Annotated in this window: 58 protein-coding genes and 1 pseudogene (2 of these 59 running past the window's edge); 39 read left to right on the top strand and 20 right to left on the bottom strand. The window is 62.3% G+C overall.

What is annotated here, in order from left to right; genetic code table 11:
- Positions 1-145, bottom strand: partial view of an SRPBCC family protein gene (locus ACWTU7_RS16265; RefSeq protein WP_287350477.1) — the 5' end (the start) only. 341 nt of this gene lie to the left of the window's left edge; the window shows 145 of its 486 coding nt (coding positions 1-145); the start codon lies at positions 143-145; its stop codon lies off the left edge, out of view.
- The gene (locus ACWTU7_RS16260) at positions 142-507 is read right to left on the bottom strand and encodes an ArsR/SmtB family transcription factor (RefSeq protein WP_455839062.1); all 366 of its coding nucleotides are present in this window, start codon (positions 505-507) and stop codon (positions 142-144) included. The genes ACWTU7_RS16265 and ACWTU7_RS16260 overlap by 4 nt, the downstream gene beginning before the upstream one ends.
- Positions 508-683: 176 nt before the next feature.
- On the opposite strand from ACWTU7_RS16260, the gene ACWTU7_RS16255 reads away from it, so the two are divergent.
- Positions 684-1,040 (top strand): ArsC family reductase, encoded by a 357-nt coding sequence (locus ACWTU7_RS16255; RefSeq protein WP_455839063.1) that lies wholly within the window; start codon positions 684-686, stop codon positions 1,038-1,040.
- A 54-nt stretch (positions 1,041-1,094) separates the two neighbouring features.
- Here ACWTU7_RS16255 and ACWTU7_RS16250 read toward each other — a convergent pair whose 3' ends face one another.
- Both ACWTU7_RS16250 and ACWTU7_RS16245 read right to left on the bottom strand, forming a co-directional pair.
- On the bottom strand, positions 1,095-2,591 hold the full coding sequence (locus tag ACWTU7_RS16250) for a xylulokinase (RefSeq protein ID WP_455839064.1): 1,497 nt from the start codon (positions 2,589-2,591) through the stop codon (positions 1,095-1,097).
- Positions 2,592-2,645: 54 nt separating this feature from the next.
- Complete coding sequence (locus ACWTU7_RS16245) at positions 2,646-3,629, bottom strand: sugar-binding transcriptional regulator (protein WP_065010108.1); 984 nt, start codon at positions 3,627-3,629, stop codon at positions 2,646-2,648.
- A 140-nt stretch (positions 3,630-3,769) separates the two neighbouring features.
- On the opposite strand from ACWTU7_RS16245, the gene ACWTU7_RS16240 reads away from it, so the two are divergent.
- On the top strand, positions 3,770-5,098 hold the full coding sequence (locus ACWTU7_RS16240; RefSeq protein WP_455839065.1) for a sn-glycerol-1-phosphate dehydrogenase: 1,329 nt from the start codon (positions 3,770-3,772) through the stop codon (positions 5,096-5,098).
- Between the two features lie 4 nt (positions 5,099-5,102).
- Positions 5,103-5,912: an HAD family hydrolase gene (locus ACWTU7_RS16235; RefSeq protein WP_455839164.1), complete on the top strand. Its 810-nt coding sequence runs from the start codon at positions 5,103-5,105 to the stop codon at positions 5,910-5,912.
- A 182-nt stretch (positions 5,913-6,094) separates the two neighbouring features.
- Here the strand turns inward: ACWTU7_RS16235 and ACWTU7_RS16230 are convergent, their stop codons facing one another.
- The gene (locus ACWTU7_RS16230; RefSeq protein WP_455839066.1) at positions 6,095-7,015 is read right to left on the bottom strand and encodes a sugar-binding transcriptional regulator; all 921 of its coding nucleotides are present in this window, start codon (positions 7,013-7,015) and stop codon (positions 6,095-6,097) included.
- Between the two features lie 155 nt (positions 7,016-7,170).
- On the opposite strand from ACWTU7_RS16230, the gene ACWTU7_RS16225 reads away from it, so the two are divergent.
- The 5 genes from ACWTU7_RS16225 to ACWTU7_RS16205 all read left to right on the top strand — a co-directional run bounded on the left by ACWTU7_RS16225 (position 7,171) and on the right by ACWTU7_RS16205 (position 12,386).
- Positions 7,171-8,058, top strand: a complete 888-nt coding sequence (locus ACWTU7_RS16225; protein WP_029355468.1) for a carbohydrate ABC transporter permease — start codon at positions 7,171-7,173, stop codon at positions 8,056-8,058.
- A gap of 1 nt (position 8,059) precedes the next feature.
- The gene (locus ACWTU7_RS16220) at positions 8,060-8,932 is read left to right on the top strand and encodes a carbohydrate ABC transporter permease (protein WP_029355470.1); all 873 of its coding nucleotides are present in this window, start codon (positions 8,060-8,062) and stop codon (positions 8,930-8,932) included.
- 59 nt (positions 8,933-8,991) lie between these two features.
- Positions 8,992-10,497 carry an ABC transporter substrate-binding protein gene (locus ACWTU7_RS16215; RefSeq protein ID WP_029355472.1) on the top strand — a complete coding sequence of 502 codons (1,506 nt, stop codon included), beginning with the start codon at positions 8,992-8,994 and terminating at the stop codon, positions 10,495-10,497.
- Positions 10,498-10,561: 64 nt separating this feature from the next.
- Complete coding sequence (locus tag ACWTU7_RS16210) at positions 10,562-11,287, top strand: SDR family oxidoreductase (RefSeq protein WP_065010114.1); 726 nt, start codon at positions 10,562-10,564, stop codon at positions 11,285-11,287.
- A gap of 31 nt (positions 11,288-11,318) precedes the next feature.
- Positions 11,319-12,386, top strand: a complete 1,068-nt coding sequence (locus ACWTU7_RS16205; RefSeq protein WP_455839067.1) for an ABC transporter ATP-binding protein — start codon at positions 11,319-11,321, stop codon at positions 12,384-12,386.
- A 49-nt stretch (positions 12,387-12,435) separates the two neighbouring features.
- Here ACWTU7_RS16205 and ACWTU7_RS16200 read toward each other — a convergent pair whose 3' ends face one another.
- The 3 genes from ACWTU7_RS16200 to ACWTU7_RS16190 form a co-directional block, all read right to left on the bottom strand.
- Complete coding sequence (locus ACWTU7_RS16200) at positions 12,436-12,792, bottom strand: DUF488 domain-containing protein (protein ID WP_127209595.1); 357 nt, start codon at positions 12,790-12,792, stop codon at positions 12,436-12,438.
- Positions 12,793-12,838: 46 nt separating this feature from the next.
- On the bottom strand, positions 12,839-14,095 hold the full coding sequence (locus tag ACWTU7_RS16195) for an aminopeptidase (RefSeq protein ID WP_455839068.1): 1,257 nt from the start codon (positions 14,093-14,095) through the stop codon (positions 12,839-12,841).
- Positions 14,096-14,178: 83 nt separating this feature from the next.
- Entirely contained in the window at positions 14,179-15,093 is a 915-nt protein-coding gene (locus ACWTU7_RS16190) for a LysR substrate-binding domain-containing protein (RefSeq protein WP_455839069.1), read from the bottom strand.
- 97 nt (positions 15,094-15,190) lie between these two features.
- Between ACWTU7_RS16190 and ACWTU7_RS16185 the strand changes: the two genes are divergently transcribed.
- The 3 genes from ACWTU7_RS16185 (at position 15,191) to sbmA (ending at position 18,078) form a co-directional block, all read left to right on the top strand.
- The gene (locus ACWTU7_RS16185; protein ID WP_095518247.1) at positions 15,191-15,415 is read left to right on the top strand and encodes a hypothetical protein; all 225 of its coding nucleotides are present in this window, start codon (positions 15,191-15,193) and stop codon (positions 15,413-15,415) included.
- Between the two features lie 150 nt (positions 15,416-15,565).
- Positions 15,566-16,681, top strand: a complete 1,116-nt coding sequence (locus ACWTU7_RS16180; RefSeq protein WP_455839165.1) for a YbfB/YjiJ family MFS transporter — start codon at positions 15,566-15,568, stop codon at positions 16,679-16,681.
- Between the two features lie 122 nt (positions 16,682-16,803).
- Entirely contained in the window at positions 16,804-18,078 is a 1,275-nt protein-coding gene (gene sbmA, locus ACWTU7_RS16175; protein WP_455839070.1) for a peptide antibiotic transporter SbmA, read from the top strand.
- 28 nt (positions 18,079-18,106) lie between these two features.
- Here the strand turns inward: sbmA and ACWTU7_RS16170 are convergent, their stop codons facing one another.
- The gene (locus ACWTU7_RS16170) at positions 18,107-19,102 is read right to left on the bottom strand and encodes a polysaccharide deacetylase family protein (RefSeq protein WP_455839071.1); all 996 of its coding nucleotides are present in this window, start codon (positions 19,100-19,102) and stop codon (positions 18,107-18,109) included.
- A gap of 206 nt (positions 19,103-19,308) precedes the next feature.
- Here ACWTU7_RS16170 and ACWTU7_RS16165 point away from each other — a divergent pair, with 206 nt between their 5' ends.
- Both ACWTU7_RS16165 and der read left to right on the top strand, forming a co-directional pair.
- Positions 19,309-19,974 (top strand): tetratricopeptide repeat protein, encoded by a 666-nt coding sequence (locus ACWTU7_RS16165; protein ID WP_455839072.1) that lies wholly within the window; start codon positions 19,309-19,311, stop codon positions 19,972-19,974.
- A 3-nt stretch (positions 19,975-19,977) separates the two neighbouring features.
- Positions 19,978-21,408, top strand: a complete 1,431-nt coding sequence (gene der / locus ACWTU7_RS16160) for a ribosome biogenesis GTPase Der (RefSeq protein WP_455839073.1) — start codon at positions 19,978-19,980, stop codon at positions 21,406-21,408.
- Between the two features lie 251 nt (positions 21,409-21,659).
- Here der and ACWTU7_RS16155 read toward each other — a convergent pair whose 3' ends face one another.
- Positions 21,660-22,415: an SDR family NAD(P)-dependent oxidoreductase gene (locus ACWTU7_RS16155; protein ID WP_455839074.1), complete on the bottom strand. Its 756-nt coding sequence runs from the start codon at positions 22,413-22,415 to the stop codon at positions 21,660-21,662.
- A 188-nt stretch (positions 22,416-22,603) separates the two neighbouring features.
- On the opposite strand from ACWTU7_RS16155, the gene ACWTU7_RS16150 reads away from it, so the two are divergent.
- The 13 genes and pseudogenes from ACWTU7_RS16150 to ACWTU7_RS16090 all read left to right on the top strand — a co-directional run bounded on the left by ACWTU7_RS16150 (position 22,604) and on the right by ACWTU7_RS16090 (position 31,345).
- Positions 22,604-23,200 (top strand): L,D-transpeptidase, encoded by a 597-nt coding sequence (locus ACWTU7_RS16150; RefSeq protein WP_455839075.1) that lies wholly within the window; start codon positions 22,604-22,606, stop codon positions 23,198-23,200.
- Between the two features lie 199 nt (positions 23,201-23,399).
- The gene (locus ACWTU7_RS16145; RefSeq protein ID WP_084831507.1) at positions 23,400-23,537 is read left to right on the top strand and encodes an ABC transporter; all 138 of its coding nucleotides are present in this window, start codon (positions 23,400-23,402) and stop codon (positions 23,535-23,537) included.
- 142 nt (positions 23,538-23,679) lie between these two features.
- Positions 23,680-24,264, top strand: coding sequence for a hypothetical protein (locus ACWTU7_RS16140; RefSeq protein ID WP_455839076.1), 585 nt, complete (start codon positions 23,680-23,682; stop codon positions 24,262-24,264).
- Between the two features lie 160 nt (positions 24,265-24,424).
- Complete coding sequence (locus ACWTU7_RS16135) at positions 24,425-25,012, top strand: protein-S-isoprenylcysteine O-methyltransferase (RefSeq protein WP_455839166.1); 588 nt, start codon at positions 24,425-24,427, stop codon at positions 25,010-25,012.
- A 10-nt stretch (positions 25,013-25,022) separates the two neighbouring features.
- Positions 25,023-25,802, top strand: a complete 780-nt coding sequence (locus ACWTU7_RS16130; RefSeq protein WP_455839077.1) for a hypothetical protein — start codon at positions 25,023-25,025, stop codon at positions 25,800-25,802.
- Positions 25,799-26,689: an SDR family NAD(P)-dependent oxidoreductase gene (locus ACWTU7_RS16125; protein WP_455839078.1), complete on the top strand. Its 891-nt coding sequence runs from the start codon at positions 25,799-25,801 to the stop codon at positions 26,687-26,689. The genes ACWTU7_RS16130 and ACWTU7_RS16125 overlap by 4 nt, the downstream gene beginning before the upstream one ends.
- A gap of 2 nt (positions 26,690-26,691) precedes the next feature.
- Positions 26,692-26,930 (top strand): annotated as a pseudogene (locus tag ACWTU7_RS16120) (ribosome biogenesis GTPase Der); the annotation flags it as partial.
- Between the two features lie 278 nt (positions 26,931-27,208).
- Positions 27,209-28,393: a cell wall hydrolase gene (locus ACWTU7_RS16115; RefSeq protein ID WP_029355507.1), complete on the top strand. Its 1,185-nt coding sequence runs from the start codon at positions 27,209-27,211 to the stop codon at positions 28,391-28,393.
- Positions 28,394-28,635: 242 nt separating this feature from the next.
- Complete coding sequence (locus ACWTU7_RS16110; RefSeq protein ID WP_455839079.1) at positions 28,636-29,034, top strand: AtpZ/AtpI family protein; 399 nt, start codon at positions 28,636-28,638, stop codon at positions 29,032-29,034.
- Between the two features lie 71 nt (positions 29,035-29,105).
- On the top strand, positions 29,106-29,864 hold the full coding sequence (locus ACWTU7_RS16105; RefSeq protein WP_029355511.1) for a F0F1 ATP synthase subunit A: 759 nt from the start codon (positions 29,106-29,108) through the stop codon (positions 29,862-29,864).
- Between the two features lie 78 nt (positions 29,865-29,942).
- Complete coding sequence (locus ACWTU7_RS16100; RefSeq protein ID WP_023799397.1) at positions 29,943-30,167, top strand: F0F1 ATP synthase subunit C; 225 nt, start codon at positions 29,943-29,945, stop codon at positions 30,165-30,167.
- 76 nt (positions 30,168-30,243) lie between these two features.
- A complete protein-coding gene (locus tag ACWTU7_RS16095; protein ID WP_287336425.1) occupies positions 30,244-30,843 on the top strand; it encodes a F0F1 ATP synthase subunit B in 600 nt (199 codons plus the stop codon).
- 10 nt (positions 30,844-30,853) lie between these two features.
- Positions 30,854-31,345: a F0F1 ATP synthase subunit B gene (locus ACWTU7_RS16090; protein ID WP_029355518.1), complete on the top strand. Its 492-nt coding sequence runs from the start codon at positions 30,854-30,856 to the stop codon at positions 31,343-31,345.
- Positions 31,346-31,619: 274 nt separating this feature from the next.
- Here ACWTU7_RS16090 and ACWTU7_RS16085 read toward each other — a convergent pair whose 3' ends face one another.
- Positions 31,620-32,315 carry a ribonuclease HII gene (locus ACWTU7_RS16085; protein WP_029355520.1) on the bottom strand — a complete coding sequence of 232 codons (696 nt, stop codon included), beginning with the start codon at positions 32,313-32,315 and terminating at the stop codon, positions 31,620-31,622.
- Positions 32,316-32,469: 154 nt separating this feature from the next.
- Positions 32,470-33,624 carry a PA0069 family radical SAM protein gene (locus ACWTU7_RS16080; RefSeq protein WP_029355521.1) on the bottom strand — a complete coding sequence of 385 codons (1,155 nt, stop codon included), beginning with the start codon at positions 33,622-33,624 and terminating at the stop codon, positions 32,470-32,472.
- 151 nt (positions 33,625-33,775) lie between these two features.
- Between ACWTU7_RS16080 and ACWTU7_RS16075 the strand changes: the two genes are divergently transcribed.
- The 4 genes from ACWTU7_RS16075 (at position 33,776) to ACWTU7_RS16060 (ending at position 37,660) form a co-directional block, all read left to right on the top strand.
- Positions 33,776-34,282: a glycosyltransferase gene (locus ACWTU7_RS16075; protein WP_065006297.1), complete on the top strand. Its 507-nt coding sequence runs from the start codon at positions 33,776-33,778 to the stop codon at positions 34,280-34,282.
- Between the two features lie 188 nt (positions 34,283-34,470).
- A complete protein-coding gene (locus ACWTU7_RS16070; RefSeq protein WP_455839080.1) occupies positions 34,471-35,406 on the top strand; it encodes a cyclase family protein in 936 nt (311 codons plus the stop codon).
- A 192-nt stretch (positions 35,407-35,598) separates the two neighbouring features.
- The gene (locus ACWTU7_RS16065; RefSeq protein WP_455839081.1) at positions 35,599-36,426 is read left to right on the top strand and encodes an MBL fold metallo-hydrolase; all 828 of its coding nucleotides are present in this window, start codon (positions 35,599-35,601) and stop codon (positions 36,424-36,426) included.
- 259 nt (positions 36,427-36,685) lie between these two features.
- Positions 36,686-37,660, top strand: a complete 975-nt coding sequence (locus ACWTU7_RS16060) for a hypothetical protein (RefSeq protein WP_455839082.1) — start codon at positions 36,686-36,688, stop codon at positions 37,658-37,660.
- Between the two features lie 33 nt (positions 37,661-37,693).
- On the opposite strand, the gene moaB is transcribed toward ACWTU7_RS16060, so the two are convergent.
- The 6 genes from moaB to ACWTU7_RS16030 all read right to left on the bottom strand — a co-directional run bounded on the left by moaB (position 37,694) and on the right by ACWTU7_RS16030 (position 41,409).
- Complete coding sequence (moaB, locus tag ACWTU7_RS16055) at positions 37,694-38,251, bottom strand: molybdenum cofactor biosynthesis protein B (RefSeq protein WP_287336417.1); 558 nt, start codon at positions 38,249-38,251, stop codon at positions 37,694-37,696.
- Positions 38,238-39,140: a 4-(cytidine 5'-diphospho)-2-C-methyl-D-erythritol kinase gene (locus tag ACWTU7_RS16050; RefSeq protein WP_455839083.1), complete on the bottom strand. Its 903-nt coding sequence runs from the start codon at positions 39,138-39,140 to the stop codon at positions 38,238-38,240. The genes moaB and ACWTU7_RS16050 overlap by 14 nt, the downstream gene beginning before the upstream one ends.
- A 25-nt stretch (positions 39,141-39,165) precedes the next feature.
- Positions 39,166-39,351, bottom strand: coding sequence for a membrane protein (locus tag ACWTU7_RS16045; RefSeq protein ID WP_029355534.1), 186 nt, complete (start codon positions 39,349-39,351; stop codon positions 39,166-39,168).
- A gap of 82 nt (positions 39,352-39,433) precedes the next feature.
- A complete protein-coding gene (locus ACWTU7_RS16040) occupies positions 39,434-40,300 on the bottom strand; it encodes a S49 family peptidase (protein WP_065006299.1) in 867 nt (288 codons plus the stop codon).
- 84 nt (positions 40,301-40,384) lie between these two features.
- The gene (locus ACWTU7_RS16035) at positions 40,385-41,185 is read right to left on the bottom strand and encodes a tRNA1(Val) (adenine(37)-N6)-methyltransferase (protein ID WP_455839084.1); all 801 of its coding nucleotides are present in this window, start codon (positions 41,183-41,185) and stop codon (positions 40,385-40,387) included.
- Positions 41,185-41,409 (bottom strand): putative signal transducing protein, encoded by a 225-nt coding sequence (locus tag ACWTU7_RS16030; protein WP_029355541.1) that lies wholly within the window; start codon positions 41,407-41,409, stop codon positions 41,185-41,187. Before ACWTU7_RS16030 ends, ACWTU7_RS16035 begins: the two co-directional genes overlap by 1 nt.
- Positions 41,410-41,575: 166 nt before the next feature.
- Here ACWTU7_RS16030 and ACWTU7_RS16025 point away from each other — a divergent pair, with 166 nt between their 5' ends.
- Positions 41,576-42,592 (top strand): polyprenyl synthetase family protein, encoded by a 1,017-nt coding sequence (locus ACWTU7_RS16025; protein WP_029355543.1) that lies wholly within the window; start codon positions 41,576-41,578, stop codon positions 42,590-42,592.
- A gap of 39 nt (positions 42,593-42,631) precedes the next feature.
- Here the strand turns inward: ACWTU7_RS16025 and ACWTU7_RS16020 are convergent, their stop codons facing one another.
- Entirely contained in the window at positions 42,632-44,065 is a 1,434-nt protein-coding gene (locus tag ACWTU7_RS16020) for an MFS transporter (protein ID WP_455839085.1), read from the bottom strand.
- Positions 44,066-44,168: 103 nt separating this feature from the next.
- Here ACWTU7_RS16020 and ACWTU7_RS16015 point away from each other — a divergent pair, with 103 nt between their 5' ends.
- The 5 genes from ACWTU7_RS16015 to glyS all read left to right on the top strand — a co-directional run bounded on the left by ACWTU7_RS16015 (position 44,169) and on the right by glyS (position 51,270).
- A complete protein-coding gene (locus ACWTU7_RS16015; protein WP_455839086.1) occupies positions 44,169-44,774 on the top strand; it encodes a TetR/AcrR family transcriptional regulator in 606 nt (201 codons plus the stop codon).
- Positions 44,775-45,048: 274 nt separating this feature from the next.
- Positions 45,049-46,824 (top strand): tetratricopeptide repeat protein, encoded by a 1,776-nt coding sequence (locus ACWTU7_RS16010; protein WP_455839167.1) that lies wholly within the window; start codon positions 45,049-45,051, stop codon positions 46,822-46,824.
- A 150-nt stretch (positions 46,825-46,974) separates the two neighbouring features.
- The gene (locus tag ACWTU7_RS16005) at positions 46,975-47,898 is read left to right on the top strand and encodes a glycine--tRNA ligase subunit alpha (RefSeq protein WP_455839168.1); all 924 of its coding nucleotides are present in this window, start codon (positions 46,975-46,977) and stop codon (positions 47,896-47,898) included.
- A gap of 493 nt (positions 47,899-48,391) precedes the next feature.
- Positions 48,392-48,718, top strand: a complete 327-nt coding sequence (locus ACWTU7_RS16000; RefSeq protein WP_455839087.1) for an endonuclease domain-containing protein — start codon at positions 48,392-48,394, stop codon at positions 48,716-48,718.
- 92 nt (positions 48,719-48,810) lie between these two features.
- Positions 48,811-51,270, top strand: a complete 2,460-nt coding sequence (gene glyS / locus ACWTU7_RS15995) for a glycine--tRNA ligase subunit beta (protein WP_455839088.1) — start codon at positions 48,811-48,813, stop codon at positions 51,268-51,270.
- 28 nt (positions 51,271-51,298) lie between these two features.
- Here the strand turns inward: glyS and ACWTU7_RS15990 are convergent, their stop codons facing one another.
- Positions 51,299-51,754, bottom strand: coding sequence for a hypothetical protein (locus tag ACWTU7_RS15990; protein WP_455839089.1), 456 nt, complete (start codon positions 51,752-51,754; stop codon positions 51,299-51,301).
- A 191-nt stretch (positions 51,755-51,945) separates the two neighbouring features.
- Between ACWTU7_RS15990 and ACWTU7_RS15985 the strand changes: the two genes are divergently transcribed.
- From ACWTU7_RS15985 to ACWTU7_RS15975, 3 genes are all read left to right on the top strand, one after another.
- On the top strand, positions 51,946-52,917 hold the full coding sequence (locus ACWTU7_RS15985) for an L-threonylcarbamoyladenylate synthase (protein ID WP_455839090.1): 972 nt from the start codon (positions 51,946-51,948) through the stop codon (positions 52,915-52,917).
- A 9-nt stretch (positions 52,918-52,926) separates the two neighbouring features.
- Positions 52,927-54,357 (top strand): FAD-binding oxidoreductase, encoded by a 1,431-nt coding sequence (locus ACWTU7_RS15980; protein ID WP_455839091.1) that lies wholly within the window; start codon positions 52,927-52,929, stop codon positions 54,355-54,357.
- 184 nt (positions 54,358-54,541) lie between these two features.
- Positions 54,542-55,039, top strand: partial view of a DUF6101 family protein gene (locus ACWTU7_RS15975; protein ID WP_455839092.1) — the 5' portion only. The gene runs 69 nt beyond the window's last position; 498 of the gene's 567 nt are visible here — the first part of the coding sequence; the start codon lies at positions 54,542-54,544; the stop codon falls past the right edge of the window.

The raw sequence follows: 55,039 nt of genomic DNA, 5'->3' as shown, positions 1-55,039 counted from the left end.
CGATCCACGGCTTCGGTGTGAACCACTGCCGAACATGCTCGGGCGTCGTCCAGGCTGTCCACAAAAGCTCGCGCGGCGCTTCGATGACGCGTTCGAGGACGAGATCGAGTTTCGGGTCGGGTTTGAAAAGCGGGGTCGAACTCATTTGTCTTTCTCCTTGAGTGTCATCACGTAGGCATCGAACTGGTCGAGGCGGCGTTCCCACAGTGCGCGCTGCTCGGCCAGCCAATTTTCCGCGACCTTCAGCGGCTCCGGCGCGAGCCGGTAGGTCCTGACGCGGCCGGCCTTTTCGGAACGCACCAGCCCGCAGCCTTCCAGAACCCTGAGATGTTCGATGAAGGAGGGCAGAGCCATCTCGAACGGCTGGGCGAGCTCACTGACCGATGCCGGGCTGCGGTTCAGCCGCTCGACCACGCGCCGCCGCGTCGGATCGGCCAGCGCTCGGAAAATGCTGTCGATCGGCGGGACGCTAGGACTCGAGGTCTGGGGGCTTGTTGCGACGGTCATGTCTTCCTCGCGCCACTGCGCATGGCCAAAGATGGTTCGGAAATCACTTAGGAGAATTCCTTAGTATAGGCAAGCCCAAAAGTTCTGAGGATGTCTGCGGGGTCTCTGACAAAGTCTGAAGGGTGGTTTAGGGTGCCGCCAGATTCGACGAACGATCAGTCCGAGGGGCCAAAATTTTGACCATCACGATGTACGGCATCACCAATTGCGATACGATCAAGAAGGCGCGTGTCTGGCTGGAAAGCCACGATGTCGCCTACCGCTTTCATGACTACAGGGTCGAAGGACTGGACGCGGACCAGCTGAACGGCTGGTCCCGCAAAGTCGGCTGGGAAATCCTGCTTAACAAGGCGAGCACGACGTTTCGCGAACTGTCGGACAAGGACAAGCTGAGCCTCGACGAGAAGAAGGCCAAGGCGCTGATGTTGGCCAACCCGACGATGATCAAGCGGCCGGTCCTCGAACTTGGCGATCGCATCCTCGTCGGCTTCAAGCCTGATGTTTACCAGCAGGCGGTGGGCGGGTTGAAGTAGCGGGACGGGACGCTTTTCGCGCTCCAGTTCGAGAGCCTGCTTGCCGCGCCGGTCTCAATTCCGCCAGGCGAATTGGGTCGCGGGGAAGACCTTGGCCTGCCTGGCCGACAGCGCGTCCCATGCTTCGCGGCTGCGTGGGTCCGGCTCGATTGTCTCGGCGATGCTCGTCATGGCGTCCGCGGCCTCAGCAAAACTCTCGAACCATCCGATGCCAACCGCTGCGCTAATGGCTGCGCCGAGGGAGGAGGCTTCAGCGTTGTGACCCTTATGGATCGAGATCCCGGTCGCGTCCGCGATCATCTTTGTCCAAAGTTTGCTGTTGGCGCCGCCGCCGATCGCCACCATTTGCGCCGGTGAAAGACCATGGCTGCGCATCTCTTCGAGAGCCCTGGCGGTTTGCAGCGTCATCGCCTCTAGCCCCGCACGATAAAAATGACCGAGCGTGTGCGAGGGGTGCATGCCGATGAAGCTCGCGCGTGCGCTCGGATCCCAATGCGGGTCCATGCAACCGACCAGGGTGGTGCCGGCGAGAAGTCCGTCCGAGCCGATCGGGACGGCCGCCGCTTCCCTTTCCAGGCGGTCGAAGATCGCCGGATCGGAGCGTCCGCCGGCAAACATGTCTACGAACCAGTTGACGAAATAGACACCCGCCCGCTGCACTGCCTCGAGGAAATAGCCATCGCCTGTCGGCGAGGTCATGGTGCGCCAGAAGGCGCCGACCACCGGTTCCCGCGACCAGATTCCCGCGATGATCGCAGTTCCGAGATTGAGATAGACGACGCCGTCGCGCATGGCATTGACGCCGAGCCCGGCGCATTGGCCATCGCCGCCGGCGGCAATCACCGGCGTTCCTTCGGCTAGCCCTGTTGTGGCGGCGGCCGCGGCATGGACGGTCCCGACCCGCGTGCCGGACCGCACCGCGTTGGCAAGTTGCGACGGCTTGATGCCGAGATGATCGAGGAGCGGCTGCGACCATGCCTTGCGCGAGATGTCGAAGAGACCGAACGGATCGGCGCTCGTCCAGCTCGCACTCGGCGTTCCCGTCAGTTTCAGCGTCAGGTAGCCGTGCACGTCGAGGATTTTCTTCGCATGGTCCAACCGTTTCGGTTCGTTCTCGCGCAGCCACTTCAGGCGGTAGACCACCGGCGTCACATCGATCGGCTTGCCGGTGATCGCGTGCAGCCGCTCACGGCCGACTTCCGCCGCGAAACGGTCGACCAGCCCGGCGGCGCGTTCGTCGAGCCAAAGGCTCGCGGGTCCGATCGGCTCGCCGGCGCCGTCGATGAGGGCAACGGTCTCGCGCTGGTTGGAGATCGCGATACCGGCGATGCGTTTCGCATCGACCGCGCCGACAAGCTGTCGCAGCGCCACTGTTGCGGCCCGCCACCAGTCGGTGACCTCCTGCTCGACATAGTCCGGCCTCGGCTTCATCAGATCGAGCGGCGCGCGGCCTTCCGCCACGGCTCGTCCGTCCCGGCTCCAGGCAATCGCCTTGCAGGATTGCGTGGAACTGTCGAGGCCGACGACAAGGGGTCCGTCGCTGCTGCCCATGATTGTCCTCCCGAGACGATGAGTTCCACCGAGTGCTGGTTAGTCGAGTGCCGGTTATTCCAAGAGAATGTTCGCGGTGGCCATGTCGGTGACAAAATGTGTCGCATATCCGCCGCCGAGCCCAGCCCTGATCGCCCCCATCTTGCGGGCGCCGCCGGCGGCGCAGATACGGATGGGCACCGCTTTCAGTTCATCGAGCGTGATGCCGACGGTGCGTCCGTCGAGCGGAGTAGCGAAAGGGGCGCCTCGAGCGTCGATGAACCGCCCGATGATGACCCCGAGCGCTCCCTGCTCGATCATACCTGCAAGTGCGTCGGCATCCGATATCCCGGCTCGGGCATAGGTGCTCTCCGGCCCTATATCGCCGATCCCGAAGATGACCTTGCCGGCGGCACGGATCATACGGAACTGGTTGACGAGCATCGGCTCCTGCATGAGTTCGTCGTGCAGTTCGTCGGTGGAGACGATCGCCGGGGCAAGCAGGTTGATGCAGCGGGCTCCGAGCCGATTGGCCATCAGCGAGGTGCAGAATTCCGGCGAGAAATCGCTGGTGCCGATCGAGCTTCCCGAGAGCTGGACGACGGTGAGGTTCCGGTCATGCCGTAATCGTGGAATCGAGCGGGCGGCAGCGAGCACCGTTTTTCCCCAGGCAACGCCGATCGTGTCACCCGGATCGACCATGGATGCGAGCAACCGTCCTGCCGCTTCGCCGATGCGGCGGTCGGCATCGTTTGGATCGAGGTCGGGGATAACCGCTGCGCCGCGAAGGCCGTATTTTTCCATAAGGCGCCGCGAGGTCAACGTGCGGGCAAAAGCGTCGTGATCGACCTGCACGGCGACAAGTCCGCTTTCGCGTGCCTCCTGCAGATAGTTTACCACGCTCGCCCTGGAGACGTTCATGACCTTGGCCACATCGCTTTGGTTGAGCTGGTCGACATAGTAGAGCCAGGCAGCCCACGCCACCGCGCTGTCGAATTCGGGCGGCAGTGCCGAGAGCCCAGATGTTCGGACCACGTCGATGTCGGCGTTGGCATTCATGTCCCTTTTTCCGCAGGTTTGCAGAACGAAGTCAAGCGTTGCGGGCAGATGCTTGACAAAAGACAGTGATAGGTGACTATTGTTCGATGGCGCAGCGCGCCTGTGTCTGGACTAGAGAGTTGCCCCCACAAGAGGACGCCATGACGAATCCGGCAGCCGGATCCTGGACGACTTTAATCGACGACATTTTGGACGGGAACTGGACGAGCCCGGAGACCGGGAAAAAGGCCGTGGTGCCTTATGATCGGATCGTCATCGAAGAAAGCCTCGACGGGCGGGCGGCCGATCTCGTTTCGGAGCTCGGCCTGGGTGAGCGGTTCACCGTGGTCGCGGATGCCGCGACCTATGATGCGCTTGGCGAACGCGTTGCGCGCGAACTGAAGACGCTCGGCCCTGTCGATGTCCTGATATTGGACCACCCGCATGCCGACATGGCCAACGTCGAACGCCTGGCCGTCAAACTCGCGGATGCGGATGCCGTGGTCGCGGTCGGTTCCGGCACGATCAACGATCTCTGCAAGTTCGTCACCGGAAGGAACGAACGGCGCTATTGCGTGTTCGGGACGGCCGGTTCGATGAACGGCTACACATCGACGACCGCGTCCATCACACTTGAAAGCGGCCTGAAGGTATCGCTCCCTTCCCACGCGCCATCAGGCTTTTTCGTCGACCTTGGCGTCTCCGCTGCCGCCCCGACCTATCTGTCAGCGGCGGGGTTCGGTGACTGCCTTTGCCGCTCGGTCGCCCAGATCGACTGGTGGATGTCGCACCGTCTGCTTGGCACTGCCTACCATCAGGTCCCGTTTCTCATCCAGGAAAAAGATGAAGCGGCGCTCAACGAGCGTGCGGCAAAGCTTGCCGATCACGACATCGAGGCCAATGGCTATCTCTATCGCGTGCTGACGCTCTGCGGCCTCGGAATTTCCTTCACCGGCGTCTCCAATCACGGTTCCATGGGCGAGCATCAGATATCGCACTACATAGACTGCTTCGCCGGCGAGCGTCACCCCGGTACGCTCCACGGCACCCAGGTCGGCGTCGCTTCGCTCACCATGGCGCGATTGCAGCAAGCAATGCTTGCTAGCGACAAGCCGCCGGTGGTGAAGGCGACGAAGATCGATCCTGACGACATGGTCCGCCGCATGAGCCCGGCTGTCGCCGCACAATGTCTCGACGAACTGAAGAAGAAGGCCTTCGGCGAGAATGCCGCCGCCGCATTCAACGAGCGGCTGCAGGAGCTCTGGCCGACACTCAGGCAGGAGCTCAAGCAATTCATGGTGCCTGTCGACGAGATGCAGCGCCTGCTGAAATCCACCGGCGGGCCGATCTCAGCCGCCGAATTGGGCACGCCGCCCGATTTCTACCGCGAAGCCGTCGTTCATTGCCGGGAGATGCGCAATCGCTTCTCGTTCCTCGACATTGCTGCGGATGCAGGAATGCTGGAGGACTTTGCGCGTGGGGAAGCTTGACGGGATGCGCGACCTCGCCGAATTCGGACCCGAAGCTGCGTCGCGCATTCGCGGCGTCTTCTGCGATATCGACGACACCTTGACGACCGAGGGTCGTCTTCCAGCCGACGCCTACCGTGCGCTCGAAAGTCTGCACGAGGCGGGCCTTGTCGTTGCTCCCATTACCGGGAGACCGGCAGGCTGGTGCGACATGATTGCCCGGTTCTGGCCGGTGACCGGCGTGGTCGGCGAAAATGGCGCTTTTTACTTCGCTTATGATCAGGCAACGCGAAAGATGATCCGGGTTTTCGCCGCGAGCGCTGAGGAACGCCGGGAAAACAGGCGCAGACTCACGGACTTGGAAAAGCGTATTGTCCAGGAAGTGCCGGGTTCGGCCGTATCCGCCGACCAGCAATATCGCGAAGCCGATCTGGCCATCGACTTTTGCGAAGATGTTCCAGCTCTGCCGATCTCCGACGCCATGCACATCAAGCAGATTTTCGAGGAAGCCGGCGCTGTCGCCAAGATTTCGTCGATCCATGTGAATGGCTGGTTTGGCCGATACGACAAGCTGTCGATGACGCGCCGCTTTGCGAGCGAGAGGCTGGGAACCGATCTCGATGCCGAAAGGCAGGCCTACGCGTTCGTCGGAGACAGTCCGAACGACGCTCCGATGTTCGGTTTTTTTCCGAGCTCGTTCGGGGTCGCGAATGTCATGGACTTCCAGGGACAAATCGACGCCGAACCCGCTTTCGTCGCCAGGTCGCGGGGTGGACGCGGCTTCGTCGAGGTTGCCGATATGATCCTGGCAAACCGGAGGTCGGGGGTGGTCTGATCGGCCGGCGCGAAATGTGCCGCCCGCAAACGACGCAAAGGATGCTGCAGGCGATGGAACCGAACCAGGGACGGCTTAGGAAAGATTCGATGCCATTCTGCTTTCAGAGGAAAGCGAGCGCAATGCACCAGGCAAAATCGCACAGCACCTTTGGTTTCTACCGCAATCCCGGCCGGTGGATGTCAGAGCGAACTCCCCGTCTCCTGATCGGTGATGAGGCCGGTGAAGAATCCCTTTTCCAGGAGCTTGGCCATGATGCCGACCTTATTCTTTCCGCCGGAAACAAGGATGCGTTTGGGAATGTTCATTGTGTCGAGAGGGTAAACCCCGACAATGCGTTCATTGACGGGATGCTCGATGAGTTCGGCGTGCCGGTCGAAGAAATAGCCGAGAAAGTTCCCGATCGGTTTCATTCTGAGGATATCGTCGAATTCCTCGTCGGTCATATAACCGACGCTCCGAAGCGTCGAGCTGGTTGTGCCGCCGACGCTCATCAGCGCAAGGTCGGCGTTCAGTGCCTTCTGGATAACCTCGCGCGCGCTCGGTTGCTGCAGGATCGTCTCGCGGCTGTCGCGGCTGTCGCAGATGATGGGTCCGGGGAGATAATAGGATTCGGCCTGGGTGCGCTGGGCAAAGACGGCGGCGGCGTCGTATTTGTCGATCGACGACCGGCGCGACAGAGAGCCGAGAAGCGGTACGACGGTAACGTTCCTGAGGGCCACCGGTTCGATGTTGGAGGCGAGCCATCTCATGGTTCGGCCCCACGCCATGGCGACCGTCATGTCGTCCCTGAGCAGCGTCTCGACGGTCTGCGCGGCATAGATGCCGATCACTTCGGAGAGCCCGAGCTCCGACCCGGTATCGTTCGGTGTGACGCTGCATATGTCGAGCCGGTACTTCCGCCTGAGCTGTTCTTCCATTTCGAGCGCCTGGGACGTCCCGGCGTTGATGCGGATCGAGACGATGCCGCGCTCCTTCGCCTCGGCCAGCAACCTGTGGATCTTGGTGCGGTTGATCTGCAGCCGCTCGGCGATGGCCTGCTGCGTTTCGCCCAACACGAAATACTGATGGGCTACCCGTGCCAGGAGACCGATCGACGTCATGAGGGTCCTCCGATGCTGGTGGCGCACCCATCCGAATGCCGCTGTAGCCGGCCAACAAGTGCTTGCCACAGACAGGACGACAATATAGCATTTGAACAAATGCACAAGATATGAACATTTGTGCATCGCAAAACGAAGCGGTTCGGGAGGAACGCGTGCGGGTTGCCCAAGCCAGACGTTTCGTCGTTTCGGATCACCCGCTGCCCTGGCTGCTGCCGCTGGTGGCGATCCTGCTTGTCTTCACGGTCTACCCCCTGATCTACAACATCTGGCTGAGCTTCCATGAGTTCGTCCCGCGCCGACGGGCGCTCGAATTCGTCGGAACGGAAAACTGGGTGCAGCTCTGGAACGACACGCGGTTCTGGCAGTCGCTCGTCATCACCTTCACGTATTTCGCCATCGCACTGGTCTTTGAACTGGTGCTCGGCATGGCGATCGCGCTGCTCCTCGACAGCGACGGCTTCGGTTTCGGATTCCTGCGAGGCGTCCTGACAATGACGCTTGTCATCCCGCCGGCCATCGTCGGCATGATGTATCTGCTGATGGAGGACCCGCAGTTCGGGGTGATCAGCTACCTCCTGCAGTCGATCGGCCTGCTCAATCCGAACAACCCTATCCTCGCCACGGCGTCGACCGCGCTAGCCGGCGTTCTCGTCGCGGAAATCTGGCAGTGGACGCCGTTCATGGTCCTCATCTTCCTTGCCGGTCTCAGGGCGCTGCCGCCGGAGCCTTACGAGGCCGCGATGATCGACGGCGCGTCGTCGTTCCAGATTTTCCGGCGCATCACCCTGCCGATGATGTCGAAGGTGATCGCGATCGCCGTGCTGGTCCGCGGCATCGATCTCTTCCGCGTCTTCGATTATGTTTTCGTCATGACGTCCGGCGGGCCGGGAGCGTCGACCTACTCGCTGTCCCTCTATGCATGGCAGCAGACGTTCAGCTTCGTAAAATGGGGCTATGGAGCCACGCTCAGTCTCGTCACCCTGGTGATCATCCTGGTCATTGCCAATCTCTTCATCCGTATCGCCAAGGTGAGATGGTAAAATGAACGGCTCCTTCTCAACGCGCATGCTTCGCACCATCGCCGCCTGGGTTGTGGTCGCAGTCTTCTTCTTTCCGATCTACTACTGGACGTCGGTGGCGTTCAAACACGGCAATGACATCTTCAACCGGCCGCCGAAACTGATCGCCTTCACGCCGACCTTCGACAATTTCCAGAAGGTGTTCGGGATTTCGCTGGGCAGCGGCGGCATCACCGTGACGCCGGGCGGCGGCAACTTCTACATGGCGCCCCGCGTCTGGGATTCGATCGTGATCGCGACGCTGTCGACCGTGCTCGCCGTCGCCATCGCCACGCTTGCCGCCTATGCCCTATCGCGAATGAACTTCCGCGGCCGGCACAGTTTTGTCGGATGGGTGTTGTCGACGCGCATGATGCCACCCGTCGCGGTCGCGGTTCCGATGTTCTTCATCTACAAGAATTTCGGTCTCATCGACACCTATACCGGCATGGTGCTGATCCACGCGCTGATGAACCTGCCGCTCGCCGTCCTGCTGATGAAGAGCTTCTTCGACGACATTCCGTCGGAGATCGACGAGAGCGCCATTGTCGATGGCGCCAGCCGCTTCATGATCTTCCGGCGGATCGTGCTGCCGATGGCCAAGGGCGGCATCGCCGCCACGGCGGTCCTCTGCTTCATCTTCAGCTGGACCGAATTCCTGTTTGCGCTGACCCTGACCACCACGTCTGTCAAGACCGTGCCTGTCGTCTCGTCGACCTTCGTCACCTCGATCGGCACCGCTTGGGGCAACATGGCCGCGCTTGGCGCCGCATCCATCATTCCCGCTTTCATCTTCATTCTATTGGTTCAAAAGCACCTCGTGCGCGGTCTCACGATGGGATCGTTGAAACAATAGATGGGAGGCTCGAATTCGCAGCCTTGTGAAAATCGCGAATTAAACCGGAGGAGTAGACAATGAAAGACAGCATCAGAAAGGCGCATCTTGCCTCTGTCACCGATCGCTTCGTTCGCGGACAGATGGACCGGCGCTCGTTTCTTCGCGCAGCAAGCATTCTCGGACTCGGCGCCGGCGCGCTCGGCATGGGCCTGGGACGACGTCCGTTCTACGGCATCAGCCAGGCATCGGCTCAGGAACAGGAACTGAAGCCCAGCGCCGAAATCACCAAGTGGCTCTCGGATGTCGGCAAGCCCTTTGCCGGAACGACCCTTCGTCTCGCCACCGAATCGACGCCGCCGTCGAATGCCATCGCCACGCAGCTCAAGCAGTATTTCGAGGAGGCTACCGGCATCAAGGTCGAGATCGAAGTTCTGCCGCTCGAGCAGGTGCTGCAGAAGCTGACGCTCGACGTGGCGTCGAGCCTCGGCACTTACGACCTCTACTATATCGACCAGAGCTGGGCGGCGAGCTTCAGCCAGGACGTCTTCGATCCGCGCGAGCAGCTCAAGAACGCTGATCTGGCAATGCCGAACTACAACATCGACGACTTCCTGAAGCCGCTCGTCGACGGTATCGCCATGTACGAGGACCGCATGGTCGGCGTGCCCTATGACATCCCGATCTTCATCATGCAGTACCGCAAGGACGTCTGGGACGAGCTCAAGCTGCCGCCTCCCGCCACGCTGGACGATTTGCTGAAGGCGTCTGCGGCGATCACCGACGCCAAGGGCCCGAACATGTACGGCACCAGCGGCCAGATGAAATCGGGCCATTACAGCCTCGAATGCGATTGGACGGCGTGGCTTTGGGGCCATGGCGGTTCGATTTTCGGCCCCGACGGCAAATTCACCGGCAATGACGAAGCTGGCTTGGCCGCCATGGCCTACTGGGACAAGCTCAAGGCGACGATGCCGCCCGGCGTCGACGGCTGGACATGGGATGGCGAGGGCCAGTCGGTCGGCCAGGGCGTCGCCGCCTCGATGCTGTCTTGGGGCGAATTCTTCCCGTTCTTCGACGATCCCAAGGCTTCCAAGGTCTCCGGTCTGATGGAAGCGATGGTTCCACCGAAACCTGCCGCCACGCTACGCACGGTCGAACAGACCGGATTCGGCGAAATTCCAGGCGTTGGTCACCAGGGCGGTTCTTCGCTCGCGGTGTCGAAATACTCGAAGAGCCCAGACGCTGCCTGGATCTTCATGCAGTGGGCGACCTCAGCCGATACCCAGGCGCTGATAACCGTTCTTGGCGGCGGTACGGGGCCAACGCGCACCAGCGTCTATGATGATCCGCGCGTGCTGGCCAATGCGCGTGTCGGCGCCGGCACGACCCGCCATTTGCCGGTCGTGCGCGACACCATCGCCAACTACATGGGATCCGAGCCCGACCTGCCGGCGTGGGCAGAACTCTCGAGCGATATGATCCCGGTTGCGCTGGGCAAATACTTCGCCGGCCAGTCGGGCTCGGCCAAGGAGTCGCTCGACGCCCTGAAAACCCAGGTCGACGATCTCGTCGCCAAGGGCTGAGTGTTCCGGGGTGGCGGCCTTGGGCCGCCACCCCGGGTATCGACAATTCCCATGAGGAAAAACAATGGCTGGAAAACAGCTCGTAGCAGTGACAGGAGCCAGTTCTGGTATCGGCGAAGCGGTCGCCAAGGTGTTTTCGCGCGCCGGCCATCCTGTTCTCATGATGGCCCGCCGTCTGGAGCGCATGGAGGCGCTGAACCTGCCTGACAGTATGGCCCGGCAGGTCGACGTCCGGGACCGCGCCGCAATTGCGGCCGCCGTGAAGGAGGCGGAAGCCGAATACGGACCGGTCGACATGCTCTTTGCCAATGCCGGCATCGCGCGTCTTGCCGATATAGGCCGCCAGCCGCCCGAGGAATGGGACGAGATGATCGACATCAACACGAAGGGCGTGCTGAATTCGGTCCACGCCGTGATGGCGGGCATGATGGCGCGCCGTCATGGAACGCTGTTCATGATGAGTTCGATCGCTGGCCGGAAGGTCTATCCGGATCATACGGTTTACTGCGGGACGAAATTCTTCGTTCACGCCGTGTCGGAGTCGCTGCGCGACTATCTTTCCGACTATGACGTCCGCGTGGTCGTGCTTTCGCCCGGGGTGATCGAAACCGAAGTTCTGAGCGGCGTCCTCGATCCGCAGACGCTCGCCAACTACAAGGCCAACAAGCTCAAGATCGGTGGCGGGATCGGGCCCGAGCACGTGGCTGACCTTATGCTGCACACCTACCAGATGCCGCAGAACGCCCTCGTGCAGGAAATCGTCATCACGCCGACAAGGCAGAAATACTGACGACCCGAATCCGGGCTTCTGGAGAGAGCGAATGGCTACCGTAGAATATAGGAACATCGCCAAGAATTTCGGGCATGTCGAGGTGATGAAGGACGTCTCCTTCGGCATTGCCGACCGAGAATTCGTCGTGCTTCTTGGGCCGTCGGGCTGCGGAAAGACCACGCTCCTGCGCATGACAGCAGGGCTCGAGAGCGTGACCAACGGCGATCTGTTGATCGGCGACAGGCGGGTCAATGACGTTCACCCGCGCGATCGCGATATCGCGATGGTGTTCCAGAACTACGCGCTTTATCCGACAATGAAGGTGTTCGACAATATCGGCTTCAGTCTCGAAGTGGCGAAAGTGCCAAAGGCGGAGATCAGGAAGAAGGTCGAATGGGCGGCGGAAATCCTGAATCTCACGCCCTATCTCGGGCGATATCCCAAGGAACTGTCGGGTGGCCAGCGCCAGCGCGTCGCCATGGGCCGCGCCATGGTGCGGAATGCCGCCGTCTTCCTTTTCGACGAACCGCTCTCCAATCTCGACGCGAAGCTGCGCACGCATATGCGCGTGGAAATCCGCCAACTCCACAATCGTCTCGGCACGACCACGATCTACGTCACCCATGACCAGATCGAGGCGATGACGATGGCTGACAAGATCGTGCTGATGCACGCCGGCAGGATCATGCAGATCGGCACGCCCGACGAGGTCTATGAGCGCCCGAACTCGAAATATGTCGCTGATTTCATCGGCTCGCCGTCGATGAATTTCATCGCTGGCGCTGTCGAGACCGCGGGCGGCAGTCCTCGCTTCGTTGCCGAAGGCGTGTCGATCGGCCTCTCACCGGAGATCAAGGCGAAGCCAGGCCAAAAGGTCATCATGGGCGTCCGGCCGCACGATCTCGGCATTTCGGATGCGGGTGAGATCAAGGGCGAGGTCGTGCTGTCCGAAACGACCGGCGCGGATGTTCAGATCCATTTGCGCGTGGCGGGATATGACGCTGTCGCCGTGGTGCCGCGTGACGAGCGCCGCAACGCCGGCGCCGCGATCAATCTTGCCGTACTGCCGGGCAAGGTGCACCTCTTCGATGCGGCCACGGAACTGCGTGTCGCCTGAGGAGATCAGCGATAAAGGCGTCGATGTGACCCGGCAGCGTGCGCGCTGCTCAGCCCTTTAGGCGGAGATAGTCAGCCAAGGCCACTGCGTTGTTATGCATGTCGTCCTGGGCGCCGTAGAGCAGCGTCACCCGGCCATTGTCGAGGAGGGCGCGCAATTGGCCGACCGCGTCGCTGTTCCTGTCGAGCTCGCCGCGATATCGCTGCTGGAATTCCATCCAGCGCGTCGGCTCGTGGCCGAACCATTTGCGCAATTCATCGCTTGGCGCGACGGTCTTCAGCCATAGCGTCAGCGCGGCGTCTTCTTTGCGGACGCCGCGCGGCCATACGCGGTCTATGAGCACCCGCTGGCCGTCGCCAGGCGAGGGCGGCTCGTAGATGCGCTTGACCTTGATATCGAGTTTCATTGCCAACTCCGGGGTTGATCGCCGTGACGTGTTTGTTGGCGGCTCCTTACGCCCACTCGCCCTTACGCATAACCGGCACGCGGCTGCCGTCCTTGCCGACGCCGTCGATGTCGATCCTGTCCGAACCGATCATCCAGTCGATATGGATGAAGCTCTTGTTGCCGCCACGCTTCCCGATCTCCTCCTGGCTGAGCGAGGCGCCGTCGACGAAGCACTTCGAATAGCACTGGCCGAGCGCGATGTGGCAGGCGGCGTTCTCGTCGAACAGCGTGTTGAAGAACAGCAGGCCGCTCTTCGAGATCGGTGAGGAATGCGGCACCAGCGCGACCTCGCCGAGACGGCGCGCACCCTCGTCGGTGTCGAGCACCTTCTTCAGCACGTCCTCGCCCTTCGAAGCCTTTGCCTCGACGATCCTGCCTTCCTCGAAGCGCACCGAGATCTCGTCGATCAGCGTGCCTTGGTAAGACAACGGCTTGGTCGAGGAGACATGCCCCTCGACGCGCCTGGCATGCGGCGTGGTGAAGACCTCCTCGGTCGGGATGTTTGGGTTGCAGGTGATACCGTTCCTGGCGGTCGAAGCGCCGCCCATCCATTCATGGCCGTCCGCCAGCCCGACGATGAGATCAGTTCCCGGCCCGGTAAAATGCAGCGCATGGAAATTATGGCCGTTCAGCCATTCGGTGCGGCTGCGAAGAGCCGCATTGTGCGCCGTCCAGTTGCCGATCGGATCCTCCACATCCACCCGCGAGGCGGCAAAGATCGCGTCGGCGAGTTTTGCCACGGCGACGTCGTCGGTATCGCCCGGAAACACCTGCTTGGCCCAGGCCAGGTCGGGATAGGCGACGATGTTCCAGTTGATGTCGAAGCCGGTGATCTTTTCCAACGCCGGCTGATAGGCGATGGAATTCGCCTTGTTGGCACGCGCAACTTTGGCCGGATCCTGTGCCGATAGCAGCGAGGGGTCCTCGCCGCGCACGGCAAGCCGCGCCGCATTGTTGGCGAAGGCCTTCGCCATTCCCTCATAGAGCCAGCCGGCGGCGTGGTCGAAACCGGCATCGGCCCCGTAGCGGAAGCGCGCCAGCGTCATCTCGTCGTCATTGTAAATGGGCGTCACCAGGCCGGCGCCGGCTCTGTAGGCATGCTCGACGATCCGTCGCGTCAAAGGCAGGGCTGCGATCGACGATGTCAACACCAGATCCTGCCCCGGCTGCAATTGCAGCCCGACCTTGATGGCGACTTCGGCCAGCCTATCGAGCTTCACCGGGTCGATCGTTGCGGAAACGCCGCGCGAATGTGTGGTCATGATCCTGCCTGTTGCGATGTGGGGTCTGGTTCCTACATAGATCGCCGCCCCTGAGCTTTCCACCGCGATTGCACGGGGCAGGTTCAGTTCGCGCTGGTGTGCGACCCGAATTGCGCCATCGTTGCCGCTGTTTCCTCGCGGATCCAGATCTTGAAATCCCTGACCTTGCGGCTTTCGGTCTTGGCGGCGGAGGTCACCAGCCAGTAGCCCAGCCCGCTTTTGGCGCGGACTCCGAAGGGCGCGACAAGGCGGCCGTCGGCAAGCGCGTCGGCGGCCAGCAATTGCCAGCCGAGCATGACGCCGTGACCGGCGATCGCCGATTCCAAGCAAAGCATCGGGTCGGTGAAGCGCGCGCCTTTGAGGAAGGTGACCGGCTTTACCCCGGCGGCCTCAAACCAGCTTTCCCAAGTGATCATCGACCTTTCGTCGGTGATCGCGCACGTCAAGGCGAGGTCTTCGATCGATTTCAGTTTGTTGGCGATCACCGGGGCGCAGAGCGGGAAGACCTCCTGCGCCAGCAGCAGTTCCGCGCGCCCGCCCGGCCACGTCCCGTCGCCAAGGCGGATGGCGATGTCGATGTCCGAGCGGTCCAGATCGGCAATCCGCACCGAGGCGTCGATGCGCAGCAGCACGTTTGGATGGCGGGCGAAATGCCTGGACAGCCTCGGCAGCAGCCATTTCGAGGCGAAAGCCGGTGCGACCGAAACCACCAGCGTGCATTCGGAGGCCTCGTCGGCGAGCGCTATCGCCTGGGCGAGTTCGCGGAAACCTGCCCCGAGCCGGGCGGTGAAGACGGTGCCGAATTCGGTCAGCACGAGACCGCTTGCCGTTCGTTCGAACAGCGCCTGGCCGAGTTGCACTTCCGTCCGCTTGACCTGCTGGCTGACGGCACTGGCGGACACGTTGAGTTCGCTCGCCGCAGCCGAAAGCGATCCCAGACGGGCGACGGTTTCTACGGCGCGCAGGCCGTTGAGGTGGACGCGGTTCAGCATGGCCATACAGTTTTTCTAAACCGACACGATTAAAATCTCAATTGAAACATACGGCGGAAGGGCAGATTTTAAGGAAATAGCCAGACCTATCGAGGAAAATCCGATGAAGATTTTATCATTGTTCAGGGGCTTTTCCGTTGCCGGCGCGCGGCAAAGCCGGTCGCATGAAAGTGAGACCACCCGATGGGCGACCGATCCGCTGTCGCATCCTGTGCTCGACACCATGTCGGAGCGCGAACTCGCCGACGTGCCGTTCAGGCTGACGGCCCGGCGCACTGCCTACGAGACGGGCATCACAGGTCGCCTGCGGCTAATGAAACAGATTTAGCGGTCCGGCCCTCTGCGGCGGATACCTGCCAACAGCCGTTGCGAGCGGTCCTGGCCCAACACAAGCGGATTGTTTGACAGGCTCGTGCACCTATTGTGCACTGCAATGAAAGCCGCCTTGCCATCCCCTTTGCGTCTCGCCTTCGCCGGCATGATTGCCTTGGCCGTTGCCATGGGCATCGGCCGCTTCGTTTACACGCCGATCCTGCCCGGCATGATGGAGGAACTAGGCCTGTCGCCGGCGGATGCCGGCTGGATCGCATCCGCCAACTATCTCGGCTATCTCATTGGTGCGCTTGCGGCCGTCGGCGGCTGGGCGCACGGTCGTGAGCGCCTGCTTATGCTGGCTGGTCTTGCCGCCACCGCAGTCCTCACCGGGCTGATGGGTCTGGCCGAAACGATGGCGGCTTTTCTCGTCGTCCGGTTTCTTGCCGGTCTGGCTAGCGCTTTTGTCTTGGTGTTCATGTCCAGCATCGTTTTCGGCCATCTGGCCGCGGCCGGCCGAAACGACCTGCAGGCGCTGCATTTCGGCGGCGTCGGACTCGGCATAGCGGCGTCCTCGGCGCTGATGGCAATCCTCGTCACCGCACAAGCCGGTTGGCCGGCGGGCTGGTTCTGGTCCGCCGTGATCTCAGCCGGCGCCTTTGCCCTCGTGGCACTGCTGCTCGGCAGAACTGCGACCGCCAACGGCGCCGATGGTCGCGAACCGGCGCTGCCGAAGGATCGGTCGCTGGTGAAGATCATTGTCGCCTATGGGCTGTTCGGCTTCGGCTATATCGTGACGGCGACCTTTCTGGTCGCCATCGTCCGGCAGGGCGGCGGAAGCCGCGTCTTCGAAGCCATGGTCTGGATGGTCACCGGCCTTGCCGGGATACCCTCGGTCTGGCTTTGGCAGAAGATCGCCGGAAGGATCGGGCTCTACCAGGCTTATGCCTTCGGGTGCCTCGTCGAGGTCGTCGGCGTCACCGCGAGCGTCGCCGTCGGCGGACACATTGGGCCGCTGCTCGGCGGGTTTCTGCTTGGCGGGACCTTCATCGCCATCACCGCGCTCGGCCTGCAGACCGGAAGGCAGCTGGCCCCGCAAGCGCCACGCCGGGTCCTAGCGTTGATGACGGCCTCGTTCGGCCTCGGTCAGATCATCGGTCCGATCGTTGCCGGGCTGCTTGCGCAAGCCTCGGGCGACTTCTTCCTCGCATCGATCATGGCCGCCGCCGTCCTGCTTGTCTCAGGCGCGATCACCTGGTCGGCTGCGCCAAAATCGCCATGATTGTGGTCTTGCTCGGGGCCGGGCACCGCGCACCGGCCATTTTCATTCCGATCGATGTGTGACCTTATGCCCGCTGAACAGCAACGCCGCTGATTTGCGCATCGACCGAGGATTTCCCCACCGTGTTCGTATCCTTCTTCCCGCAGCCGAAGCTGTTCTTCATTTCGGCCGTCGCATGGAGCCTTCTGCTCGTCATCCTGTGGTTCTTGGGCGGCGAACACCTTGGCACGATGCTTGGCATGCCGCCGGTCGATCCGCAGGCGCCTATCATAAGCCCATTGAGATTCCTGGTGCCGTCATTCCTCTGGTTTTACGGGTACTTTTTCGCGGGTATCGCCGTATTTTATCTTTTCTGGGCGGTGTATGCCCCACATCCTTGGCAAAACTGGTCGATCCTTGGCTCCGGCCTGGTCATTTTCGTCACCAATTTCATTGTGCAGATAAGCGTGGCGCTAAATGATTGGCGTGGCATGTTTTACGACATGGTGCAGAAGGCGCTTACCACGCCTGGATCCGTTACGCCGGCCGAGCTTTACTACGGAGTGTGGCAGTTCCTGTCTTTGGCTCTGGTTTATATGAGCATTGCCGTTCTGAATGTTTTCTTCGTCAGGCATTATGTCTTCCGCTGGCGCACGGCGATGAACGATTACTTTACCGCTTATTGGCCGAGGCTGCGCCATATCGAAGGGGCGTCGCAGCGCGTTCAGGACGACACGATGCGGTTCTCCGGCACGATGCAGGGGCTGGGTGTTAACTTCATCGATTCGGTTATGACCCTAATCGCGTTCCTACCCTTGCTGGCATCTCTTTCCGTTCACGTTCAAACTCTCCCCATAGTTGGAGCAATCCCTTATCCGCTGGTCATCGCGGCGATCGCTTGGTCGCTGTTCGGCACCAGCTTGCTAGCCGTGGTCGGCATCAAGCTACCCGGGCTGGAATTTCGTAATCAGCGTGTTGAAGCCGCTCTGCGCAAGGAGCTTGTCCTTGGTGAGGACGATACGGCACGAGCTCAGCCACCAACGCTGGCTGAGCTTTTCAGAAATGTTCGGAAGAACTACTTCACGTTATACGCTCATTATGTCTACTTCGACATGGTTCGCTATCTATATCTCCAAGTTGACAACGTTTTTGCTACCCTAATTCTTGTTCCGACCTTAGCTATTGGTAAGATAACCTTTGGGATTTTTCAGCAAATTGTCACCGCGTTTTCCCAAGTCGCCAGTTCGTTCCAATATCTCGTGAATTCCTGGCCGACCATCGTCGAGCTGATATCCATCTACAAGCGCCTGCGCGCGTTCGAGGCGACGCTTGAAGGGGCGCCGCTACCGGAAATCGACCAGGACTATTTGGAGCGAGAGCGAGCCGGCTTGCGCCCTGAAGATCAGCCGGTAAGTTGAGGAGTAGCGGGCGGCGAGCGCTTCCGGTTCAGCCGCCCACCGACACCCGCTTTTCGCTGTCACGTCGCCGTGAAATAAAGTCGCGATAGCTGATGCACTCGACATCGGGCTTTGTGCAGACCTCGCCGGCGAAGCGCTCCAGCGCATTCCAGTAGGCGCCGTCATTCATCAGCGTGAAGTGGAAGCCGAGTTCCAGCGGAATGCGTTTTCCCTGGTATTGGGCGTCGAAGGCGGCGTGAAAGGCGTCATAGGTCCGTTTGGCGAATTCGTCGGCCTTGCTCGGCCGCTCGAAGCCGCCGGAATGCCTGACATAGAGATTGTAATCCATCGCGATCACCCGCCTTGTGTCGGGACCTTCCGGAATTTGCGGCAGCGAAAAGCGCGTGATGCCGCTCACGGTACGCGGTCGGGCGGGGCCACGCGCCACACCGCTCGCGTCGAACAGATAGCCCGCCGTTGGCAGCGCCTCGTAGAGCGCCTTGTTCGCCGACAGATAAGGCGCGCGAAAGCCGACCGCCTTACGCGCGATCTTGCGCCAGCCTGCGGGTTCTGGCGCAATGCCGTTGATCGAATAGGCGTTTTCGAGAATGCGCTTGAACGAACCGAACTCGCTCAGCCAGTCGGCCTTGCTCCAGTCCTTGCCGTCGAAATGGCCGCAAGCGTGGCTGCCGATATCGTGGCCTTCCAAGGCGGCAAGGTTTATCTGCTCGAGCCGGTCAGCGACTTCCTGTTTCGAGGCGGCGAAGCCGATATTGGATTTGCCTGATGTCTTGCCGGGCGCCGTGTATTCCTTGCGCGTCTCCGGCGAGAGCAGGAAGACGCAGGACACGAAATAGGTGAAATGGGCGCCGGTGCGTGCGGCCAGCGCGCGGCTACGCTTCCATTGCGAAATATCGCGGGCGCTGTCGAACGAGATGATGACGGCCTGCTTCGGCTTTACCGGCGCTGGCGGATCGGCGACAGCAGCGTCCGCCGCAGCAAGCGACACGATCGAGAACGCAACAACGCGGGACAAACGAGGCATCGATCTCTGATCTGGATTGTGAGGAGGGTTCGAGCACCAGCTATCGGCGAAATGTGGCGCGGGTGCGGTCGCCCTTTTCAGTCGTCCTTTACATCGCCTGTCCGGCGACTAGCCGATTTTCCGGTCGAACCCCTTCCATGCCGACAAAATTTCGCTAAAACGCGGGGCTCATGTACCCCCTTCAGGGGCAGGAATGGTTTTGATCCATGTCGGACGACAGTTTTATCCGCGAAGTCAACGAAGAGATGCGTCGCGATCAGGCGCATGCACTATGGGACCGTTTTGGCCCTGCCTTGCTTGCGCTCGCGATACTGGTGGTGGTTGGCACCGCCGCCTTTGTCGGCTATCGCTATTGGGACGAGACCCGCGCCAATCGCTCGGGCGACGCCTTCTCGCAGGCGCTGAAGCTTGCCAATGAGGGCAAGAGCGACGAAGCGCTGGCAGCCCTCGCTGAGCTGGAGAAGGATGGCTACGGCGCCTATCCGTTGCTCGCCCGCATGCGCGCGGCAACCGTCAAGGCGGATAAGGGCGATGCCGCCGCCGCCGTCAAGGACTTCGACGAGGTCGCCGCCGACACGGACATCCCCGCCGGCCTTCGCGACATGGCGCGCCTCAGGGCAGCATTGCTGCTCGTCGACCACGGTTCGTTCGCCGATGTCTCGAGCCGCGTCGAAGCGCTCACCGCCGATACCAACCCGCTGCGCCACACGGCGCGCGAAGCGCTCGGCCTTGCCGCCTGGAAGGAAGGCAAGGCGACGGACGCACTGAAACTGTTCGACCAGATCGCCTCGGATGACAGCGCCCCGCGCAACGCGCGCGAGCGGGCGACGTTGATGTCCGAGCTGATCCGTGGGTCGGGCGGCGTGTCGTGACGGATGACGTTCAAAGTCGCCATCATCGGCCGGCCTAACGTCGGCAAATCGACCCTTTTCAATCGTCTGGTGGGAAGGAAGCTGGCGCTTGTCGACGACACGCCAGGCGTCACCCGTGACCGTCGCGTCCATGCCGCCAAGCTCTACGATCTGCATTTCGACGTCATCGACACTGCCGGCTTCGAGGATGCTGCTGCTTCGACGCTGCCGGGCCGCATGCGCGCCCAGACCGAGATCGCCATCCGCGAAGCCGACCTGATCTTTTTCACGATCGATGCCAAGTCCGGGCTGATGCCTGACGACAAGACCTTCGCCGAAATCGTTCGCAAGTCCGGCAAGCCGGTTGTCGTCGTCGCCAACAAGGCGGAGGCGCGCGGCGCCCAGGGCGGCATGCTGGAGGCGTGGGAACTCGGCCTTGGCGAGCCGATCCCGGTCTCGGCCGAACACGGCCAGGGCCTGCCCGATTTGCGCGATGCGGTGATCGCCGCGCTGGGCGAGGCGCGCGCTTTCGGCGAAGAAGAGGTTGCGGACGAGGAGACCGCCGCTAGCGAGGTGCTGATCGGCGAGGACATCACCGATCCGGATGCCGAGCCGAGCTATGACGATACCAAACCGATGCGCATCGCCGTCGTCGGCCGCCCGAATGCCGGCAAATCGACGCTGATCAACGCGCTGATCGGCGAGGAGCGGCTCTTGACCGGGCCGGAAGCTGGCATCACCCGCGATTCCATTTCCGTTGACTGGGACTGGCATGGCCGCCGTCTGAAACTGTTCGACACCGCCGGCATGCGCCGCAAGGCCAGGATTCACGAAAAGCTGGAAGTGATGTCGGTGCAGGACGGCTTGCGCGCCATCCGCTTTGCCGAGATCGTCATCATCGTCCTCGACGCCACCATTCCCTTCGAGAAGCAGGATCTGCAGATCGCCGACCTGATCATCCGCGAGGGCCGCGCACCGGTGATCGCCTTCAACAAATGGGATATGATCGACCATCCCCAGGAACTCTTGGCGGAACTGCGCGAGAAGACCGAGCGGCTGTTGCCGCAGGCGCGCGGCATGCAGGCGGTGCCGGTCTCGGCCGAGACCGGGCGCGGCCTCGACAAGCTGATGGATGCCGTCATCAGAACGCATAGAGTGTGGAACAGCCGCGTCTCGACCGGCAAGCTCAACCGCTGGCTGGAAGGCATCCTGGCGCATCATCCGCCACCCGCCGTGGCAGGCCGCCGGCTGAAGATCAAATATGTCACCCAGGCCAAGACGCGCCCGCCGGGCTTCGTCGTGTCCTGCTCACGGCCGGACGCGATGCCGCAATCCTATGTCCGCTATCTCTCGAACAGTCTGCGCGAAGCCTTCGACATGCCAGGCGTGCCGATCCGCATCGCCTTGCGCACCTCGGAAAATCCGTTCGCCACCAAGGCGAAAAAACGCCGCTGAGCGCCGCGTCTTCTGGGCGCCAGCATCAGGCTACGCTTCGCAGGCGGCCCGCGGGCAGCGCCTGCACATTTCGGGCAGGCGATTCCACCGCCACCTGCAGCAGGATGTCGGCAAGTCGCGCCGCCACCGGGTCTGGCTCGGCCTCCCTTGCGATGCGGGAAGAGCGCCATCTCGGGCAGTGCGGGCAGCCCGGCGATCTGCGGCGTCATCACCCTGACAGTAGCCAGCACGAGTGGGGACAGCCACTGCACCTAATGGGCGGTGTAAGCTCCGTCCACCAGATGGTAGCTCCCAGTGATAAAGCTGGCCTGATCAGACAAGAGGAAGCACACAAGGGCCGCTACCTCTTCCGGTTTCCCGCGCCTGCCCATCGGCTGAAGACCTGCCATGCGCCGGCTGGCTAATACCTCCGTTTGCTCCGATAAAAGAGGCGTTTCGATCCAGCCGGGGCCGACGACATTGATCCGGATGCCCATCCTCGCATATTCAATCGCCGCAACCTTGGTCAATCCAACGACCCCGTGTTTCGCTGCCGTGTAGGCGGACGCCGTTGGCAAGCCGACGGAACCGAGAACGGAGGACATGTTCACGATGGCGCCTCCGCCTCGATCCAACATGGCTGCGATTTCGTACTTCATGCTGTAGAAAACGCCATTCAGATTGACGTTTATCAGCTTGTGCCAGTTGTCGAGCGGATAGTCTGCCGTTGCTTTTCGGATGCCGTCGATACCTGCATTGTTTACCGCCATATCCAGTCCGCCGCATTTCTGGACAGTGAATTCGATCAGCTTTTCGACGGCTGCCGCATCCGTGACATCGACCGCAAAGTCGTAGGCCCTGCCTCCTTGCGCGTTTATTTCGGCGGCCATGCAGCGCGCGGCCTCGGCATCAAGGTCGGCGACAACAACCTCGGCTCCTTCTTGCGCGAGTTGCCGTGAAACAGCCGCTCCTATTCCGGAGCCTGCACCGGTCACAATCGCGACTTTCCCATGGAAGTCAGCCTTCATCGTCTCTGTCCTATGCCCATTGTGACATAACCGAACAGAGGCAGACGGTTATCGCAAGAAGTTTCGCTCCAATTCGCTTGTCAATCCTGTGAATTCATTTTGCCACCACACAGCGAGACTTGGCCCGCAGGCCCTGGAATGGTAGAGACATGGGCGGGGTAGATTGACCAGTTTCCTAGCAGGTAAAAATGGAAAAACACCACATTGCGCGCCGCGGGCTCGTGCTGGGTAGTCTGGCTCTGATGGTCTCCGGATGTACGTCGACATTACGACAGGTGACGGAGCCGATTTCATCCGCGTTCGGACCAAGAAGTGGCCTCAGTCCTCGTTACCGACGGCAGCATGTGCGGTACGACGGAAACGAGCCGGCTGGAACGATCGTCGTCGATACGTCGCAACGTTTTCTCTATGCCGTCGAGGGCGACGGGTGGGCGACGCGCTACGGCGTCGGCGTCGGCGAGCAGGGACTTTCGTTCAAGGGTACAGCGACCGTCGCCCGCAAGGCGGACTGGCCGTCGTGGACACCCACCGCCAACATGATGAGGCGCAAGCCGCGCCTGGTGAAGTATGCAGGGGGGGTCCCTGGCGGACCAAACAACCCGCTTGGTGCGCGTGCCCTTTATCTCTATCGCAACGGGCGCGACACCCACTTCCGGATACATGGTACAAACGAGCCATGGACGATAGGCACAGCGGTATCGAACGGGTGCATCCGTTTGACGAATGACGACATCATCGACCTCTACGACCGTACTCCTTTGGGCACGACGGTGGTGGTCGTTTGATGGTGGCAGGCCTGATCTCCGTTGGATGGTGAGCCTTGCCGGCACGTCACCGCAAAGGTGCCGCCTGCAACCGGGCGCCGACTGTGTCATTTCTGCACTAGGCGTTGGTGTAGATCGCAGCTAACTTGGCGGGGCTGCATATAATTTTTATTTGTGGCGATTCTATAGGCTGTTCCGCCCCTGGGGAAAGGATTGCTTGATGAACAGAATGTTGATTGTAATGGTTGCCACCCTCGCCGTTACCAGCCTGAGCGGCTGCGCGAACGTGATCGGTAAAGGAAAGGGGAAGGCTCCTCCGCCGGAACCCGCTGCCGTAGAAGAGCCAGTGATTAAATAAGCACCGGCTTTCGGTGATTTGGGGAAGGGCCGCTGGGCCCTTCCCCATCGATATGCAGGGGCCAAGGCCGGATTCGCAGCCTACCTGCGGTTGGCGGGCATAGGCTGGCACTAGGTCTGCGGTCCTCGGAGTTGTGGATGAGATGACGCTTGTAAGTGGCCGTTCAACAATTGTGGCCCTGCTCGCGCTTGTCGCGGCGTCATGTCAGTCGCAGGACAACAAGCCCCAGCCGACTTTTGTGTCCAATGATCGGGCACTGAAAACCGCGGCGATGCCGGCGCGCGCGGCCCAGCGGCATTTCATCGAGTTCCGCTCCCGATACGCCCTTACCTACGGCCATTCCTACGTGATTTTTGGACGATTGAACCAGGCGGGACGGATGGTCAACCCCGAAGTCGCGGGGCTCGCTCCGAAGTCCGATGATCCCAATGTCTATGTTCTCGGCCATTTGGCGCCCGTGCCAGCCTCGACCGGGTGGACGGACGGCGACCTGGAAGATGCCTACCGGTCGGCAAGCTGGCGAGTTTTACTTACCGAAGCCGAATATAGGAAAGTCGTCGCGAGCATACGAAAGTTGCAGGCCAGTTCTCCGCTTTGGCACGCCTCGCTCTACAACTGCAACGCATTCGTAGCGGACATCGCCAGATCCATGGGGTATAAGACCCCCGGTACCTGGCTCCGGCCGCAACAATTCATAACCAGGCTTCGGGAGATGAACGGGGGTTGAAATGCGATTGGCAAAACCGCTTTCGCGTCTCATTGCCCGGTTAAGTCCGAAAGGAACGCGCTCTGAATGTCAATCGGTCGACAATTCGGACGGGTGACATCGTTGCGACAGCTTGTCGTGGTCCCAGATCGAGAAAAGGCTCCGGTGACCTGAAGTGACCATTGCTGTAGCCTCGCTTGGCGAGATCATATGGGTGATCGGCATCGTTGCTTGGTACGTGATCCGGTATCCCTTCGAGCGCCGGGCAAGGCGCGTTCGAATCGTAGCTGGCGGCCGCTCAAGTTCCGACACTGTCGGGCTTGCATCGGCTCTCCTTGGCCTCGCGATCCTGCCTGGCTTCTATGTCGCCACCGGCATCCCCGCAGCGGCTGACCATTCGGCCAGCGCGTGGTCCGTGGCGCTCGGAACCATCATCTTCTGCTCTGCGCTGTGGATTTTTCACATATCCCACAAGGAACTTGGCCGTAACTGGTCGATTACGCTCGAGATTCGCGAACGGCATGAACTGGTCAGCGCCGGGCCATACGCCTTGGTCCGTCACCCGATGTACACCTCGTTCCTGCTTATGGGGCTCGGCCAGGTCTTTCTGCTGCCGAACTGGGTTGCGGGCATATCGGGTTTGATTGGTTTCGCAGTCCTTTTCCTGCTGAGGGTGGATAAGGAAGAGCGTATGATGCTGGAGAATTTCGGCTCGCAATACCGTGCGTATATGGAAAAGACCAAGCGAATAGTCCCTTATCTTTACTAGAGGTCTTTTGATGCGAGGCCGAGCCCTCAAGCTTTCGGCGCCCCGGCGCCTCGTTGGCGATCTGATGAGGTTTTCGATCGGCGTGCCACGGGTCGCGGTGCAGCGTCAGATGAACCTCGGCCCACTCGTAAGGGCTAGAATGGCGCAGCAGACCAGGCCCTCATGGACCGCGATCTTCCTGAAGGGATACGCGCTTCTCGCCCAAGAGGTGCCGGAGCTGCGGCGCGCCTATGTCAAGTTGCCCTGGCCGCAGCTTTACGAGTATCCGGCAAGCGTAGCCTCGATTGCCCACGAGCGCGAATATAATGGCGAGCCGGCCGTTCTGCTGAGCTGCATCAAGTGCCCGGAGCGCTACTCTATCACGCAACTTGAGGAATCCATCCACGCGGCTCGATCACGGCCGATCCTGGAGGTCCCGGAGTTCCGGCGTGCCTTGCGGATGGCAGGTGCGCCCGCGCCAGTCAGGTGGCTGCTTATGTGGCTAGGGTTGAACATCGGCCGGCAACGGGCAAATTACTTCGGTACCTTCCAACTGTCCGTCTATTCTGGTCTCGGTGCGGAATCACTCAACCCGCTGACACCATTGACCACGCTTCTAAACTACGGTCCGATCGAAAAAGACGGATCGGTGAATGTCCGCATCCACTACGATCACCGGGTCATGGATGGAGCGAACGTCGCACGAGCACTGGAGAGATTCGAAAAGATTCTGAACGGCGCAGTCGCCGATGAAGTGCTGTTGCTTGCTCAAAGTGTTGCCGCTCCTGCAAGACAGAGGAACGCGACATGATTTCGCACTGTGAATTCCGGCCAGCCGTCGTCGTGATTGGCGGCTCGGGTGGAATTGGCCGGGCAATTGCGAGCGTCGCTGCACGGGAGCGCGGTGCGGTTGTGCTGGTTGCCCGCTCGCCCGAGGGTTTGGCCGCCGCGGCGTCCGAAGTTCGGAAGGGAGGTGGCGAGGCATTCACGCTCGAGTTGGATCTCGTGGCAGGCGATGCGCCAACGCGCCTGGAGGGCTTTCTGTCCGCACACGGCCTGGTCTGTGATGTCCTGGTCAACAGCGCCGGCTATGGCCTGCGGGGCGCGGCGACGGCGCTGCCTGTTGATGGTCAACTCGGCATCATCGATCTCAACATACATTCCCTCACAGAACTGACCCTCCATTTTCTGCCGGGAATGGTGGCGCGCCGACGGGGTGGGGTGCTCAATCTCAGTTCCGTCGCCGGGTTCGTTCCCGGGCCTTATATGGCTCTGTACTTCGCTAGCAAAGGTTTCGTGCGCTTCTTCTCAGAGGCGCTTCATCAGGAGTTGCGCCGAACCGGCGTGACGGTCACATGCGTGGCACCGGGCCCGGTGTCGACGGAGTTTCTCGCAAGGTCAGGCGCCTATCAGACGGTGCTCTTCAACATCTTGCCCAAGGTGGATCCGGAGTATGTGGCCGAGCGTGCGTGGCGAGGGTTCAAATCCGGTCGTCGCCTCGTCGTACCGGGAATCTCGGCCAAGTTGGCTGCCCTTGCGGCGGCGCTCCTGCCTTCCGCAGCGATGCTGCCCCTGGTCGCCCGGCTGCAACGCGGCGGCAATGATCCATGTCCTTGCGGCTCAGGTATGAAGTTCAAGAAATGCTGCGGTACCCGCCAGATTCAGCTACGCCGCGGGCCTCGAGGAATTATCCCCTGACCATCCTGGCGCATCATCCGCCGCCCGCAGTGGCGGGCCGCCGGCTGAAGATCAAATATGTCACGCAGGCCAAGACTCGCCCGCCAGGCTTCGTCGTGTCCCGGACGCGATGCCGCAATCTTATGTCCGCTATCTCTCGAACAGCCTGCGCGAAGCCTTCGACATGCCAGGTGTGCCGATCCGCATCGCCTTGCGCACCTCGGAAAATCCGTTCGCCGGCAAGGCGAAAAAACGTCGCTGAGCGCTGTCTCGTCCTCAAGCCACGTCCTTCAGCTTTCATGCCTCGCATTTCGGGCTTGTCGTCATCTGGTCGTGTCCGGCGTCTGGCTGGCTGCGGCTTATTGCGCGCTGATCGCCTGGCCGATCCTTCTTCGGCCCGAACATGGCCGCAAAAGCGCCTGACTTCAGATCGACAGGGGGATCGACAGGGAAAACACGATCCAACCTGTTAACGCCCCATCAAGGTTAATGCATCATTGTGCCTCTCCAGTGGGGTCAGTTGCGTTTCTGGAGAGTTCCGTGCATCGACGTGTTCTGAAGCGGCTTGTCGCTGTCGCCGGTGAGAAAAAACGTTCCTTTCTGTCTCCTCTGGTCATTGGACTTGGCATCTGGGTCGGCTTCCCCAATGTCATTGCCTACCAGGACATGACGAGCCTGATTTCCGGCCTCAAGGCGCCAAATGCCCGCTGGAACGCCTATGTCGAGAAATCCGTCGCCGGCTCGGTCCATGCCGCCGAAATGCCTTTCCTCGATTCCGACACCACCGGCTCGATCTCCGGTTCCGGCGTGCGGTTGCCCGGCGTCGGCGTCGTGTCGTTTCGCGGCAAGGGCAGCGTGGCCAGCACGACGCCCGACGAGGACCGCATCATGCGCGCCGACAAGAAGGGCCGCATCATCATCGTCTCGCCGGTCGCGCCGCCGAAGAACTTCAACGCCGGCTCGATTTTCGAGCGCACCTCCTCGCTGCTTCGCCCGAGCATGGACAGCGGCCTGAAGATGGCTTTCGCCAAGCCCGAGATCAAAGGCAAGGAAATCCAGATTGCCGCCGCGTTTCATAGGCGCGTCGACAAGAAGCCGGATCCTGGGGTGCCGGCCATGCTGGCCGCACTGGTCAACAACGACCGCCCCGACGTCCTGGCGACCGCGTACGCAGCGGCCGCGCCCGACTATGCGCAGGCTTCGCCCTTCGAGGCCTTGCTTAAGGACGAGAAGCCGAACGATGGCCGTTTCATTCCGCCGGTGGCCAAGGGCGATCATTCGTGGATGCAAACTCCGCTGCCGGCGAGCGTCTTCTCCAAGCCGGAACAGACTTGCCTCGCCAACGGCATCTATTTCGAGGCGCGCGGTGAATCCGTGCGCGGCCAAGCCGCGGTCGCCCAGGTCATCCTCAATCGCGTTCGCAATCCGGCCTATCCGAACTCGATCTGCGGCGTCGTCTATCAGAACGACAAATGGTTCAACCGTTGCCAGTTTTCCTTCGCTTGCGACGGCAGGAAGAAGCGCATCCAGAGCCCCTCCCACTACAAGACCGCCCAGGATATCGCCATGGCGGTCACTGCCGGCAAGATCTTCATCCCGGAAGTCGGATCGTCGACCCATTACTACGCCAACTACGTCAACCCGGGTTGGGCGCGAACGATGAAAAAAATGACCAAGATCGGCCTGCATATCTTTTACCGCACCTATGGCGGCGGCTGGAGCTGAGCGCTCCGGCAAGGCCCCGGGCGCGGCCGATCGAAGACCCGTCGCCGGAGGGATTCGGTCGCGGCACGCCAACGACGGCAGCGGGCACGATGTCGCACCCTGGCAAGCGGTTGATTTAAATAGGGAAAATACTTAAGGCTGAAGTCCCGCCCGTGGCTTGACGGGCGCGGACCCTCTAACTATGTTGCCGGCGACTTAAGAGCGGACGGACGGTGACGATCTGACCGGGCAAGGGGGTTGCGATGGCCGACAAGAACGGGCCAGACGGAACCGGAGAAACCGGCCGCGGCAAACAGCGTCAAGCCGACATCCGCGACGACGATCTTGAGCGCCGCCGGCGTGACCTTGAAGCATCGCTTGCGACAAGGCGGCCGGGCCGGCTCGAGGGGAAAGACGACGCGAAAGCGGGCAGTGCGGCCGGATATGGCCAGGCGCTCAAGCTATCCAGCGAGTTCATCGCCGGGATAGTGGTTGGCGCTGGTCTCGGCTGGATCATCGACCGTCTGGCGGGGACCTCGCCATGGGGCCTGATCGTTTTTTTGCTGCTGGGTTTTGGCGCCGGCGTTCTCAATGTCCTGCGCTCCGCGGGACTTATGGCGGAATTCGGACAGGGCGACAAAACCCGCGATCCGAAAGAATGAACTTGAGGCGCCGCTTGCCGGCGCAGTGAACAGGACACTAAAGCCGCGTGCGGCTTTGATGGGGATTTAAAGTGGCTGCTGACAAGGTCGATCCGATCCACCAGTTCCATATCAACAAGCTGATTCCGATCGAGATCGGCGGCTACGACCTGTCCTTCACCAATTCAGCGCTCTTCATGGTCGCGACCGTCGCCGTCGCATCGGCGTTCCTCTATCTCACCACCTCGAGCCGCAGCCTCGTTCCCACCCGTCTTCAGTCGGTCTCCGAAATGGCCTATGAATTCGTCGGCAACATGCTGAGGGACGCGGCCGGAACGCAAGGCATGAAGTTCTTCCCCTTGGTGTTTTCGCTGTTCATGTTCGTGCTCGTTGCAAATCTGCTCGGTCTTTTTCCGTATTTCTTCACCGTCACCAGCCACATCATCGTCACTTTCGGCCTTGCCGCGCTGGTGATCGGAACCGTCGTCGTCTACGGCTTCATGAAGCACGGCCTCGGTTTCCTGAAACTGTTCGTCCCTCATGGCGTGCCGATTTACCTGCTGCCGCTGGTGGTGCTGATCGAGGTGATTTCCTTCGTCTCGCGCCCGGTCAGCCTCTCGGTTCGTCTGTTTGCCAATATGCTGGCCGGCCACATCACGCTGAAGGTGTTCTCGGGCTTCGTGGTGAGCTTGAGCGCGCTTGGCACGCTCGGCGTTGCCGGATCGGTCCTGCCGCTGGCGATGGCCGTGGCGCTGACGGCGCTGGAATTGCTGGTCGCCTTCCTGCAGGCCTACGTCTTTGCCGTGCTGACCTGCATGTATTTGAACGACGCCCTGCATCCCGGGCACTGACCCAGGCTGGCCAAGAGTTTCCGGCATTGCTGCCGGATGGAATTGCAACGGAATTTTAGATCCAAAGGAGTTGAACAAATGGAAGCAGAAGCAGCAAAGTTCATCGGCGCCGGCATCGCATGCCTCGGCATGGGTGGCGCCGGTATTGGCCTCGGCAACATCTTCGGCAGCTATCTGGCGGGCGCGCTGCGCAACCCGTCGGCTGCGGATGGCCAGTTCGGCCGCCTGATCTTCGGCTTCGCCGTGACTGAAGCGCTGGGCATCTTCTCCCTTCTCATCGCGCTTCTGGCCCTGTTCGGCTGAGCCCCTGTTCGGCTAAGATTGGGAATTGGACGGGCCGGCCGCAATCGGCGGCAGGCCTGATATCAGGGGATAGTCCATGTTCGTGACATCTGCCTTTGCGCAAGAGTCCGCGCCCGCCGTCGAAGGCGGCCATACCGGCACGGAAGGCGATACGCATTCCGGGACCGGCGTGCCTGCCGAGGCGCACGGCGTGTTCCCGCCATTCGATCCGGCGACATTCCCGTCGCAGCTTCTGTGGCTGGCGATCACCTTCGGGCTGTTCTACCTCTTCCTGAAGAAGGTGGTGATGCCGCGTGTCGGCGGCATCATCGATGTCCGCAACGACCGCATCACCCAAGATCTCGATCATGCCGCCAGACTGAAGGGCGAGGCCGATGCCGCCGTTGCCGCTTATGAGCAGGAACTGGCGGAGGCCAAGGCCAAGGCCAATGCGATCGGTCAGCAGGCCAACGATTCCGCCAAGGCGGAAGTCGAAGCCGCCCGCAAGAAGGTCGAGGCAGCGCTTGACCAGAAGCTTGGGGAAGCCGAGGCTCGCATTTCGTCCATCAAGGCCAATGCCATGAAGGAAGTCGGCACGATCGCCGAGGACACTGCTTCGGCCATCGTCGAGGCGCTTGTCGGCGGCAAGGCCAGCAAGGCCGAGATCGCGGCAGCCGTCAAATCAGTGGCCCGGTGAGGAGCGCATCATGGACGCCACATCACTCGCGACGCTTTGGGCCACCGTTGCCCTCGTCATTTTCCTGGCCATTGCCGTCTACATCAAGGTGCCGAGGCTGATCGCCAAGGCGCTCGACGCCCGCGCCGACAAGATCAGCAACGAGCTTGAAGAAGCGCGCCGGCTGCGCGAGGAGGCCCAGCAATTGCTCGGTCAATACCAGCGCAAGCGCAAGGAAGCCGAGCAGGAGGCCGCCGACATCGTCGCCGCCGCCAAGCGCGAGGCCGACATGCTGGCTGCCGAGGCGCACAAGAAGACCGAGGACTATGTCGCCCGGCGCACCGCGCTTGCCGAACAGAAGATCGGTCAGGCCGAGCGCGAGGCGATCAGCGAGGTGCGCGCCAGCGCCGTCGATATCGCCGTCGAAGCCGCCCGCACGCTGCTCGCCGTCAAGATTGACGCAAAGGCCGGCGCCGACCTGTTCAAGGCCTCGCTTCAGGACGTGAAGTCCAAGCTGAATTAAGCGACCTCATCCAGAAGTCATCGAAAGCCGCCCGGGAAACCTGGCGGCTTTTTTGTTGGGCGACAGTGGAGATTGGCGAAAACGGTCGAGCGCACAATCTCCCCCCTTGAGGGGGAGATGTCGCCGAAGGCGACAGAGGGGGTCGCCTCAGCGTCGCGACGTCATATCGGATAACACGTCGGATGAAAGAGAAGGTCGGCGCTTCACGCGCGGCGACACCCGCTGGCCTGCCGGCCATCTTCCCCTCAAGGGAGGAGATTAGCCACCGCTTTCGCTAGTCCAGGCCGGAAAGGCTCTCTTCATCGAGCACTTCGGTTCCGCCAAGCCGGAACGGTGCGAAGGACGCGCGGTGCAGCCGCGCCACCGGTCCATGCATCTCGATTGCGGTGCGATGGCGGACCGTGGCGTAGCCCATGTGCAGTTCGAACCCGTAATGCGCGTGATGGCTGCCGCAGCCGCACATCATGCGGTCGCGCATCACCTTGGCGACGATCGAGGCGGCGGCGATCGACTGCGAGCGTTGATCGCCCTTGATCAGCGCTCTTCCTTCGCATGGCAGTCCGGGCGGCACGTCTCGGCCGTCGGCCAGGGCCAGCTTTGGCTGCACCGAGAGCCCGACCAGAGCGCGGCGCATCGCCTCGAGGCTGGCCTTGAGAATATTGCTGCCATCGATGCCTTCCGCGCTGACCGAGGCCATCGACACGCCAAGAGCGGAGCCGAGGATTTTCAGGAACAGCGCCTCGCGCTGCAGATGGCTGAGGCGCTTGGAATCGTCGAGACCATCGGGAATGTTGGCGGGATCGAGTACCACCGCTGCCGCGACGACTGGCCCGGCGAGCGGGCCGCGGCCGGCCTCGTCCATTCCCGCCACCGGCCACAGGCCTTCGGCCATTGCCTTCGTCTCGAAGGAGAAATCGGGTCTCTCGACGATTTCGAAGAGAAGCGGAGAATCAGAACGCGCGCGAGCCATGTTGCGGCGAGGTTCGCATCGGCTCCGATTCTCCGCAAGCCCCTCCGGGTCGGTGAGGCACCGGACCCGGAGGGCACCGTCTGCAAGCCCGGGGACAGGACAGGCCGGACGGGATTTTTCCATGTGCCGCCGGCAGCTGCGGCACATGATGTCTTCAAAGCAGCATCAGTTGCTCGGTTGCCTTGGCCGCAGCGACGAACTGGTCGGTCCTGAGCGACCGCCGCTCGGCATTGAGGCCAAGCCGTTTGGCGGCGATCTCGAAGCGCCGGCCGATCTGCCAGGCATACGGGCCAGAGCCTTTCATGCGCTTGCCCCATTCCGAATCGTAATCCTTGCCGTCGCGCATCGAGCGGATCAGCGACATCACGTGACGGTAGCGGTCGGGATAATGGCGCAGCAGCCAATCCTTGAAGATCGGCGCGACCTCCAGCGGTAGCCGCAGCAGGACGTAGCCCGCCTCACGCGCGCCCGCCGCGTAGGCCGAATCGAGGATGCGCTCCATCTCCTGGTCTGTGAGGCCAGGGACGATCGGTGCGACCATGACAGAGGCCGGAATGCCGGCATCCGAAAGCTGCCTGATCGCCTCCAGCCGCTTGCTCGGCGTCGAGGCGCGGGGTTCCATGGTGCGCGCCAGCATGCGGTCGAGCGTCGTCACCGACAGCGCCACCTTGGCCAGTCCGCGCTCGGCCATGCGCGACAGGATGTCGATGTCGCGCGTCACCAGCGCGGATTTGGTGACGATGCCGACCGGGTGGCCGCGCGCCTCCAGCACTTCGAGGATCTCGCGCATGATCCGGTACTGCTTCTCGATGGGCTGGTAGGGATCGGTGTTGGTGCCGATCGCGATGGTGCGCGGCTGGTAGCCGTCCTTCGACAGTTCCTTGTCGAGCATACGCGCCGCATCCGGCTTGGCGAACAGCTTCGATTCGAAATCCAGCCCCGGCGACAGGCCCATGAAGGCATGCGTAGGCCTGGCGAAACAGTAGACGCAGCCATGTTCGCAGCCACGATAGGGGTTGATCGAGCGGTCGAAGGAAATATCGGGTGATTCGTTGCGGGTGATGATGGTGCGCGGCTTCTCGACCTGCACCTCCGTCTTGAACGGCGGCAACTCCTCCAGCGAATTCCAGCCGTCGTCGAAGACATGCCGGCTGACCGGCTCGAACCGCCCGGACGGATTGATGCCCGCGGAACGGCCGCGATTGCGCTCCGGACGCACGCGCATCCCGCTCTGTTCGATCATCGCATTGGCCATCTCGGCTCTTCCTGCTCCGAAGGCTGCAATGTCGGCACGCACGATCTGTTCCATTTTCGCCCTCTCCCAGGGACTGTCGGCTGGCTGTCGAATCGCTCTGTTCATGAAATTATTCCTATTTCGTCTACTAGAACAAATCAAGAACAATTTTATGATGCGACGCAAAAACTGGCGCTGCGCCCGGCTTTCCGCTATTCGGCTAACGATGCTCAGCGTTCTCATCCAGACCCTGAATGACGAGGAAAGACTTGCCCGCACGCTCGCCTCGCTGATCGGCGGCGCGGTCGAGGGCGTGGTGCGCGATGTCATCGTCTGCGACACCGGCTCGACCGACCAGACCCACCGCGTTGCCGAACATGCCGGTTGCCTCTATGTGGCGAGCGGTGGCATTGCTGCCGGCATCAGGCAGGCCAAGGGCGACTGGCTGCTGCTGCTGGAGCCGGGCGCACGGCTGGCGGAGGGCTGGATCGACGAGGTCGTCGCCCACACCGCCAGGCAAACCATGCCGGCGCGGTTCTCGCGGGCGCGCGGCAGCCGCGTGCCGTTCCTGTCGCGGGTTTTTTCGGGAAACCGGGCACTGGCCGAAGGGCTGGTGATCAGCAAGCGTCAGGCCGCGGCCATGTCGAAAAACGCCCGCAGCGCCGAAGCCATCGCGCGCGGCCTCGCGACCAAGAGGCTCGACGCCGAGATCTGGGTGGCGCCGGTGAAGTGAAGGGCGTCCCTCTCCGGTAAGCGGGCGAGGGAAGAGCGCGTCCTCCGCTGGGATGAGGCGGCGCTCAAGCCGTGGGCGGAAAGCGGTTTGGTGGAAGCCGTATTGGCGCGACACTCTGCGAGGAATGCATATGCTTGTCGTCCTGCGGGAAACTCGCGATACTCGGCGGCGTCTAGGGGAGATTGCAGATGAATGTATCTCAATTCGTTCGTATCGCCGTACTCGGAGCCGCTTGGTCAGTGCCGGCGGTCGCGGTGGCGCAGGAATCGTCCCTTTGGTCGGTTTATGAGAACACGCTCAAATCGGCCAAGTACATCGATCTGACCCATGCCTTCGAGCCGGTGCAGCCCGTATGGCCGGGCTTCGCCAATGCCAAGTTCAAACCGACTGTCGCCGGCAAGGATATCGAGGGCTACGTCAAGGCCGGCGAAGAGTTCACCTACGACAAGCATGGGTTCGTCGCGAGCGCCTACGAGTTGACGACGGACCAGTATGGCACGCAGCTCGATCCGCCCTCCCACTGGAACCCACTCGGTGCAACGATCAGCGACCTGCCGGCCACTTATGCCGTGCGGCCGCTCGTCGTGATCGACATCAGCGGCAAGGTGCAAACTGACGAAGGCTATCACCTCCAGGTCGCCGACATCGAAGAATGGGAAAAGGAGCACGGCCGCATACCGGAGGGTTCGGTCGTCTTCGTGCGTTCGGATTGGCACAAGAGATGGTCCGATGCCGCCCGCTTCAACCAGAAGCCGTTTCCAGGCGTCAGTTTGAACGCGCTGAAGTTTCTGCATCTGGAGCGGAAGATTCTGTTTCATGGTCATGAGCCGCTCGACACCGACACCACGCCCAATCTCGAAGGCGAACATTGGCTGCTTCACAACGATTTCACGCAGGCAGAAGGCGTTGCAAATCTCGATAAGGTGCCAGAGGCCGGGGCGTTGGTCACAATCGGCTTTGCCAAGCCGCTCGGCGGGTCAGGCGGATATGCGCGCTACATCGCTATTGCACCCGCCGACTGGACGGAGGGCGTTTCGGTCACCGAAGCGCCTGGTGTGCCGCTTTCCCGGCAAACCGCACCGCTCAAGCGCGACGAGAACGGCGTCTTCCGTCCGACGCCCTGATCACTGGCGATGTCAGTCGGGAGGCCGAGCCATGGCGCGTTCATTCCGCGCGATTTGTCGCGCAAGTCGGGACAAAAGGTCCAGACTACCAACCCCTCCGGCGCTCGCGAAAACGTGACTGTCCCGACGATAGCCATCAGGATTGCTAGCGTTATCGTGGCATGAGCGCCAGTCCTGCCACGGGAGGCAGTCATGCTCCGCCTATCTGCTGCCGTTCTGCTGACCCTGGCTTTCTGGCCGTTCGCCGCGTCGGCCCAGGAAGGGCCGCCGCCATCGAGATGCGTTGCGATCGCCGAAGCGCTGCCGTCGGCCACCTATGCCAGCTTCACAGCGCCAAAGGCGCAGACGCCTCTGCTGGCCGAGGCTTTCGTCGACGGCGACGTTACGATCACCTATGCCGGCCATTCGACCTACATCATCGAGACGCCCGCCGGCGTCAGGATCGCCACCGACTTTTCCGGCGTCTACGGCGCTGACCCGCTGCCGCGCGTGGTGACCATGAACAGGGCCCACCGCACCCATTATTCGGACCATCCGGATCCCGCCATCGAATATGTGCTGCGCGGTTGGAATCCGGACGGCGGTCCGGCGCGCCACGCCGTTGTCGTGGACGATGTCTACATCCGCAACGTGCCCACGGATATCCGCAATGGCGGCGATCTCGGCAAGGACGGCAATTCCATATTCATTTTCGAAGTGGCGGGACTCTGCATCGGCCATCTCGGCCATCTGCACCACCGGCTGGAGGATGCGCATTACGGCGCCATCGGCCGGCTCGATATCCTTATGGTGCCTATCGACGGCGGCATGACGCTGTCGCTTGACCGGATGACCGAAATCACCGCGCGGCTCTATTCCTCGATGATCCTGCCGATGCATCGCCATGCCACCGCGATCAGCGAATTCACAGGCAGGATGGGCGACGATTTCGCGGTGGAATTCCTCTCCGGCCGGTCGCTGACGGTTTCGCTGAAGACCTTGCCCGACCGGCCGACGATCATCATTCTCGACGGGGTTTGATCGCTTCGTCGCGATCTTCTCCGCCGCGCGCGGCCTCTTGGTTCCACGTCGCTCGAAACACTCGCTGTCGCGAAATCAACGAGCCTTAATGCTCTGTCAAGCTTGCCGGAAAGTTTGCGACAGCTCCTTTCATTGTGCATTGCACAAAATCTGACCGGGGGTTACCATTCCTATGATGCGGGCGGATCGGTTATGGGTAACGCCTGAGCGGTGAGCGGCCGACGCTTCGTCGACGCTGCCCTCATAGCTGAGGATCCTGATGGCCCTTTCAAGCCCTGACAAATCCGGTGCTGCAAGCCTCGAGTCGATCGCTCGAAACGGCAGCCTGCTGCGCCGCATTGCCGTGCGGATTCCAACCTATCTGTCGGATCTTCGCGAGAATCCGGCATGGCTGCCGATGTTCATGCTGGCGCGCACCATGCCGGGGCGGCGGTTGCATTGGCGTGGCGCAAAACCGGTTCGACCGGCACAAAAAGCTGAGGAGACGATGTTCACCGGCGTCGATCGTGATGCCGTGGTCGGCGCGCTCCGCTCGGACGGCCTCTTTTCCGGGCTTGCCCTGCCGTCGTCGGTCCACCAGGAGATCGCCAGCTTTGCGCAGCGCACGCCTTGCTTCGGCAATTTCGACCGACGGCTGGAGTTCCTGCCGGCCGAGCACGCCGACGCCGAGAAGCACTTCGGCCGTCCCTTGCTCAGCGGCCACTTTTTCGAGCGGGTTCTCGACTGCAATGCTGCGCTTACCGTGCAGCGCGATCCGCTGCTTCTCGACATCGCCGCCCATTATCTCGGCAGCCAGGCGAAGCTGATCACCACGCGCGTCTGGTGGAGCTTTCCGACGAGCTCCGTCTCAGACGCCGAGAAGAACCTGGCGTCGCTTGGCAAATACCACTTCGATCTCGACGATTGGCGGATGCTGAAATTCTTCTTCTATCTCAATCCGGTCGATTCCGAGACTGGTCCGCATGTCTATGTCCGCGGCAGCCACAACCGCCGCGCCCTCAAGCACCAATTGACGCTCCTCGTCGGCCATCCCGCGGAAGAGGTTCTGAACGTCTACGGCGCGCAGAGCCCGATTACGCTGACCGGCGAGGCAGGTTTGGGCTTTGTCGAGGATCCCTTCGGCTTCCACATGGGCACAGTGCCGACGCGCAAGCCGCGGCTGATGATGGAAGTCGGCTTCGGCGTTTCGCCGCCCTCGCGCCGGCGGTTCCACGGCGAGCCGGTTATTCGCTGATTTTTGGCCCCGAAACAGCCTTGGGAGCTTGGCCTAACTTGTCTTGGTGCCGCCGCGCCGCAGATGTTCGTCCAGGCGCGGCATGATCTCGACGAAGTTGCAGGGCATGTGCCGGTAGTCGAGCTGCGGCTTCAAAATACCGTCCCAGGCGTCCTTGCAGGCGCCGGGCGAACCCGGCAGCACGAAAACGAAGGTCGCGTTGACGACGCCGCCGGTCGCCCGACTCTGGATCGTCGAAGTGCCGATCTTGTCGTAGGAAATGCGGTGGAACACTTCGGAAAAGCCGTCCATGCGCTTTTCGAAGATCGGCTCCAGCGCCTCCGGCGTCACATCGCGACCGGTAAAGCCGGTGCCGCCGGTGGTGATGACGACATCGATCGCTTGGTCCCTCGACCAGCCCAGAACCTTGTCTCGAATTTTCTCGCGGTCGTCGGTGACGATGTCGCGGGCGGCGAGTAAATGGCCGGTCTCCACGATGCGGTCGGCCAGCGTCTGGCCGGATTTGTCGTCGGCGAGGCTGCGTGTATCGGAAACGGTCAGCACCGCGATGCGCACGGGAATGAAGGAACGGCTCTCGTCAATCCTGGCCATGCGTGTCAGCCTCAGATGTCATGGTTCGCGTCGCGGCGACGAACCAGTCGGGATGGCGGCTGCGGATATCGACGGCCGCGCGCTTGGCGACATTGCCAGTCTCAAACAGCCCGAAGCAGGTCGCGCCGGAACCCGACATCCGGGTGAACCCCGCTCCAGCCTTGTTGAGCACCGAAAGCGCCTTGCCGATGGCGGGTTGGATTGCCCGCGCCGCGGGCTCGAGATCGTTGCGCGTAATCTCCAGCCAGTTGCGGATGCTGTGGAAGTCGAGGTCGCGCGGCAGCGGCGGCAGGCCCTCATTGTGGCGATCAGAAAGGGCATTGAACACTTCGGCCGTGGAGACGGCGGTGCCGGGATTGACGAGGACCAGCCCGAGTGCCGGAAAGCCCGGCACGGTCGACAACTCTTCGCCAATGCCGAGCGCGATCAGCGGCTTTGCCGCAAGGCACATGGGAACGTCGGCGCCCAGCGAGAGGCCGATCCGCGCCAGTTCGGAGTCGTCGAGATCCAGCCTCCATATCTCAGCGAGCCCGCGCAACACCGTTGCGGCGTCGCTCGATCCGCCGCCGACGCCGGATGCGACCGGCAGGTTCTTTTCGAGCCTGATGGCGACCGGCGGCGTTTGCGCCGGACCGGCCTGCTTTCGCAGCGCGTCGCGCGCTTTGACGGCTAGGTTGCTGTCGTCGAGCGGGACCGCGGAGACGTATCGGCCCGACGCGGAAAACCCGTCGCTGTCGGCAAGTTCGATCTCGATCCTGTCGCCGAAGCGCGTGAACACCGCCAGGCTCTCGATCATGTGATAGCCGTCGCCGCGCCTGCCGGTGACGTGCAGCGCGAGATTTATCTTGGCGTGCGCATGCCACGCCCGGACAGTGATGCCGGAATCCACGGGGTCGGTCGCGAGGGGGATGATGTCAGTCCTTGGCCAGCCGGTATTCGCCGGTCTTCGGGTCCTTGACCAACGTGCCCATTGTGCCGTTGGTAGCCTGCTTTTCGGTGCGCCGTATCTTGGCCGTCACGCGCTCGGCTTCCCTGACGAAGGAGCGATAGCCGAAATAGGCGAGCAGGCCGACTGTGATGAAGAAAATGATCTGTAGCATGTCAAACTCCCCCCTCACAAGGCCGACTGCGGCGGCCGGTCGGGTCGGTCAAGCTTTCAAGCTAAACGCTTTTACCGGCTTTTCAAAGCCCGAAGCGCGCCCATAATGCGCGCTCTTCCGCCGCATCGATCACGCTGCTTGCGGCAGCCGCGGCGATCTCGGGCGCCGAAAAACCCGCTCTGCTCGAGCCGAACCAGCCGAACCGGCCGAACAGGCCGCGCGGCGCCGTGATCAGTTTGAGCTGGGTCTTTGGCCCGAAACGGGTCTTCAGCACGCTGCGCATATCGCCGAGCGCATCGACAAGGCCGAGCTCCAGCCCCTTTTTACCGGTCCAGAACAGGCCGGTGAACAGGTCCGGGTCGTCCTTGAGCTTAGGGCCGCGCCGGTCCTTGACGAGATCGATGAAGGTCTCGTGGACATCGAGCTGCAGCGCCTTCAGCCGTTCGATATCTTCCTTCTTCTCGGGCTTGAACGGATCGAGCACCGCCTTGTTCTGGCCGGCAGTATGGACGCGGCGCTCGACGCCGATCTTCTTCAACAGCTCCGGAAAGCCGAACGAGGCCGACACCACGCCGATCGAACCGACGATGGAGGACGGATCGGCAAAGATCTCGTCGCCGGCGATCGCTATCATGTAGCCGCCCGAAGCCGCCACGTCCTCGACGAAGACCAGAACCTTTTTGTTCTTCTCGGTCGCCAGATCGCGGATGCGTCTGAAGATCAGCCGCGACTGCACTGGCGAGCCGCCTGGCGAATTGATCGAAATGGCGACCACGGGCGCATCGAAGGAAAACGCCTTCTCGATAGGGCCGGCAGTGGACGCGAGCGACAGGCTCGGCCGGAACTGGCCGCCGCCGGGCATGATCGTACCGTGCAGCCGGATAACAGGAATAACGACGATGTCGGAGCGCCAGGATTTCGGCAGCAGGCGGTTTAGGAAGCGTTTCACGGGGTCTCCGGTCAATTGGCTTGAAGGCATGTAGGGATTCGCCGGCCAACGGCAATGCCCGCGCCGCTTGCTGGTAGAAAAGGCTCAGTCGCCGAACAGCGAAGCCAGCCCGTTATTGATCATCTCGGTCCGCTCCGTTGGTCCGTCGCCCGATTGCGCATGCAGCATCAGCGGCGGGCAGATCGACAGTTTTCCGCGTGAGCCGAGTATTGCCCTTACGACGATGCGGATCGCCGCTGCTTCGGGGCGAGGGTGGACGGCCAGCATCTCGGCGTCGCCGAAGCGGCCTGATATCGCATCGAGGATGGCGCCGAGCTGATCGGGCCTGGCAATCACGGCAAGACCGCCGCGCGGCCTGACCACGGCAGCCGCACTTCGGATCCAGCTGTCGAACAGCCGATCCTCCATGACATGCGCCGCCTTCCTGAGCGGGTCGGGCGTGGCGCGATCCTCGGCGGCGTTGAAGGGCGGGTTCATGATGACGAAATCGAAGGAGTTGTCGGCAAGCCCAGTGGCTGTTCGCGCTTGGCCCGACAGCGCAACGTCCGCGGCGAGCACCGAGGCGCGATCGTTGAGATGCGCATTGCCGGGATGGGCAAGCGTCGTTGCGGCGAAGGCTGCCATTTCCGGAGACCGTTCGATGAGCACGGCCTCGGCATCAGGACAGCGCGACAGCACGGCCAGGCCTGCGGCGCCAGCGCCCGCGCCGAAATCGGCAAGGCGCCCGGCGAAGGAGGACGGCACGGCAGCGGCCAGCATCATGGCGTCCATGCCGGCGCGATGGCCGGCTTGTTTCGGCTGCACCAGCCAGAACCGCCCGCGATGGAAGGCATCGACCGTATGGGCCGGCGTGTCCTGGAGAAGGGTGGCGCGCACCGCGGACATTATGTCTGGCGGATCTCGTTGGCGATGCCGGCATCCGTCAGGATGCGCCGCGCCGCATCGGCCTGGTCGGCGTCGACCAGGATGCGCCTGGGCAGGATGCCGATCGAACCGTCGAGCACGCTCATGTTCTGGTCGGCGACGAAACAGCCGATGCCGGCATCGCGCATCAGCGATTCGACAAAGGAAATGATCACGGCATCGTTGGTGCGGATAAGCTCTATCATCGGGCGAAACTCGCAGGTTGCAGCGTTTATGTAAATGTGGGTGGCTCCGGACGCCAGCCTCGACCGCGCCAATTCGCCTCTTGCCGTGCCCTTGGGTACCGCCCTAGAGTCTGCCGCGGGATCGGGGTGCCGTCGTGCGCGTGACTTCTGGACGGGAGTGTTTGTGGTGGGTGTCGTTCTCAACATCGAAAACGGGAAGCGCGAAGCCGCCTCCATAAAGGATCTCATCGACCTGACGTCGACCGATATGGGGCGTGTCAACAAATTGATCCTGTCGAAGGCCGGTTCCGACGTCGAGATGATCCCGGAGATTGCCAACCACCTGATCTCTTCCGGTGGCAAGCGGCTGAGGCCGATGCTGACGCTCGCCTCGGCCCAGATGTTCGGCTATTCCGGCGAGGGCCACGTCAAGCTCGCTACATCAGTCGAGTTCATGCACACCGCCACGCTCCTCCACGACGATGTCGTCGACGAGAGCGGCATGCGGCGCGGCAAGAAGACCGCCCGTATGATCTGGGGCAACCAGGCGAGCGTGCTGGTCGGCGATTTCCTGCTTGGCCAGGCTTTCCGCATGATGGTCGATGTCGGTTCGCTGGAAGCGCTCGACATCCTGTCCAGCGCCGCCTCGATCATTGCTGAGGGCGAGGTGATGCAGCTCGCCGCCGCCAAGAACCTCGAAACCACGGAGGATGAGCATTTCGCGGTGATCAAGGCCAAGACCGCGGCCCTGTTCTCGGCCGCCGCCGAGGTCGGTCCAGTCATCGCCCAGGCGACGCGCAACGATCGCGCGGCGCTGCGCTCCTACGGCATGAATCTCGGCCTTGCCTTCCAGCTGATCGACGATGCGCTGGATTATGGCGGCACCAGCAAGGATCTGGGCAAGAATGTCGGCGACGACTTTCGCGAAGGCAAGGTGACGCTGCCGGTGATCCTCGCCTACCGGCGCGGCACCAAGGCGGAACGCTCCTTCTGGAAGCGCGCCATCGAGGACAATGTCACCGACGACACCGGGCTGGAGAAGGCGATCGGATTGATGACCCGCCACGGCGCGATCGCCGACACGATCGGGCGCGCCGGCCATTTCGGCGAGATCGCCCGCGACGCGCTGGCGCCGCTCGAAGCGACGCCGCAGAAATCGGCGCTGATCGACGTCATCGATTTCTGCATCAGCCGGGTGAACTGAGAGGCATCGCCGATATCTGGCCGGCACGGCGTCCGCACGTCATTTTGGTTTCCCCGGAAGGACCATTGCAGCGAGCAGGCTGAAAACGATGCCTGCCGCAGCGAGCCAGAAGGCGACCTGGATGCCGTCGGCGACAGCGATCTTCAAGGCATCACCTGTCAATCCGCCGACATTGCGGTTGGCAATCGCGATCAACACCGCCATGCCGATCGCATTGCCGACATTGAGCATGGTGGAGGCCATCCCCGACGCGACACCCTGCTCGTCATGGGAAACACCCGAAGCGGCGGCGATCCACATCGCGGTCCAGACGATGCCTTGTCCGACTCCGGAGATGATCAGGCCGGGTACGAGGGATAGATAGCTGCTGTCGGCGTTTGCACCTGATACCATCAAGGCCGTCCCGATCGCGCCGATGACCATGCCGCCAACCAGCGTGGCGCGCGTCGAAAAACGCGTTGCCAGACGTTCGCCGACCTGCGTGCCGGCCGCGATGGCGACTGATGGCACCAGGAACGCCAGGCCGGCCTGCAAGGCGGTGAAGCCATGCACGTTCTGTAAAAGCACGGTGAGGAAGTAGGGCAGGGCACCGAAAGTCCCCATGAAGAGGAAGGTGATCGTCATGCCGGCGACGAGGCTGCGGTTGTGGAACAGGCGCAGCGGCATCAGCGGGTCGGCGCTCCTTGCCTCTATCGCTGCGAAGGCGATCAGGAAGAATGCCGCCAGTGCAGCGCTGAAGACGATGGCGGCCGACCCCCAGCCATATTCGGGCCCCTGAACCAGCGTGAAGACAAGCAGGGTCGCACCGGCAGTGACGGTTAGCGCGCCCGGCAGATCGAAGCTGCGATGTTCATGCCGCTTGCCGTCACGCGGAATGATGGCGAAAGCCGCGATGATGGCGATCCCAGCCAAAAGCACGTTGACATAGAAGACGGATGGCCAGCCGAACGCGCTGGTGAGGAGCCCTCCCGCCAGCGAGCCGAGCGTCAGGCCACTCGCTCCGGCGCCGCCCCAGACCGCAAGCGCTCGGTTGCGTTCCGGCCCCTCGGCAAACAGGCGATTGATCAGTGAGAGCGTGGCCGGGAACAGGAACGCGGCGCCGATGCCTTGCACCGCACGGGCCGCGATGATGATTTCCGGCGACCAGGCGAAGCCGCCGACCAGGGACGAAAGCGCATAGAGCCAGAGCGCGAAGATAAAGATCCGGCGCTGGCCGATCAGGTCGGCGGCGCGGCCGCCGAACAGCAGGAAGCCGCCGGTGAATACGGTGTAGGCGCTGACCACCCATTGCAGGGTCTGGCCCGAAAAGCCTAGCCCCGCGCCGATTTCCGGCAACGCCACGAAGACGATGTTGAGGTCGAGTGCGATGATAAGCTGCGCGAAGGCGAGCAATGCCAGCGTGGCGCCGCGCTTCGCGCCGACTCCTCCTGTTGCCGCGGCGCCGAACGGTGCGCCTTGATCGAGTGAACTCATGTCAATCTCCATGCTGATGATTCTTTATCGATCGACAAAGAATTAAGTTTGCAATCCGAAGTCAAGCGGATTATTTGTTGATTGATAAAAAATGGAGGCCGCAATGGCGGGAAGGCCAAGGGAGTTCGATCGGGACCAGGCGCTCGAGAAGGCCCGCGACGCCTTCTGGACGCGCGGCTATGAGGGCACCTCGATGGCCGATCTCGTGTCGGCGCTTGGTCTGGCCTCGCCGCGTATCTATGCCGCCTTCGGCTCGAAGGAGAACCTGTTTCGGGAAGCTGTCGTTCTTTACGAAACCAGGGAAGGAAGCTTCGCCACTCGGGCGCTTGCCGAGGAGCCGACCGCTCGGCGGTTTGTCGAGCGGTTGCTGCGCGATGCAATCGAAGTCTATACTAGGCCGGATTTGCCGCGGGGCTGCATGGTAGTCTCGGCGGCGACCAACTGTGCCGTTGAAAATGATGGTGTGCTGCGCTGGCTGGCTGAGCGTCGCCGGGCGCGCAATACACTGATTGTCGAACGCCTGAGAAAGGGCATTCGGGACGGGGAACTCAAACCGGACACGGACCCGGAGGTCCTGGGTGATTACTACACCACGGTTCTGTTTGGTCTCTCGGTGCAGGCACGCGACGGTGTGCCTAAAGAGCGGCTGCACGCTCTGATTACCTTGGCGATGCGGTCGCTGGAGGCAAGACCTTCGGGGAAACCGTGAATTTCACGCATCCTGGATGGGCCGGCCTGTGCAGCGCGTTCAAGCGGATATGGGGATACCTGTATACAGAAATCCGGCCTGCCGCAGAAATCTTCAACGAAGCGCGCTGGACGGTCGCAGTTGGCGCTCCTAGCGTGGTTTTTGATCGCATGACCCGATTGTGAATTCGGCCGGGTTGAAGCATGACCCCAAAAAGGCCATGCTTTGCCTGGAAAAAGATCGAGTCTACGGCGATCCCGCTGACGTGGGCATGGCTTTGACTGAAAGGGATACGATGCAGCAAGGATGTGCGCGCTGGCTGACAGGGCTGGCAATTGTGACGGGCATGGCGATCTCCGGTTTGCCTGCCTATGCCAAAGAGACCACCGAGCCAGTCAATATCACGTCGTTCTCGGGCGCCTATCTTGCCGCGCGGGTCGCCGAAGGCGACAATGATCTCGACAGCGCCATCGCCTACTACAAGCAGGCGCTCGCCTTCGCTCCCGGTGATACCTCGTTGCAGCAAAGCCTGATGCTGTCGCTGATCGCGCAAGGGCGCTTCGAAGAATCGCTGGTCTATGCCGACAAGCTCAAGACGGTTCCCGACGTCGAGCGGTTCTCGCGCCTGGCGCTGGCCGTCGGTTCCTTTCACAAAAAGGATTTCACCAAGGCCGAGTACTGGCTCAAGCTTTCGCTCGAATCCGACCTCGACCGGCTGATCTCCGGCGTTATGACCGGCTGGGCCAAGCAGGGCGCCGGCGACCCCAGCGAGGCCATGTCCTCCATCGACAGGCTGCAGGGTCCGGACTGGTTCGGCCTCTTCAAATCCTTCCATCGCGCGCTGATCGCCGATGCGTCGGGCCTGCCCGAAAAGGCGGACGCGATCTACGCCGCCACCTTGCAGGACACCGCGACCGGTAGCGCGGCGCCCGAAACCTGGATGCGGAATGCGCAGGCCTATGCCTCCTTCCTTGCCCGCAAGGGCGACAAGGACAAGGCGCTGTCCGTGCTCGATCAGGCCGAGGCATTTGCACCCGGCAAGGTTGAGATATCAGCGCTTCGCGACAGGATCACCAAGGGCGAGAAGGTCGAACCCTTCGTTGCCGGCCCGTCCGACGGCGCCTCGGAAATACTGCTCGATCTCGCCACCGCGCTCAATCGCGGTGGCGGCGAGCCGTTCGTCCGCCTCTATCTGCAATATGCCCTGGCACTGCGGCCCGACAGCGACGCGGCCCTTGTCCAACTCGCCGCCGTTTCCGAGCAGTTGAAGGACGGCGAAGGCGCCATCGCCTTCTATCGCCGCATCCCGGCCAGTTCGCCGCTGAAGCCGCTTTCGGAACTGCAGCTCGGCCTCAACCTTGCCGATCTCGACCGCTATGAGGAGGCCATCGCCCATCTGAAGGCCCTCGTCGAAGCGCATCCCGACGACATGCGCGCCTATCAGGCGCTCGGTGGCGTCTATGCCTCGAAGGAGGATTTCCGCTCCGCGGCCGGTCTCTATGACAAGGCGGTAGCGATGCTGAAGACCCCGACCCGCGCCGACTGGAACATTTTCTACCAGCGCGGCATCGCCTATGAGCGGCTGAAGGAGTGGCCGAAGGCCGAGCCGAATTTCCGCAAGGCGCTGGAATTGTTCCCCGACCAGCCGCAGGTTCTGAACTATCTCGGCTATTCCTGGGTGGACATGAACATCAACCTCGAGGAAGGCCTTCAGATGATCCAGAAGGCCGTCGACCTCAGGCCGAGCGACGGCTACATCGTCGATTCGCTGGGCTGGGCCTATTTCCGCCTGGGCAGGTTTGAAGACGCTGTGCGCGAAATGGAGCGTGCCGTGTCGCTGAAGCCGGAAGATCCGGTGCTGAACGATCACCTCGGCGATGCCTATTGGCGCGTCGGCCGCAGGCTGGAAGCCACCTTCCAGTGGAACCAGGCCCGCGACCTGAAGCCGGATCCCGACGTGCTCGCCGCGTTACAGCAGAAACTGCTGAAGGGCCTGCCGCCGATCGAATCCAACACGGCGCAGGAAACCCCGAAGGTCAAGCCCGAACCGGCGCCCGCGCCGAAGGGCTGACCCTTCGCCTTGACGCTTGGCGGGCGGCGCTCTAGAGCCTGATCCCGAAAAGTTGCAGACTTTTCCGACAAGATCATGCGGTCTCATCCAACAGGTGCCGCATCCCGCCGCTCCGTCGAGGCCGCCGTGACCGTTGATATCCCAGCCCATATGCATCCCAGCCGCTCGTTCCAGGGGCTGATCCTGACCTTGCATAGCTACTGGGCCGACTATGGCTGCGTCGTTCTCCAGCCCTATGACATGGAAGTCGGCGCCGGCACGTTCCACCCGGCGACGACACTGCGCGCGCTCGGGCCAAAGCGCTGGAACGCGGCCTATGTGCAGCCTTCGCGCAGGCCCAAGGACGGGCGCTACGGCGAGAACCCGAACCGGCTGCAGCACTATTACCAATACCAGGTGATCCTGAAGCCGAACCCGCCTAATCTGCAGGAGCTTTATCTCGGCTCGCTGGCGGCGATCGGCGTCGATCCGCTTCTGCATGACATCCGCTTCGTCGAGGACGACTGGGAAAGCCCGACGCTCGGCGCCTGGGGGCTGGGCTGGGAGTGCTGGTGCGACGGCATGGAAGTGTCACAGTTCACCTATTTCCAACAGGTCTGCGGCATCGAATGCGCGCCGGTGGCGGGCGAGCTTACCTACGGGCTGGAGCGGCTGGCCATGTATGTACAGGGCGTCGACAATGTCTACGACCTCAACTTCAACGGCCGCGACAGCGCCGACAAGGTGACCTATGGCGACGTCTTCCTGCAGGCCGAGCAGGAATATTCGCGGCACAATTTCGAATTCGCCAACACCGCGATGCTGCTTCGGCATTTCGAGGACGCCGAAGCCGAGTGCAAGGCGTTGCTCGAAGCCGGCGCGCCTTTCTCCCCCCTCAAGGGGGAGGGGAACCACCGGATGGTATTCCCCGCCTACGACCAGTGCATCAAGGCCAGCCACGTCTTCAACCTGCTCGACGCGCGCGGCGTGATTTCCGTCACCGAGCGGCAGAGCTACATCTTGCGGGTGCGCAATCTGGCGAAAGCCTGCGGCGAGGCGTTTTTGCTGACGCAGGCAGGTGGGCTGGCGGCTTAGCTCCAGAGGCAATTTGCGATTTCGACTGAAGCGCTGATTGGCAGTACGCCTTGGCCGCTGGAACCAGCCATCGTCCGCAGCGCCTGTCTAACGCCAGGCATCGTGAACGTGCCATGAGCCTGCGCCGCGAAACAGGCGCTGAGCGCGAGGATCTGCAGGAATGTCGATGCCGTCTTCATGGTCGTTCAGCCAATAGTCCTCTGCCTGAGCGTTGGTCGCTTCAGCGCTGCGTTCGGTTCATGGAAATCTGTGATCCAAGGACGGATAGCCCCGCTTCGACCCGACAGGCAGCGGAATATTTTTGGAAATCGTCGGTAAACATGCCGATTGCATGGGGAAGGATGACAGCAGCCAGCCGAGTTGCTATGCCCTCTTTACCTTCCCCTCGATGGGGGAGGTCGCCGCGAAGCGGCGGGCGGGGGTGCCGGGGCGATTTGCCAATGCCGAAGCTTGACCGGTTCAAGCTGCAGTCGCGCAACGGCCTCGGGCGGCAATGACCGATGAGGAACGCATCTTGTGGCGGCATCTCTGGCGAATCCCCGTGGAAGGCACGCACTTCCGTAAACAAGCATCCGTCGGGATTTACTTTCCGGACTTCATGTCCCATCGGCTGAAATCGATCATCGAGGTCGACGGTGCCCACCACAGCTTTGATGACCAGCAGCGCCATGATGAGGTTCGAACGAAGTGGTTCGAAACCCAGGGCTATCGCGTGATCCGCTTCTGGAACCATGAAGTAAAAAACGAACTGGATTCCGTGCTTGATACGATCTATGCGGCGGTGGAAGAACGGAAATCACACCTTCGCCCCGAGAGATAACGCAGAGGGCGCTGGTGACCGAGACGCCGCCACCCCACCCCGGCGCTGACGCGCCGACCCTCCCCATCAAGGGGAGGGTGAGGAGCTAATTTATGCCCGACCTGCTTTTAGAACTCCGTTCGGAAGAGATTCCCGCGCGCATGCAGCGCAAGGCGGCGGGCGACCTGAAGAAGATGATGACGGACGGTTTGGTCGAGGCCGGGCTGACCTATGAGGCGGCGCGCGAATATTGGACGCCGCGCCGGTTGGCGCTCGACATTCGCGGCGTGACCGCGCGCTCGAAGGACATCAGCGAGGAGATCAAGGGGCCCTCGACCAAGGCTCCCGAACAAGCGGTCCAGGGTTTTCTGCGCAAGGCCGGTCTCTCCTCGATCGCCGAGGCGCATATCCATGCCGATCCGAAGAAGGGAGACTTCTATGTCGCCCATATTGCGAAGCCGGGCCGGGCGGCGGAAGAAATCATCGCCGAGTTGGTTCCAGGCGTCATCCGCGATTTTCCATGGCCGAAATCGATGCGCTGGGGGCCGGCCTCGGCGAAACCCGGATCGTTGCGCTGGGTGCGGCCGCTCCAATCCATCCTCTGCACCTTCGGCCCTGAGACCCAGGAGCCGGTGGTCGTCGATTTCGAGATCGACGGCATCCGCTCGGGCAACGTAACCTACGGCCACCGTTTTCACGCCCCGGGCGCGATCACCGTGCGCCGCTTCGACGACTATGCCGCCAAGCTGGAGGCGGCGAAGGTCGTGCTCGACGCCGACCGGCGAAAGGAGATCATCCTTTCCGACGCCAGGAATCTCGCTTTCGCCAACAGGCTCGACCTTGTCGAGGACGAGGGGCTGCTCGAGGAAGTGTCAGGCTTGGTCGAGTGGCCTGTGGTGCTGATGGGCGAGTTCGAGCAAGACTTTCTCGCCATTCCGGCCGAGGTGATCCGGCTGACCATCCGCGCCAACCAGAAGTGTTTCGTCACGCGGCCGCAGGGCGTCGGTGAAGAGCTTTCCAACCGCTTCATCCTGACCGCCAATATCGAGGCCAAGGATCGCGGCAAGGAGATCGCCTACGGCAACGGCAAGGTGGTGCGCGCGCGGCTGTCCGACGCGCTCTATTTCTGGAAGACAGACCAGGGCGACCTGCCTGATCTCGACCAGTTGGAGGCATCGGCGGAAAAGTTCGGGCTCGATCTCAAAAAGCCGCTCGACCAGCGCATGGCCCGCCTCGACCATCTCGGCGTCACCTTCCATGCCAAACTCGGCACCCAAGGTGAGCGGGTGGAGCGGATTGCACGGCTTGCTGAGGAGTTGGCGCCGATCGTAGCGAGTTCAATCTCCCCCCTTGAGGGGGAGATGGCCGGCAGGCCAGAGGGGGTCGCCCCGCGTGAAGCGCCGGCATCCTCTGTCCGCGATAGGGCGTCGCGCCAGGACGTGCCGACCCCCTCTGTCGCCTTCGGCGACATCTCCCCCTCAAGGGGGGAGATTACCGCGCTCGCACGTCGCGCTGCCGTCTTGGCCAAGGCCGATCTCACCACCGAAGTGGTCGGCGAATTCCCGGAATTGCAGGGCGCCATGGGCCGCAAATACGCGCTGCTACAGGGAGAGCATCCCTCGGTCGCCGCCGCGATTGAGGAACATTATAAGCCGCAGGGCCCGTCCGACCGTGTTCCGACAGATCCAGCGTCGGTGGCCGTCGCGCTCGCCGACAAGCTCGATACGCTCGTCGGGTTCTGGGCGATTGACGAAAAGCCGACGGGGTCGAAGGATCCCTATGCGCTGAGAAGAGCGGCGCTGGGCGTGGTGAGGATTTTGGTTGAGAATCGTGTCCGGCTTGCGCTGACATCTCTCTTCGACCGCGCTTACCAGATGGCGAACTATCTCGCGTCCGGACGGCCCTTTAGCGCCGATCTCCTCGCCTTCTTCCACGACCGCCTGAAGGTCTATCTCCGTGACCAGGGCGCGCGGTATGATCTCATCGATGCGGTGTTGTCAGCGGGCTCGCGCCCAATCTCCCCCCTAGAGGGGGAGATGTCGGCGAAGCCGACAGAGGGGGGCGCTGTCCCGCCAACCTCTCATCCTGTCGCGCCCCCCTCTGCCCTGCCGGGCATCTCCCCCTCAAGGGGGGAGATTGGCCAATCGCCGAACGACGACCTCCTGCAAATCGTCCGCCGCGTCCAAGCACTTGGCACTTTCCTCGACACCGAGGACGGCAAAAACCTGCTTGCCGGCACCAAGCGTGCGGTCAACATCCTGGCCGCCGAGGAGAAGAAGAAAACGACGGTTGCCGAACGTGTTGAGTCGGGTCTATTCCGGGAAGATGCCGAAAAAGCGCTGTTTGCCGCAGTGAATCAGGCCGAGAAGGAAGCCGGCCAAGCGATTCATAATGAAGACTTTTCCGCCGCCATGCTGGCGCTCAGCGCGTTGCGTGAACCGGTTGATTCATTCTTTGAACGCGTTCTCGTGAATGATGAGGACCAAGCCGTGCGTGCCAATCGTCTGGCACTGTTGGCACGCGTCCGGGCAGCGACCGACCAGGTTGCGGATTTCTCGAAAATCGCCGGCTGAGCGCGAGCGTCGTCATAGCCTCGAACGGCTATCTGGCCTGCTCGATCTCGGGAATGGGCGTCGGTTGCGGCGTTGCCGGCTCAGGCGGGCTGTTCGTTGCCGTTATCTTTTTGTCGGATCTGGTGGCCGCCCCAGGTGCGGCAGCGGTTGTCGCGGCAGGTGCGGCGCTCGGGGCCGGCTTTGCGAAGGCATCGCCGACGATGCCGCCGCGAATGATCATCGGGCTTTGCATGAAATCATGCTTGGGCTTGGGCTGGCTCGGGATCGCAGCAACTTTTTCATAGGTGACATCAGGCACTGGTTCGCCGAGCGCCACGATCGATGGCGTCGAGGAGCTCCCAGCCACCTTCACCGGTTCAGGCGCGGCGAGCTTGACGACGGACGGCGTCGAGGATGGTGCACCGAGAACAACGAAGGACGAAGCGTGTGCTCCGCCCGCCGCCAGAGTGAGACCAAGCGCTCCCAGGATACGCACCCAGACCATGATAGATCCCCTGTCCAACAAGCAGTCAACATAACGTCCGGGAATTGATGCGGGCTTGCGAGGAAAGTTAGCATTTTAGCGATTTGGTAGTTCGCTAACGCCCGGACTTGCCCCGTAAGCGTCACCGTATTACGCACCCACATCTGTGAGGTCCCACATCTGTGAGGTCCTGCTTCTGTGAGGTGATGAGAGTGGCTGAGATACTTGCCGCCGGCGAGGCGATGGAGCGGGCGCTGGCGCTGCTTGAAGGCGGTGACGTCGTCGCCATTCCGACGGAAACCGTTTACGGGCTGGCCGCCGACGCCACCAATGGCGTCGGCGTGGCGCGCATCTTCGAGGTCAAGGGCCGGCCGCGCTTCAACCCGCTGATCGCCCATGTTGCCGATCTGGCGATGGCCGAGCACATCGCGCTGTTCGATTCCCTGTCGAAAAGACTGGCGCAGACATTCTGGCCGGGACCGCTGACGATGGTGCTGCCGCAGCGGCCCGGCAACGGCATTCATCCGCTGGTCACCGCCGGGCTGGATACGATCGCGCTGCGCATGCCGAAAGGCTTTGGCGGCGAACTGATCGCCAGGCTCGGACGCCCGCTCGCAGCGCCCAGCGCCAATTCCTCAGGCAAGATCAGCGCCACGACAGCCAAGGCAGTGGCGGCGGATCTCGGTGCAAAAATCAAGCTGGTGGTCGATGGCGGCGCAACGTCCGTCGGGCTCGAATCGACGATCGTCAAGATCGAGGGCAGAAAGCTGCGGCTGCTGCGACCGGGAGGCATTGCCGCCGAGGAAATTGAAGCGGTCGCCGGCACGACGCTGTCGCGCGGTGCGACGGGTATCGAGGCGCCGGGCATGCTCGCCTCGCATTACGCGCCGGGTGCTGCGGTGCGGGTCAACGCCGCAAAAGTCGTAAAGGGCGAAGCCTTGCTGGCGTTCGGCCCCCGCCGTGCCGAAGGCTGGCAAGGTGCTGCCGCTTTGCGCAACCTGTCGGAGACCGGCGACCTGCGCGAAGCCGCGGCCAACCTCTTTGCCCACATGCAGGATCTCGATCGCAGCGGCGCCAAGACAATCGCCGTCGAGCCGATTCCGTTCGACGGGCTGGGCGAGGGGATCAACGACCGGCTTTCGCGCGCTGCCGCCCCTCGTGACAAGATCGAGTGGGCACCATAGTTTCCAGCTATGAACGACATATCCCGGGATATCGACCTCGCTCTCATCGACCGCTTTGCGGCAATCGTCGGCGACAAATACGCGCTTCGGGACCAGCAGGATATCGCGCCTTATCTCATAGAAAGGCGCGGCCTTTGGCATGGCCGAACGGCGCTGGTGCTGAGGCCGGGCTGCGTCGACGAGGTTAGCCGCATCATGCGGCTGGCGACCGAGACGGGAACGCCGGTCGTGCCGCAAAGCGGCAACACCGGGCTGGTCGGCGCGCAGGTGCCGGATATGTCCGGCCGCGAGATCGTGCTGTCGCTGTCGCGGCTGAACCGCATCCGCGAGATCGACATCCTGTCCAACACGGTCACCGTCGAGGCCGGCGTCATCCTGCAGACGCTGCAGGAAGCGGCCGATGCCGCCGACCGGCTGTTTCCGCTGTCGCTTGCTGCGCAAGGCTCCTGCCAGATCGGCGGCAATCTCTCTTCCAACGCCGGCGGTACCGGTGTGCTTGCCTATGGCAATGCGCGCGAGCTCTGTCTCGGCGTCGAAGTGGTACTGCCGACTGGCGAGGTGTTCGATGATCTGCGCAAGCTGAAGAAGGACAACACCGGCTACGATCTGAAGAACCTGTTTGTCGGCGCGGAGGGCACGCTCGGCATCATCACCGCCGCCGTGCTCAAGCTTTTCCCCAAGCCCAAGGGGCGCGAGGTGGCCTTTGCCGGCCTGTCGTCACCTGAGGCGGCACTGTCTCTGTTCAGCCTGGCGATGGATCGCGCCGGTGCCGCGCTCACCGCGTTCGAACTGATCGGCCAGAGGCCCTACGACTTTACGCTTCTGCACGCGCCAGGCGTCGTGCGGCCGCTGTCCGGGGATTGGCCGTGGTATGTGCTAATGCAGATCTCTTCGGGCCGCTCGGCGGAGGATGCGAGGGCCCTGATCGAAGAGGTGCTCTCAGCCGGCCTCGAACAGGAGATCGTCGGCGATGCGGTGATTGCGGCGAGCATCACGCAGGGCGATGCCTTCTGGAATTTCCGCGAGGTGCTGCCCGAGGCGCAGAAGCCCGAAGGCGCCTCGATCAAGCACGACATCTCGGTGCCGGTGGCGGCCATCCCGCAATTCATCGAAAAAGCGGCCGGCGCCGTGCAATCGGTCAGCCCGGGCGCGCGCGAGGTCTGTTTCGGCCACATGGGCGACGGCAATCTCCACTACAATATCTCCCGGCCGGTCGGCGGCGATGACGAAGCGTTTCTCGGGCTCTACCACGCCATGAACAAGGCCGTGCATGATGTCGTGCGCAGCTTCCACGGCTCGATTTCGGCCGAGCACGGCATTGGCCAGCTGAAGCGCGATGAATTGATCGCGACGGCGCCGCCGATGGCGATCGAATTGATGCGCAGGGTGAAGACGGCCTTCGACCCGGCCGGCATCATGAATCCCGGTAAGGTTATCTGATCCTTTCGATGTCTTGTGAATGGTCGCATTCCGATAACCATCCCCCTGAGATCAGCAAAATTTAACCGACTTTCTTAAGCGCTGCGATAAGAAGCCCGCGCTAACGTTTCCCCACAACGAGGCTGGAAAAACCGGCCCGGAGAACCGGAAGACCGGCTCTCAGGAGAGACAGGAAAGGCACAATATGAACACTGGACTGAAGCCAGTCTGGGCCGGGCGCAACATGCGCCTCGACCCATTCCGCCTGCCGCAGGTGGTGAGCTACGCCACGCGCGACGATTATGGCGACGTTACCTTCACCATCGACCACCGTGGCGCCGTCATTCGCCGCATGCTGGAGATGAGCGGCGTGCCGGCGTTCATCGCTCTGCCTGCCAACGCGTTTCGTGGCGTGGCCGCCCGCGCGATGGAGGATCCGGATGGCAATGTCACGGTGACGCTGGAGCTTCTGCACAATGATCCGATGCTGTCGGTGCCGCTGCTAGTGGCCGACGATCTCGAGGATGTCGCCGCCGACTGGCGTGCCTGGGCCGATGCCTACCGTCTGCCGATGCTTCTGATCGAATCAGACGGCATCGCCCGCACGCTGGAGGAATCGCTTGGCGCCGCCATCAAGACATTGCCGGCGCAGAGCCGCCGCAAGGGTCGGGTTTCGACCACGCGCCGTCCGCGCTTCCTCGCC

This window comes from Mesorhizobium sp. BHscii (genome assembly GCF_053848065.1).
The sequence above is the reverse complement of the archived record's forward strand: the minus strand, read 5'-3'. Positions and strand labels throughout refer to the sequence as shown.

Bases quoted from the DNA above. Each gene is read 5' to 3' on its own strand.
- ACWTU7_RS16260 (WP_455839062.1), bottom strand. From the start codon at position 507: ATGACCGTCGCAACAAGCCCCCAGACCTCGAGTCCTAGCGTCCCGCCG.
- ACWTU7_RS16250 (WP_455839064.1), bottom strand. From the start codon at position 2,591: ATGGGCAGCAGCGACGGACCCCTTGTCGTCGGCCTCGACAGTTCCACG.
- ACWTU7_RS16245 (WP_065010108.1), bottom strand. From the start codon at position 3,629: ATGAATGCCAACGCCGACATCGACGTGGTCCGAACATCTGGGCTCTCG.
- ACWTU7_RS16240 (WP_455839065.1), top strand. From the start codon at position 3,770: ATGACGAATCCGGCAGCCGGATCCTGGACGACTTTAATCGACGACATT.
- ACWTU7_RS16235 (WP_455839164.1), top strand. From the start codon at position 5,103: ATGCGCGACCTCGCCGAATTCGGACCCGAAGCTGCGTCGCGCATTCGC.
- ACWTU7_RS16230 (WP_455839066.1), bottom strand. From the start codon at position 7,015: ATGACGTCGATCGGTCTCCTGGCACGGGTAGCCCATCAGTATTTCGTG.
- ACWTU7_RS16220 (WP_029355470.1), top strand. From the start codon at position 8,060: ATGAACGGCTCCTTCTCAACGCGCATGCTTCGCACCATCGCCGCCTGG.
- ACWTU7_RS16215 (WP_029355472.1), top strand. From the start codon at position 8,992: ATGAAAGACAGCATCAGAAAGGCGCATCTTGCCTCTGTCACCGATCGC.
- ACWTU7_RS16210 (WP_065010114.1), top strand. From the start codon at position 10,562: ATGGCTGGAAAACAGCTCGTAGCAGTGACAGGAGCCAGTTCTGGTATC.
- ACWTU7_RS16205 (WP_455839067.1), top strand. From the start codon at position 11,319: ATGGCTACCGTAGAATATAGGAACATCGCCAAGAATTTCGGGCATGTC.
- ACWTU7_RS16200 (WP_127209595.1), bottom strand. From the start codon at position 12,792: ATGAAACTCGATATCAAGGTCAAGCGCATCTACGAGCCGCCCTCGCCT.
- ACWTU7_RS16195 (WP_455839068.1), bottom strand. From the start codon at position 14,095: ATGACCACACATTCGCGCGGCGTTTCCGCAACGATCGACCCGGTGAAG.
- ACWTU7_RS16190 (WP_455839069.1), bottom strand. From the start codon at position 15,093: ATGGCCATGCTGAACCGCGTCCACCTCAACGGCCTGCGCGCCGTAGAA.
- ACWTU7_RS16185 (WP_095518247.1), top strand. From the start codon at position 15,191: ATGAAGATTTTATCATTGTTCAGGGGCTTTTCCGTTGCCGGCGCGCGG.
- ACWTU7_RS16180 (WP_455839165.1), top strand. From the start codon at position 15,566: ATGATTGCCTTGGCCGTTGCCATGGGCATCGGCCGCTTCGTTTACACG.
- ACWTU7_RS16170 (WP_455839071.1), bottom strand. From the start codon at position 19,102: ATGCCTCGTTTGTCCCGCGTTGTTGCGTTCTCGATCGTGTCGCTTGCT.
- ACWTU7_RS16165 (WP_455839072.1), top strand. From the start codon at position 19,309: ATGTCGGACGACAGTTTTATCCGCGAAGTCAACGAAGAGATGCGTCGC.
- der (WP_455839073.1), top strand. From the start codon at position 19,978: ATGACGTTCAAAGTCGCCATCATCGGCCGGCCTAACGTCGGCAAATCG.
- ACWTU7_RS16155 (WP_455839074.1), bottom strand. From the start codon at position 22,415: ATGAAGGCTGACTTCCATGGGAAAGTCGCGATTGTGACCGGTGCAGGC.
- ACWTU7_RS16150 (WP_455839075.1), top strand. From the start codon at position 22,604: ATGGAAAAACACCACATTGCGCGCCGCGGGCTCGTGCTGGGTAGTCTG.
- ACWTU7_RS16145 (WP_084831507.1), top strand. From the start codon at position 23,400: ATGAACAGAATGTTGATTGTAATGGTTGCCACCCTCGCCGTTACCAGC.
- ACWTU7_RS16140 (WP_455839076.1), top strand. From the start codon at position 23,680: ATGACGCTTGTAAGTGGCCGTTCAACAATTGTGGCCCTGCTCGCGCTT.
- ACWTU7_RS16130 (WP_455839077.1), top strand. From the start codon at position 25,023: ATGCGAGGCCGAGCCCTCAAGCTTTCGGCGCCCCGGCGCCTCGTTGGC.
- ACWTU7_RS16125 (WP_455839078.1), top strand. From the start codon at position 25,799: ATGATTTCGCACTGTGAATTCCGGCCAGCCGTCGTCGTGATTGGCGGC.
- ACWTU7_RS16110 (WP_455839079.1), top strand. From the start codon at position 28,636: ATGGCCGACAAGAACGGGCCAGACGGAACCGGAGAAACCGGCCGCGGC.
- ACWTU7_RS16100 (WP_023799397.1), top strand. From the start codon at position 29,943: ATGGAAGCAGAAGCAGCAAAGTTCATCGGCGCCGGCATCGCATGCCTC.
- ACWTU7_RS16095 (WP_287336425.1), top strand. From the start codon at position 30,244: ATGTTCGTGACATCTGCCTTTGCGCAAGAGTCCGCGCCCGCCGTCGAA.
- ACWTU7_RS16090 (WP_029355518.1), top strand. From the start codon at position 30,854: ATGGACGCCACATCACTCGCGACGCTTTGGGCCACCGTTGCCCTCGTC.
- ACWTU7_RS16085 (WP_029355520.1), bottom strand. From the start codon at position 32,315: ATGGCTCGCGCGCGTTCTGATTCTCCGCTTCTCTTCGAAATCGTCGAG.
- ACWTU7_RS16080 (WP_029355521.1), bottom strand. From the start codon at position 33,624: ATGGAACAGATCGTGCGTGCCGACATTGCAGCCTTCGGAGCAGGAAGA.
- ACWTU7_RS16075 (WP_065006297.1), top strand. From the start codon at position 33,776: ATGCTCAGCGTTCTCATCCAGACCCTGAATGACGAGGAAAGACTTGCC.
- ACWTU7_RS16070 (WP_455839080.1), top strand. From the start codon at position 34,471: ATGAATGTATCTCAATTCGTTCGTATCGCCGTACTCGGAGCCGCTTGG.
- ACWTU7_RS16065 (WP_455839081.1), top strand. From the start codon at position 35,599: ATGCTCCGCCTATCTGCTGCCGTTCTGCTGACCCTGGCTTTCTGGCCG.
- ACWTU7_RS16060 (WP_455839082.1), top strand. From the start codon at position 36,686: ATGGCCCTTTCAAGCCCTGACAAATCCGGTGCTGCAAGCCTCGAGTCG.
- moaB (WP_287336417.1), bottom strand. From the start codon at position 38,251: ATGGCCAGGATTGACGAGAGCCGTTCCTTCATTCCCGTGCGCATCGCG.
- ACWTU7_RS16045 (WP_029355534.1), bottom strand. From the start codon at position 39,351: ATGCTACAGATCATTTTCTTCATCACAGTCGGCCTGCTCGCCTATTTC.
- ACWTU7_RS16035 (WP_455839084.1), bottom strand. From the start codon at position 41,185: ATGTCCGCGGTGCGCGCCACCCTTCTCCAGGACACGCCGGCCCATACG.
- ACWTU7_RS16030 (WP_029355541.1), bottom strand. From the start codon at position 41,409: ATGATAGAGCTTATCCGCACCAACGATGCCGTGATCATTTCCTTTGTC.
- ACWTU7_RS16020 (WP_455839085.1), bottom strand. From the start codon at position 44,065: ATGAGTTCACTCGATCAAGGCGCACCGTTCGGCGCCGCGGCAACAGGA.
- ACWTU7_RS16015 (WP_455839086.1), top strand. From the start codon at position 44,169: ATGGCGGGAAGGCCAAGGGAGTTCGATCGGGACCAGGCGCTCGAGAAG.
- ACWTU7_RS16010 (WP_455839167.1), top strand. From the start codon at position 45,049: ATGCAGCAAGGATGTGCGCGCTGGCTGACAGGGCTGGCAATTGTGACG.
- ACWTU7_RS16005 (WP_455839168.1), top strand. From the start codon at position 46,975: ATGCATCCCAGCCGCTCGTTCCAGGGGCTGATCCTGACCTTGCATAGC.
- ACWTU7_RS16000 (WP_455839087.1), top strand. From the start codon at position 48,392: ATGACCGATGAGGAACGCATCTTGTGGCGGCATCTCTGGCGAATCCCC.
- glyS (WP_455839088.1), top strand. From the start codon at position 48,811: ATGCCCGACCTGCTTTTAGAACTCCGTTCGGAAGAGATTCCCGCGCGC.
- ACWTU7_RS15990 (WP_455839089.1), bottom strand. From the start codon at position 51,754: ATGGTCTGGGTGCGTATCCTGGGAGCGCTTGGTCTCACTCTGGCGGCG.
- ACWTU7_RS15980 (WP_455839091.1), top strand. From the start codon at position 52,927: ATGAACGACATATCCCGGGATATCGACCTCGCTCTCATCGACCGCTTT.